Origin of the sequence: Actinoplanes sp. NPDC051494 (genome assembly GCF_044454705.1) — a bacterium.
GTDB lineage: Bacteria > Actinomycetota > Actinomycetes > Mycobacteriales > Micromonosporaceae > Actinoplanes.
In genome coordinates this window covers 1,115,614-1,171,521 of the sequence record NZ_JBITDZ010000002.1, presented here as the reverse complement: position 1 = coordinate 1,171,521, position 55,908 = coordinate 1,115,614, and the positions used below count along the sequence as shown (strand labels likewise).

Below are 55,908 nucleotides of genomic sequence, written 5' to 3'. Positions count from 1 at the left end.
ACGGTCTTCCCCGCATTGCGCTAGGCGTTCACCAGGCTCTTGGTGAGGGTCACCCGGGCGGCGATCACGATCGCCAGCAGGCCGAGCACGGTGGTCAGGGCGAACGGGCCGACGAACGGGGCGACCGTGAACAGCGAACCGGTCACAGCGAGGGTCGCGCTGCCACCGACCGCGTCCGTGATGCTCTTCGAGGCGGTGTTGAAGCCGGCCTCGCCCGGCTTCGAATAGGCGAGCACCAGCGTGCTGATCCGCGGGAACATCGTGCCCATGCCGGCCCCGGCGGCGCACCAGCCGAGTGCCGCCACCACCGCCGGCAGGTGCCAGGCCGCGGTGGCCAGCTCCACCGCGGCGCCGCCCGCCAGCAGGACGCCACCGGTCATCATGGCGATCCGGGTGTCGACCCGGTCGCCGAGCCGGGCCTGGACCGCCGAGGCCGCCGCCCAGGCCAGAGCGCCCGTGGTCAGCGTCATGCCGGAGATCCAGGACGGCAGGCCGTATTCGTCGTGCAGCAGGAGCGGGAGGTAGACGTCCGTACCGTAATAGACGCCGGCCGCCACCCCGCACAGCGCGACCGTCGCGGGAAGGCCGCGCCGCAGCCGGAACGTGCCCTGCGGCAGCAGACCCCGCAGGGCGAACGCGGCGACCACCACCGCGAACGGGGTCGCCGTCATCGCCACCACGCTGACCGCGACGACCGCTGCCCGGGCGAGCCGGCCCCAGTCCTGACCCGACATCGGCACCCGGTCCGCGGGAGGACGGTCGCGGCCACGCAGCGCCGGGAGCACCATCACGGTCGCCACGGCCACCAGCGCCACCACGCCGAGGAAGACCCAGTGCCAACTCAGCGCGGTGGTGACCAGGCCCGCGACGAACGGCCCGACCATCGACGGCAGCACCCAGGCGCTCGCGAACGCCCCGAAGATCTTGATGTGGGTCTCCGCCGGATAGACCATCGCGACCAGCACATACAGCGCGACGGTCACCCCGCCACCGCCGAGCCCCTGCAGGAACCGGCCGGCGACGAACATCGGCATGCCCGCCGACGTTCCGGAGACCAGCAGGCCGGCGGCGAAGACCACGATCGACAACAGCAGCGGCACGGTCGGCCCCCGCCGGTCGGCCCAGGACCCGAAACCGACCATGCCGACCACCGCGGCGGCCAGCGCGGCCGAGAACGCCAGCGAATACAGCCCGCGGCCGTCCAGGTCGGCGGTGATGTCGGGCATCACCGCCGTGACGGCGAGCGACTCGAACGCCGCGAGAAAGACCAGGCTCCACGAGCCGACGGTGGTGAGCAGGAGCGGCGGACGAAGGATCACCGCCGCAACCTAAGACCTCAACCCAGGTTCAGGTCAAAACCGCCGCCGGGCCAGCTGGGTGACAAGCGTCCCGGCAAACGACAAAGCACCCATACGTACGCCGAGAGCCCGGTGCGGATAGGCATGACCGTCCCGTTCCAGCCGGGCCAGCCACCGGTTCTCCACCTGCTTACGCCCCACCATCACGCCGATCCCCACGGCGGTCACGACACCGGTGACGACCAGTTTCCGCCTGCCGTCGATGTCTTGTCTCTCGGGTTTCTTGCCCTCATCGGCAAAAGCCCAGTCCCGGATCGAGCCGACCGCGGACAGCCCCAGCGTCGCCCCGGTCCGGGCCAGCCGGCGTCGAGCGGTCGGCAGCTCCCCGGCGGCGACCCACAACCCGGTCAACAGCCCCTGAAGCGCCGCCGACCCCACCTCACGCACCGAAAACACCATGCCGACACGGTAGAACGGCCCGGCTAGTGGGCCGCCCGGTCATGAGGTGAAGCCGTTATGGTGGCGAAATGGCGATCTTCGATTCGCCGCACACCTTCGAGGTGGTCGGCTGGGGGCGTGGTCACGCCGGCCTCACGGTGCGCGGCATGACCGATGAGACGCTTCCCACCCGGGCCGAGATATTGTTCAAACCGGCCTACTTCGCGTGCTTACCTGTGCAACTGGACGGGCTCCGCATCGAGCACGGGACCCCGGCCGTGCTGGCGCAGATCAGTGCCTCCGGGGCGACGCTGGGCAGCGATGACCACGTCTACGCCGTCTTCAGCGCGGGCAGCCTCGCGGGCTGGGTGATCGGCGGCGCCGTTTTCGGACGTGCGGACCACCACCGCTTCGGGGATCCGACGATGTTCACCGGCTGGGATCCCGCCCCCGGCGTCACGGCCCTCTTCTCGTACGTACCCCGGGAGCGGCCGATCGGTTGAACCCCATGACCCGGAACGCGGTTACACGTTGAAGCGGAACTCCACCACGTCGCCGTCCTTCATGATGTAGTCCTTGCCCTCCATGCGGACCTTGCCCGCCGCCTTGGCCGCCGACATGCCGCCCGCGGTCATGAGGTCGTCGTAGCTGACGATCTCGGCCTTGATGAAGCCGCGCTGGAAGTCCGAGTGGATGACGCCGGCCGCCTCGGGGGCGGTCGCGCCGACCGGGACGGTCCAGGCACGGGCTTCCTTGGGGCCGGCCGTTAGATACGTCTGCAGGCCGAGGGTCTTGAAGCCGACCCGGATGAGCTGGTTGAGGCCCGGCTCGGTCTGGCCGGTGGACTCGAGGAGCTCCATCGCCTCGTCCTCGGGGAGGTCGATCAGCTCGGACTCGATCTTGGCGTCCATGAAGATGGCCTCGGCCGGGGCGACCAGGGCGCGCAGCTCGTCGAGGAAGACCGCGTTGCCGAGCTCCGCCTCGTCGACGTTGAAGACGTAGATGAACGGCTTGATGGTGAGCAGGTGCAGGTCGGCCAGCAGGTCGAGCTCGATGCCCGCGGCCTGGGCGCCGGAGTACAGCGTGGTGCCCTCGTCGAGGAGCTTGAACGCCGCCTCGGCCGCCGCCACCGCCGGGAGCCGGTCCTTCTTGAGCTTGGCTTCCTTCTGCAGGCGCGGGAGGGCCTTCTCGACCGTCTGCAGGTCGGCCAGGATCAGCTCGGTGTTGATCGTCTCGATGTCGTCGGCCGGGGCGACCTTGCCGTCGACGTGCAGGACGTTGGGGTCCGAGAACGCGCGGACGACCTGGCAGATGGCCGAGGCGTCACGGATGTTGGCGAGGAACGCGTTGCCGCGGCCCTGGCCCTTGGACGCGCCGCGGACCAGGCCGGCGATGTCGACGAACGAGACCGGCGCGGGCAGCGTCTTCTCGCTGCCGAACATCTCGGCGAGCGCGGTGAGCCGCTCGTCGGGCAGCCCCACGACACCGACGTTCGGCTCGATCGTCGCGAACGGGTAGTTCGCGGCGAGCACGTCGTTCTTGGTCAGGGCGTTGAAGAGGGTGCTCTTGCCGACGTTGGGCAGGCCGACGATCCCGATGGTGAGGCTCACGACGAACCAGTCTACGGGCGCCGCCGCCCACGTCTGGAGGGGGCGACGTCGACGTCCGATTTCCGCCAGCACTTCCGGGCCCGACCCGGGCAGACTTGCGGCATGGACCTGGACTTCGAACGTTGTTACCGAGCCGTCGGGAGCCGCGACCAGCGCTTCGACGGCTGGTTCTACACCGCGGTCCGCACCACCGGCATCTACTGTCGGCCGTCCTGCCCCGCTGTCACCCCCAAACAGGAGAACGTCACGTTCTTCGCCAGCCCGGCCGCGTCGCAGATGGCCGGGTTCCGGGCCTGCCGCCGCTGCCGTCCCGACGCCGCACCCGGGTCGCCCGAGTGGGACATGCGCACCGACACGGTCGGCCGGGCGATGCGGCTCATCGGAGACGGCGTCGTCGACCGGGAAGGCGTGCGCGGGCTCGCGAGCCGGCTTGGCTACACCGAGCGTCACCTGCACCGCATCCTGTCCGCCGAGCTCGGGGCCGGGCCGCTCGCGCTGGCCCGGGCACAACGGGCGCAGACCGCCCGCATCCTCGTCGAGACCACCAGCCTCGGCCTCGCCGAGATCGCGTTCGCCGCGGGATTCCGCAGCGTGCGGCAGTTCAACGACACGATCCAGGATGTGTACGCCCGTTCGCCCAGCCAGTTGCGCCAGCGCCGGGCGCCCGAGTGGGAGGAGCCGGGCACCATCCTGCTGCGGCTCGCGTTCCGGGCGCCGCTGGACGCCACGGCGCTGCTGGAGTTCCTGGCCGCCCGCACCCTGGACGGCGTCGACAGCAGCACGTTCCACTCGTATTCGCGGGGCCTGCGCCTGCCGCACGGCACGGCGACCGTCACGCTGATCCCCGACGAACGCTTCGTCATGGCCCGGCTGTGGCTCGCCGACGTCCGCGACCTGGCCCCGGCGGTGGCCCGCTGCCGCCGGTTGCTCGACCTCGACGCGGATCCGGTCGCGATCGACGAGACACTGGCCGCCGACCCGGCCTTCACCGACCAGGTCACCACCAATCCGGGGGTACGCGTCCCGCGCGCGGCCGACGGTTTCGAGCTGGCGGTCCGGGCGATCGTCGGCCAGCAGGTGTCGGTCGCCAGCGCGCGCACCACGCTGACCCGGCTGCTGGGGCGTCAGGTGCCCGGCCACATCGCCGCGTTCCCGACCGCCGAGACGATCGCCGAGCTGCCCGACAGCGCGTTCCGGATGCCCGCGGCCCGGCGGGCGAGCGTGCGGGCCCTGGCCGAGGCGGTCGCCGACGGCAAGCTGGAGCTGGACGCCGGTGGAGACCGGGAGGAGACCGTCGCGCGACTGCTCGAGGTGCCGGGCATCGGGCCCTGGACGGCCGGCTACGTCGCCATGCGCGCGCTGGGCGACCCGGATGTCCTGCTCACCACCGACGTGGCAGCACAACGCGGCGCCAAAGCGCTCGGCCTGCCGCACACCCCCGCCGCGCTGGAGGCCCACGCCGAACGCTGGCGACCCTGGCGCTCCTACGCCCTGATGCGACTCTGGAGGTCCGCATGAATCGATCCACGACCCTCGAGACCCCGGCCGGGCCGTTCACCTATCTCGTCAGCGATGCGGGCGCGGTCCGGGCGGCCGGGTTCACCACCGACGTCAATGCGCTGCTCACGCTCGTACCGGAAAAATTGCGGGAGGAAACGCGGCCCGCAGCCGATCCCGGCCCGGTGGGCAAGGCGGTCCTGGCCTATTTCGACGGCGATGTCCGTGCCATCGACGACGTCGTGGTCGAGCAGCACACGGCCGGGCCCTTCACGGCGCATGCCTGGCGGGTGATGCGGAAGATCAAGCCCGGGTACCCGCTGACCTACACGGGATTCGCGGCCCTGGCCGGCCGGCCGGCCGCGGTGCGGGCCGCGGCGGCCGCCTGTGCCCGCAATCCGGTCGCCCTGTTCGTGCCCTGCCACCGCGTGATCGGCACCGACGGCACCTTGCGCGGCTACCGCTGGGGCCTGGGCGTCAAGACCTGGCTGCTGGGCCACGAAAGAGAGGCTTCCCTGCAACCCGTCGGCATTCCACAATGACGTCGCCGCGATAGACCGGCTCGTCGCGGCGCGGCGGTTCGAGGTCAGCATTCCCGGCCTCCGTTGGCGCGCCTGGGCGACGACGGCGGTCTGCCTGCCGGCGGCAGGGGCTGCCCTCGATCTCTGCTCGGCCCGGCCGCAGAAGGTGACCGCGACCGGCGTCCCCGGCGGATGGAGCGGATGCCGTTCCCGCGACCAGCGCTCCGCTGTGGCACCGGGTCCGGTCCGGCCTGGGCGAGCAGGATTGTCTTCGCGTCATCACGCCCGGCGACGTCATCAGCGTCGTGTCCTCGCGGAGCAACGTGCCCGGGAGCGGTCGGATGCGCGGAGCCCGGAAGCTCTCACAAACGAGCGATGAGCAGGGCTGAGACCCACAGGCAGCCGTAGTGCAGGGCCTGGTCGGCTACGTACATCCCGTTCACCGGTGCCTCGCGGAGCGCGAAACCGGGCGCCCCGGTGCGCCGCAGGATGAACCGTACCGGCCAGCGGCGGTCCAGGAAGGCGTGCGTCACCGCCGAGAAGGCGATCCCCGCGATGAAGCCGCGGACCGGCACGTCCAGCCCCAGCCCGAGGAACGCGGCGAGCAGCATCACGATCGCGGCCAGATGGTAGGTGCCCACGTGCAGCGCCATGGAGGTCCAGCCCTCGAGACCGGGATCGGCCTTGCGGGCGGCCTGCCGGTCGGTCTGCAGCACATGGTCGCCGAGCTGGTGCGCAGCGATCAGCGTGATCATCGCGACCACGAAGACAACGGCTGCGTCCGGCATCATCGACCCCTCAGAACGTTGAGCGTTTCACCTCGTGGGTGCCCGGCGTCGTCCGGCTGCCCCGGAACGGTGAGGTCACCGGGTTGCCGGAACGCGCCGGTGACCAGCGGGCCGGCGATCCCGAGGTCCGGCAGTGACGAGTCTCCCCGGCTGACCGGCGCCGTGCGGGAAAGCCGCCGATCCGCGGTGCGGTCGTACCCCGCGGCCGCGTCCCGCAGGCGCACCACGAGCTCGACCGGCTCGAGGGGCGGCACGTCACAGGTATGCACTGCGATCCGGCACCCCCTGATGTCGTCGGCTGTGACCACCCGCGTCGGGAACCGCTCGATGATCTGAGTAGCAGCGTGCAGTGCACTGGTGGCGCTGGGGAAGGTGATGAGATAGCCGTCACCGGTGAACTTCACAACCGTGCCGCCGAGCCGGTCCACGTCGGCCGTTTCCCCCAGCGTGGAGAGCAGAGTATCGCGCAGGTTTCCTACATGTAAGCGACCTGACGGCATATCTCCTGGCCGTGCGACGACGGCCGATCTACTCTCGGCGCATGACTGATACGGGCAGGACCGCGCGCGCCGGTCTCCCCGAGCGACCGTCGCTGGACGGGCTCGAGGAGAAGTGGGCGCGCCGCTGGCAGGAGGAGGGCACGTACGCGTTCGACCGTTCCAAGGAGCGGGCGGACGTATACGCGATCGACACCCCGCCGCCGACCGTATCCGGCGAGCTGCACATGGGGCACGTCTTCTCGTACACGCACACCGACACCGTCGCGCGGTTCCAGCGGATGCGTGGCAAGGCCGTGTTCTACCCGATGGGCTGGGACGACAACGGGCTGCCGACCGAGCGCCGGGTGCAGAACGTGTACGGCGTCTACTGCGACCCGTCGCTGCCCTACGACGCGCAGTGGCAGCCGCCGGCCACCCCGCCCAAGCCTGCCGCCGCCGTGTCACGACGCAACTTCGTCGAGCTGTGCAACCGGCTGACCACCGAGGACGAGAAGGTCTTCGAGTCGCTGTGGCGCCGGCTCGGGCTCTCCGTGGACTGGGCGCTGACCTACACGACCATCGGGCCCAAGTCCCAGGCCGTCTCCCAGCGCGCCTTCCTGGACAATCTTGCGCGCGGGGAGGCGTACACATCGGAGGCCCCGACCCTCTGGGACGTCGGCTTCCGCACCGCCGTGGCCCAGGCCGAGGTCGAGGACCGGGACCGGTCCGGGGCGTATCACCGGCTGCGGTTCCACGGCCCGGACGGGCCGGTCGAGGTCGACACCACCCGCCCGGAGCTGCTGCCCGCCTGCGTGGCGCTGGTCACCTCGCCGGGACACCCGCTGGTGGGCACGACCGTCCGCACGCCGTTCTTCGACGTCGAGGTCCCGGTGTACGCCCATCAGCTCGCCGATCCCGACAAGGGCACCGGCATCGCGATGGTCTGCACGTTCGGTGACCTGACCGACGTCATCTGGTGGCGTGACCTGCAGCTCGAGACCCGGGTCGTGCTCGGCCGCGACGGGCGCTTCCTGCCCGACCGGCCGTCCGGGGTGTCCGAGGCGTCCTACCGGGACCTGGCCGGGCTGACCGTCAACGCCGCCCGGCGCGAGATCGTGCGGATCCTGACCGAGACCGGGGACCTGCTGGGCGAGCCCCGGCCGATCACCCACCCGGTCAAGTTCTACGAGAAGGGCGACTCGCCGCTGGAGATCGTCACCAGCCGGCAGTGGTTCATCCGCAACGGCGGGCGCGACCAGGATCTGCGGGACGAGCTGCTGCAGCGCGGCCGGGACCTGCGCTGGATCCCGGACCACATGAAGCATCGGTACGAACACTGGGTCAGCGGGCTCACCGGTGACTGGCTGGTCAGCCGGCAGCGGTTCTTCGGCGTGCCGATCCCGGTGTGGTATCAGCTCGACCAGGCCGGCGAGCCGGACTACGACAAGGTCCTGCTCCCGGACGCCGGCGCGCTGCCGGTCGACCCGTCCTCGGACTGCCCGCCCGGCTTCGACGAGTCCCGGCGTGACGTCCCGGGTGGCTTCACCGCCGACCCGGACGTCATGGACACCTGGGCCACGTCGTCGCTGACCCCGCAGATCGTCGGCGGGTGGAGCACCGACGAGGACCTGTTCCGGCGGGTGTTCCCGATGGACCTGCGCCCCCAGGGTCAGGAGATCATCCGCACCTGGCTGTTCTACTCGGTGGTCCGCGCGCACTTCGAGCACGGCACCCTGCCCTGGGCGACGACCGTGCAGTCCGGCTGGATCCTCGACCCGGACCGCAAGAAGATGTCCAAGACCAAGGGCAACGTCGTCACCCCGATCGCCCTGCTGGAACAGAGCGGCTCCGACGCCGTGCGCTACTGGGCGGCGAACGGGCGTCCCGGAGCCGACATCGCGTTCGACCCGGCGCAGATCAAGGTCGGCCGGCGGCTCGCGACCAAGCTGCTAAACGCGTCCCGCTTCGCGCTCGGGCTGGGCGCCGGCGACGCCCTGCGGCAGCCGGTCACCGAGGAACTCGACCGGGCCATGCTCGACCGGCTCGCCACGGTGGTCACCGACGCGACGGCGGCATTCGACGCGTACGACCACACCACCGCGCTCACCACCACCGAGACGTTCTTCTGGACGTTCTGCGACGACTACATCGAGCTGGTCAAGGACCGGGCCTACACGCAGGGCCCGGCCGGCGACTCGGCCCGCTCGGCGCTCGCGGCGGGGCTGTCCGTGCTGCTGCGGTTGTTCGCGCCGTTCCTGCCGTACGCGACCGAGGAGATCTGGTCGTGGTGGCGGTACGGCTCGGTGCACACCGCGACCTGGCCCACCAGGTACGAGCTGACCCGGGTCGCGCCGGGCGGGGACGCCACCCTGCTCGACCTGGCCGGTGACGCGCTGCGCCAGGTGCGCCGGGCCAAGTCGGACCGCAAGCTCTCGATGAAGGCGGAGGTGCCGCTCGCCGAGGCGCTCGGCCCGGCGGCCCTGCTGGAACGGCTCGCCCTCGTCGAGACGGACCTCAAGGCGGCGGGCAAGATCGGCAAGCTCGACATGCTCCCCGACCGCACCCCGGAGCTCGTCATCGCCTGCGCCTTCTGAGCAAAGTCCTATGTGTATCTGATCGCGTTCCCGGGAAGGTCCCGGTCATGGACGAAATTCCGGACCGGGACCTGCTCCGCGACCGCGCCGATCGCCGGATGCGCCTGCTCGGCGTACTCTTCGCGGTGCTGGTCGGCGCGGCCCTGATCGGCGGTCTCACGGCCGGGCTCGGCGAGTTCCGGCCGATCCTGCTCGTCCTGGTGATCGTCCCGATCGGCGTCTACGCCCTCATCCGCCGCACCCGCCTCACCGACCCGACGCTGCTGCGGGGCGCGGACACCAGCACCCAGCGCGCCGTCACCCGCGCCCTGAAGGCCGGCCACAGCGCCGACCCACGGGTCGACGCACTGGCCCGCGACACCGCCCGGCGTACCCTCCGGCGCCGTTGGACCCTCGCCACACTGATCGTCGCCGCCGTGGTCATGACCGGCAGCCTCGTGCTCAACCTCACCGACGGCGAGCTGGGCACGCTCGCCGTCATCCACGCGATCAGCGCCGCCGCGTTCGTGGCCGCCACCGTGAACGCCGCACTCCTGATCCGGCGCAGCCGTCACTACCTTCGCGAACCGGGGCGTGCGGAAGCCCCGGAGACGGCAGCATAGAAGCCATGTCGATCCCACCGGAGGACGTCGAGGCACCGGCAGCCGACACCGTCCTGTTCCGGGCCTCACCCTGGCGTACCTTCGGCGTGCTGTTCGGGGTGCTGCTCGTCTCGTACGTCGCGGTGTCCCCGCTCGTGGCCCTGCTGCTCGACGCCCCGCACGACCCCTGGTGGTCGACCGTGACGCAGGGCGCGGTGATCGCGACGGTCACCGCCGGTTTCTACGCCCTGACCGCCCGCTCGGCCCAGCGCACCTGGATCCGCTCCTCGGCCGGCGGGCTCGAACTCGCCGCCGAGGGCAGCGACCCGGTGCTGCTGGCCTGGCCGGACATCGACCACGCGGTGGTCCGCCGCGACGGCCTGCGCACCGTGCTCGACGTGGCCCCGGTGGACCTGGACCGGGTCCACCCGGTCTCGGAGGAGGACGAGGGCTGGCCCGCCCTGCACGACGAACCGGACGGCACCCCCGCGTTCACCGCCGACCTCACCCAGGTCTGGCCCGGCCCGCGGGCGCTACGCAAAGAACTCGCCCGCCACCTGAGCTAGTTGTCCATCAGCTCCGGGGCCTGCGGCTGACGCGGCGTCAGCTCCACCTGCGCCGGCACCGGCAACTCGTCGTCCGAAACCCCCATCTCGGCCAGCTTGCGGGCGCTGACCAGCACGCGGGACTCCAGAGAACCCACCGCCCTGTTGTACGCCGTGACGGCCCCGCCCAGCGACGCCCCCAGTTTGCCCACATGGTCACCGAGGGTGGCCAGGCGCCCGTACAGCTCCCGGGCAAGGCTGTGGACCGCGAGCGCGTTCTGCGCGAGGGCTTCCTGCCGCCACGAATAGGCCACCGTGCGCAGCAGCGCGATCAGCGTCGCCGGGGTGGCGAGCACCACGTTGCGGGTGAACGCGTGCTCCATCAGCGTCGGATCCCGCTGCAGCGCCGCGTCGAGGAACGGATCGGCCGGCACGAACAGCACCACGAAGTCGGGGCTCTGGTCGAACGCCGTCCAGTAGGCCTTGGCCGACAGCGCGTCGACATGCCCACGCACCACCCGGGCATGCTGATCCAGGTGGGTGTCACGGGTGCGCTCGTCCCGGGCCTCCATCGCCGACAGGTACGAATCGAACGGTGCCTTCGCGTCCACCACCACCGTGCGTCCGCCGTGCAGCCGCACCACCAGGTCGGGCCGCACCCCCTGCCGGTCGTTGCTGGCCGTCACCTGCTCAGCAAAGTCACAGTGTTCGAGCAGACCGGCCGCCTCGACGATGCGCCGCAGCTGATGCTCACCCCACCGCCCCCGCACCTGCGGAGCCCGCAACGCCGCCACCAGCTGCTTGGTCTCGGTGCGCAACTCACCCGAGACCAGACCCATCGCCCGGACCTGCTCACGCAGCTCCGCGTAGGCGTCCACCCGGTCATGCTCCAACTCGGAAACCCGCAGCTCGTAGCGCCGCAAAGCGTCATGCAGCGGGGCCACGGCCCGGGCCACCGCCTCCTGCGACTGGGCGGTGGCCTCAAAGGTCAGAGCCCGCATCGACTGCTCCACCCGATGCTCCCCGTCGCGTCCCGCCTGGACGGTCGCCTCCAGCCGGGCGATGTCGGTGGCAGCCCGCAGCCGTGCGGCCAGCCAACCCACAGCCGCCCCCACCACCAGACAGACAATCACCACAGCCAGCGTCGAGAAGCTCACCCTGCGAGCTTGCCAGAGGGGTACGACGTCCCCGACCCGGGTACCGTCGTAGACATGAAGGTGTTTCTGCTGCTGATACTCGTCCTGATCGTGGCCGGCCTCTTCCTCATGTGGCGCCGCGGCAGTGCCGAACGCGAGCAGCGACACCTCGACGACGCCCGAGCCGAGGCCCAGCGGTGGTACGAACGCCTCGGCGGCCAGGTCCTCAACCTGCACGGCGACGACCCCGCGGCCCGCCAGGCGCTGTCCGACGCCGGCGAACGCTACAACGCGGCCGGCAGCCAGCTCCAGCAGGCCAAGACGCCCAAGCAGTTCGAGCTGGCCCGCGAATCAGCCCTGGAAGGCCTCGCCTACGTCCGGGCGGCCCGCACCGCCATGGGCATCGACCCGGGCCCCGAGCTCCCGCCGCTGAGCAGCGCCCACGGCGTCGGCCAGCTGACCAAGGAGCGCGAGGTCAACGTCCAGGGCCACGCGTACCGGGCGGGCCCCCAGCCCGGCACCGACACGCCCTACTACTACCCCGGCGGCCGGGTCCAGGGCCGCCCGGTCCCGGCCGGCTGGTATTCCACCCCGGTCTGGAAAACCGCCCTCGGAGCAGGAGCCGGCGTCCTCGGCGGCATGCTGATCTTCGACGCCCTCTTCTCCCCCGGTTTCGGCGACATGGGCTACGGCGACGGCTACCAGGACGGCTTCGGCGACGCAGCAGGCGACTTCGGAGGCGGCGGCGCCGACCAGGCCGGCGACTTCAGCGGCGGCGGAGGCGGTGGAGACTTCGGGGGTGGCGGCGGAGGCGGCGACTGGGGTGGCGGCGGCGGCGATTTCGGCGGCGGCGGAGACTTCGGCGGCGATTTCTGACGCCAAGCCCGACCCCGCCAAGCCCCCCCGACCCCGCCAAGCCCGACCCCGCCAAGCCCGACCCCGCCAAGCCCCCGCACCCCGCGATGGGCCGGCACCGTGAGCCACCCAACGTGGTCAGCGCGGCAGGCCAGCACAGCAGGCCATCCACTGCGGTCAACGCAACGGGCCAGCACCGTCGGCCACCCACAGTGGGCACACGGCCAGCCAGCGCGACGGCTCGGCGCGACGGCTCGGCGCAACGGCTCAGTGGGGCAGCTCAGTGGGCCGGCTCGGCGCAACGGCTCAGTGGGGCAGCTCAGTGGGCCGGCTCGGCGCAACGGCTCAGTGGGGCAGCTCAGTGGGCCGGCTCAGCGCAACGGCTCAGTGGGGCAGCTCAGTGGGCCGGCTCAGCGCGACGACTCAGTGGGGCAGCTCAGTGAGGCAGCTCAGCGAGGCGGCTCGGCGCCGCAAGTCACCCAGCGTGAGCCGTCTGTTGTAAGCCGGCTCGGCCTTGCGAGAACGAACGTTCTTTCTCGCAAATAAAGGCGCTGACCAGGTGCGGACGCAAGCACACGAACGCCGCCGGGCGGGATTCGCTCGGCGGCGGCGTCTTCGTGGTGGGAAGGGGGTCAGGCGGGGGTGCCGGCGGCCTTCAGCTCTCGGGCGGCGGCTGCGGCCTTCATGTCTCGGCGCAGCTCCTGGGGGAGGGAGAACGTGAGGCGCTCGTCGGCGGTGGTGTATTCCGTGACCTCGCCGAAGCCTCGGTCCGCCAGGTGGGCCAGGACCTCCATGACCAGGTCCTCCGGGACGCTGGCTCCGGAGCTGACGCCGACCGTCGACGCTCCCTCGAGCCATTCGTCCTGGATCTCGGAGGCGTAGTCGACCAGGTGACCGGCTCGGGCTCCGGCGCCCAGGGCGACCTCGACGAGGCGGACCGAGTTGGAGGAGTTGGTCGAGCCGACGACGATGACCACGTCGCAGTCCGGGGCGATCTCTTTGATCACGTACTGGCGGTTGGATGTCGCGTAGCAGATGTCGTCGCTCGGCGGGGACTGCAGCAACGGTAGCCGGGTCTTGAGGCGGGCGACCGTTTCCATGGTCTCGTCGACGGACAGCGTGGTCTGGGAGAGCCAGACCACCTTGGCCGGGTCGCGGACCACGATGTTCTCCACATCGTCGGGGCCGTCGACCAGTTGGATGTGGGCCGGGGCCTCGCCCGCGGTGCCGACGACCTCCTCGTGGCCCTCGTGGCCGATGAGCAGGATGTCGTAGTCGTCCGCCGCGAACCGCCGGGCCTCGTGGTGGACCTTGGTGACCAGCGGGCAGGTCGCGTCGATGGCCTTGAGGTTGCGTTCGCGGGCCTGGTCGTGGACCTCGGGGGCGACGCCGTGGGCGGAGAACACCACGGTCGAGCCCTCGGGGACCTCGACGTTCTCCTCGACGAAGATCGCGCCGGCGGCCTCGAGCGTGCTGACCACGTGTTTGTTGTGCACGATCTGCTTGCGGACGTAGACGGGGGCACCGTAGAGCTTGAGCGCCTCCTCCACGGTCTGCACCGCGCGGTCGACGCCGGCGCAGTAACCCCGGGGCTTGGCCAGGAGGACACGCTTAGCAGAAGTCACCCGGCCATGGTACGTGCCTCCGGCCGCCTATCGCCCGGCTGCGACCTCCGCCACAGCCATCCAGGGCGGTCGCCGTGGGATGGCTGCATACTCGTGCGATGACCGAGGCTGAAGCATCCACCGAAGTACCCGGCGCCGGGCAGCGGATCGGCGGCGCGCTGCGGACGCTGGTGGGCGCGGTGACGCTGGTGGGGGCGCTGACCTGGATCCTGTTGAACCTGCAGGGGCCGCACCCGTTGCAGGACCTGCTGGTCGGGTTCGTGCTGGGGCTGGGCGCGCTGGTGCTGGTGATGCCGCACCGGGTCAGCCTGCCGGGCCGGCGGACGGCGATGGTGACAGGAGTCACCGCTGTGGTGGGCACGCTGGCCGGGCTGTTGGTCGAGACCGGGTGGATGGGCGGCGCTTATGCGTACGCGATCACGCGCGGTTGGCCGTACGCCTGGTTGAGCAAGGGTGGGGTCGGTGGCGACCCGGCGGCGGCCCGCTCGCTGGCGGAGGCGTCGTCCTGGCAGTGGGATGTGGTCAATCTCGGTGTCGATTTTTATATCTGGGGGTTTGCGGGGCTGCTCGTGGCCGTTGCCATCAACAAGGGGCGTTTCCGCCCGTAGGGGACCTACCGGGCGCGATACTCGGGCGATGAGCGCCGTCGGCAACGTGGACCCCTCCACCGACCACGCGACGGACGAGGACGAGGAATCCCCCGGCCTGTGGGAGTCCTTCGGCTCGGCCCTGCGCCTGATCGTCGGCTGGTTCTGCGTCGCGATCGGGGTGCTCAACCTGATGGTCGAGCTGGACCGGGCCGACGGGACGCCGGACAGCGCGTACCTGCTGTTCCATTTCATCCTGCTGGTCGGCGGCGTGCTGCTGGTCTCGTTCGCGTGGATCGGCGTCAAGCCGGGGATCCCGGGCTGGTCCGCGGGCGTCGCCGTGATGATCGCCGGGGTGGTGTTCAGCGCGCTCCCGGCCAACGAGACGGTGTGCTGCCTGACCGCGTTCTCCGAGCGGCACGGCTACCCGTTCACGATCATGGCCCGCGACGCCGGCTCCCGGTGGCACGTCGACAGTCAGCATCTGCTCGCCGACCTGCTGTTCTGGGGTTACATGGGGCTGGTCGTGGGACTCACCGTCGCGCTGACCCGAAAGGTGGCCTCCCGAGAGGAGGACGCCGGGTGACGCGCCCGTAGGCTAGGCCGGGTGACCGAGCCGGAGCCGAAGTCGTCCGCCGACGAGCCGTGGCCCGTCCGCGTCGTCAGCCAGAAGGTCGGCGCCTGGGTGGCCCGGCTGGGCTGGGTGTGGGTCGACGGCCAGGTGGCCCAGATCAGCCGCCGGCCGGGCACGAGCGTGGTGTTCCTGACCCTGCGTGATCCGTCGGTCGACCTCAGCCTCACCGTCACCGCGCACCGCGACGTGCTCGACGCCGGCGCCCCCGGGCTCACCGAGGGCGCCCGGGTCACGATGCACGCCCGGCCCGAGTTCTATCCGGCCCGCGGCTCGCTCAGCCTGCGCGCCGACGAGATCCGCCAGGTCGGCATCGGCGAGCTGCTGGCCCGCCTGGAACGCCTGAAGAAGCTGCTGTCCGCCGAGGGCCTGTTCGCCCGCGAGCGCAAACGCCGGCTGCCGTTCCTGCCGCGGAAGATCGGGCTGATCACCGGCCGGGCCTCCGCGGCCGAGCGTGACGTGCTGATGAACACCCGCCGGCGCTGGCCCAGCATCGACTTCCGGGTGATCAACGTGCCGGTGCAGGGGCCGACCGCGGTGCCGCAGATCCTCGACGCGCTCAAGGTGCTCGACAACGACGACGAGGTCGACGTGATCGTGCTCGCCCGCGGCGGCGGCAGCGTCGAGGACCTGCTGCCGTTCTCCGACGAGGCGCTGTGCCGGGCCGTGTTCGGCTGCCGCACGCCGGTGGTCAGCGCGATCGGGCACGAGACCGACGCCCCGCTCGTGGATTACGTCGCCGACGCGCGCGCTTCCACCCCCACCGACGCCGCCAAGCGGATCGTGCCGGACCTCGACGAGGAGACCCAGCTGATCGGTACGGCCCGGAGGCGCCTGGACCGGGCGGTGCTCGGGATGATCGACCGGGAGTCGAACCGGCTGGAGTCGGTCCGCTCGCGGCCCTCCCTGGCGCGCCCCGAGACCCTGATCGACCAGCGCGCCGACGAGGCCGGGCGGCTGCGGGACCGGGCCACCCGGAGCCTGGACAACCGGGTCCGGCGGGCCGACGACGACCTGCGGCACACCCTCGCCCGGCTGCGGGCGTTGTCCCCGGCGGCCACCCTGGAACGCGGCTACGCGATCGTGCAGCGCACGGACGGGCACGTGGTCCGGGCGGCCGGCGAGGTCACGGCGGGAGACGTCCTACGCGTACGGCTGGCCGACGGCGAGCTGCGCACCGAGGTACAGGAGCAGGAATGAGCGAGCTCAGCTACGAGCAGGCCCGCGGTGAGCTGGTCACGGTCGTCGAGAAGCTGGAACAGGGCGGCACCTCGCTGGAGGAGGCGCTGGCGCTGTGGGAACGCGGCGAGAAGCTCGCCGACATCTGCCAGAAATGGCTGGACGGGGCCCGGGACCGGATCGAAGCGGCCCGGGCTGCCCGTCCCGACAGTTAGTCGTTGAACGCCTCGTAGGCGGAGTCCGGGGCTTCCTGGACCTCGGCCGCCGGCGGGGCCTGCGGCTGGGTGGCGGCACCGTACTCGCTGAATTCCACGGTCCACTTGCCGGCCGGGGTGTCGGTCAGCTTCGGCACGTCGAGAACGAGCTTGGCGAGCCGGCCCTCGGCGTCGAGCGTGGCCTCGTACGGGATGACCTTGCCCTGGGTCGGGTCGAGGCCCTCGAACGCGCTCTCACCGAGCAGCTCGGTGTCGCCCTTGACCGTGGTGGCGTCGACCGTGCCGGTGATGGTCTCGCCGGAGCGCTGTGCCGTGGCGGTGCCGAGCAGGCCGGTCACGCCGACGAAGTCCGGGTTGTCGACCGTCAGGTTCAGGTCCTTCGAGGTCACCCGGGTCATGTCGAGCTTCATCCAGGTCTTGCCGCTGAACATGTCGACCATGGCCTGGAAGCCGTCGGTGAGCTTCTTGCTCTCGACGTCGCCGGTGCCGAGCGCCTTGAGGCTCTCGAGCTGCTCGTTGAGCTCACCCATGTCCGTGGTGAGCTTGGTGTAACGGTCCTTGTCGATGGTCAGCAGATCGACCGTGCCCGCGGTGCCGTCCTCGGTCGCGACCATGGTGACCTGGGCACTGTGGCTCGGGAAGTGCATGACGCCCTTGGCCGAGGTGTCGCCCGGCATCGTGACGGCGAGCCGGTAGACACCGGCTTTGATCCCCGAGGTGGACTCCACCAGGGCGGTCTTGGGATCGGCGGGCTCGTCGGTGCAGGCCGCGAGGCCGAGACCGAGCAGGGGGACGAGAACAACGGCGAACCGTCGATTCATCAAGGAGACTCCGAAGGCAGTGCGGATGGACTGCGGGAGCCTAGAACACCCCCGCCCTCCCGCGCTGCCCGGTCATGACAACGCGGAGGCCAACTCTTCGAGATGGTCCGACTTGTCCGACCCGGCGACGATGATCGTCCGGCCTTTCTCGATCAGCACGAGCGCGATCTCGCCCTTGCGGGCCTCGTACTTCTGCCAGGTACGCGCGCCGGTGCGCAAAGTACCCACCGCTTCGGGGTCCTCGCCGAGCTCGGCCGGGATCAGCGTCGACGTCGGCACATTGCTCTCGATCAGCTGCACCGGGTCGGAACCGGGATCGGAATAGCCGATGCGCAGCGTCGCACCGCCGTCCACCCGGCGGAAGAACGCGGTCTGCGCGTGCCAGTCGTCGCCGAGGCCCTGCGGCACGGCCACCTCGAACACGGCGGCGTTCCTGGCCTGGTCGAGGGCGGGCTGGATGTCGACGCTCACCGGCTTGTCACCGTCCAGCACGACCCGGTAGAAGATCAGCAACAACGCGATCGGGACAAGCAGGACAGCGAGCGACAGAACCATGTCGCGGGGCCGGCGGTTGCCCCGCTCACTGGCGGCGGGTGACTCGGTGCTGGACACCCCACCATTGTTAACCATGTCGCGCGGACGGGACTTCGCGCAGGTCGCCATGTGAGGATCGGGACATTCATCCCCCGCACCGCCGCAGGGAGGCACCCCCATGCCCGTGTCAGCGAATCCCCAGGATCTCGACCGCAACATAGCTCTCGACCTCGTCCGGGTGACCGAGGCCGCCGCCATGGCCGCCGGCCGCTGGGTCGGCCGCGGCGACAAGAACGGTGGTGACGGCGCCGCGGTCGACGCCATGCGCAAACTGATCAACTCGATCCAGATGCGCGGTGTCGTGGTGATCGGCGAGGGCGAGAAGGACGAAGCCCCGATGCTGTTCAACGGCGAGCGGGTCGGTGACGGCACCGGCCCCGAGGTCGACGTCGCGGTGGACCCGGTCGACGGCACCACACTCATGAGCAAGGGCATGCCGGGCGCGGTGGCCGTGCTCGCGGTCGCCGAGCGCGGCGCGATGTTCGACCCCAGCGCCGTGTTCTACATGGAGAAGATCGCCGTCGGCCCGGACTGCGCCGACGTCATCGACATCAACGCGGGCGCCACCGAGAACCTGCGCCGCATCGCCAAGGCCAAGCGCTCCGACGTCTCCGACGTCACCGTCTGCATCCTGGACCGGCCGCGGCACCAGGCCCTGGTCGAGGAGGTCCGCGCGGCCGGCGCCAACATCAAGTTCATCTCCGACGGCGACATCGCCGGAGCCATCGCGGCGGCCCGCCCCGAGTCGGACGTCGACGTGCTCATGGGCATCGGCGGCACCCCGGAAGGCATCACCGCGGCCTGCGCCATCAAGTGCCTCGGCGGCGCCATCCAGGCGAAACTCTGGCCGCTCGACGAGACCGAGCGCGAGAAGGCGCTGGCCGGCGGCCACGACCTCGACCGGGTCCTGATGACCGACGACCTCGTCACCGGCGACAACTGCTTCTTCGTCGCCACCGGCGTCACCTCCGGCGACCTGCTCAAGGGTGTCCGATACCGCGGCGGCGGGGCCCACACCCAGTCGATCGTCATGCGCTCCAAGAGCGGCACGATCCGGGTGATCGACTCCTACCACCGCCTCGAGAAGCTCAAGCTGTACTCGTCCGTCGACTTCGACGGTCACCTGCCCTCGATGTGACCACCGGCCCGCGGGCGTCGCGCCGGCGATCCGGGCTGATCCTGGTCCCGGCCCTCCCCCAGGGCCGGGCCGGGCTCCGCGACCCGCACCACCCTCACCCGGCCGGCGGTGGCGATCGCCGTGCCGTCCCCCACACGACGGAGTCGGCAGCCGCGGGATCGGTGAAAACCAGGACGGACTCGTCCAGGCGGGCAAACGTCAGACGGCCGTCCATCTGCTCATACACCTCGCCGGCCAGCATCAGCAGCGGACGCCCCCGAACCCGCAGCAGAACCTCGGCCAGCTGGTCCTCATCCTCCGTGACCACGACATCGTCGATGGCCCCGGTGGGCAGCTCCGGCAGCTCCCGCCACCGGAAAATGCCCTCCCAGCGCGCCCGGTCACGGCCGGACGCCGGGCGCGGCCACAGACCCCACGCGTTGTCATCCTGGTAGGTGCCGACATCCAGCGAGCTGCCGTCGGCGAACCGGGCGCTCAGGGAGAGCAGCTGCAGAAACGGCACCGAGGGATCCTCGAACTGCGGACGCCCGCCGACATCCTCCCGCAGGGCCATCTCGACACCGGTCCATGCCTCGACCCGCCGGCCGCGCAGATCGCCGAACTCCCGGACTCTCTCCGCCAACCACTCGACGCGCCCCATGGCCCAGTATCTCCCGCCCGGAACGGCGACCGGGTGGGTCAGAGGTCGGTGAGGGTGGGGTTGGGGTCGTAGAGAGCGGGTACCGGGCGCACGCGTTTGCGGCGGAACGCGATGGCCGCGATCACGCCGCCGAGGAGGCCGAGGAGGTGGCCCTGCCAGGAGATGGCCTCGTTGGTGGGGAGGATGTTGTAGATCTGGTACCAGTAGAGGAGGCCGATGAAGCCGGCCACTCCCAGGTTCCACCAGCTGCGTTCGACGAAGCCCCGGGCGAAGAGCAGGCCGAGGTAGCCGAAGACCACGCCGCTGGCACCGACGACGACGCTGTTCGGGTCGCCGACGATCCAGACCCCGATGCCGCTGACCAGGATGATGACCAGGGTCGAGCAGAGGAAGCGGCGGGTTCCGCCGGCCAGGGCGAACGTGCCGACCAGGATGAGCGGGACGCTGTTGCCGTACAGATGGTCCCAGCCGGCGTGCAGGAACGGGCTGAAGATGATGCCGTCGAGCCCGTCCATCCGGTGCGGGATGATGCCGCCCGCCAGGTCGAGGGTGCCGGCGCCGAGGCCGATGTCGATCGCCTCGATGAGGAAGAGCACGGGGATGACCGCGCACATGGCCACGAAGGCCCGGCCGATGGCGGCGAAGAAGGCCTCCGTGCCGAACTTGCTCGCGTCGCCGGCTGACCCCAGGTAACTCATCCTCCGATGGTTACCGATCGTGGCCGCATCGCCAAACCTCAGCTCAGCTTTCGGGTCGCCGCCTTGATGTCCGCGCGGAACGCCGAGACCTGGGTGTAGACGCCGGGGTACTCCTTGCGGGCGCAGCCGAGGCCCCAGCTGACAATGCCCACCTGGACCCATTTTCCGCCGCTCTTTCGGGCGAGCGGGCCGCCCGAGTCGCCCTGGCAGGTGTCGACGCCGGTGCTGCCGGCGCAGAGGGTCTCGTTCTGGACGACCTTGACCCCGACCTTTTTGTACGCCTTGGCGCACTGGACGTCGGGGATGGGGGCCACTGTCGCGTACCGGAGGCGTTTTTCCTGTTTGCTGGTGTTCTCGCTGGTCTGGCCCCAGCCGACGACGGTCAGCGGGCCCTTCTCGTCGGTGGCCCGGCCGAGGTCGAGGGTGGGCAGGTCGAGGGCGCGGTCGAGTTTGATCACGGCCCAGTCGTCGCCCTTGGTCTCGTCCTGGAAGCCCTCGGCCCGGATGACCTGGACCGAGCGGGCGGTCCTGGCGTCGGCGGACCTCAGGTCGGTGACGCCGGCGATGACACCGATGGTCTTGTCCTTGCCGGTGCCGGTGACGCAGTGCCCGGCGGTGAGCACGACCCGGGGTGCGGTCAGGACGCCGCCGCAGCCCATCGAGAGGCGCACCATCCAGGGGAACGTGCCGTCGGGTGCGCGGTCGCCGCCGACGACGTCGCGGACCGGCCGGGCCTGGTCCTGCGCGGACGCGGCGAGCTGGCCCACCACTGCGACGGACGCGACGATCCCGAGGACGACCAACGATGCCACTTTCCGGACCATACAGACATTCGACCACTAAAGCAGACAAAGAAGAGGGGTACGCGCCGAGCGCGTACCCCTCTGCCTGAAGTTACCCGGCGGTCAGTACCAGCCGACGCTCTGCGAGTGCGACCACGCACCGCAGGGGGTGTTGTAACGGCCCTCGATGTAGCCGATGCCCCACTTGATCTGGGTGGCCGCGTTGGTCTTCCAGTCGGAGGCGACGGAGGCCATCTTGCTGCCCGGCAGCGCCTGCGGGATGCCGTAGGCACCGGAACCGGTGTTGACGGCCTTCTCGTTCCAGCCGCTTTCTTTCTTCCACAGCTTGTTGAGGCAGGAGAACTCGCTGAGCCCGAAGCCGGCGGACAGGGTCAGGGCACACCCGGTGGCGCGGTTGCCGCTGAACTCGTCGCAGGAGGCCGGCACGTCGACGTCGGGGGTCGTGCTGCCCCCGGAGTCCGACTCGGAGGCGGCAGCGGCCTGCTCGGCGGCTTCCTTCTCCTCGGCTTCCTTCTTCTCGGCCTCAGCCTTCTCGATCGCCTTCGCCTCGACCGTGTGCGCCTTGGCGGCGGCGGCCCGGGCCTCGGTGGCGACCTTGGAGGCCGCGTCACCCTCAGCCTGGCGCTGGTAGGCCCGCGTCGACGCGTGCTGGCTGTGGCGCTCCTTGAGGAGCTGCATCTCGTCGATGGTGTTCGACTGGACGACGAGCTGCGGCAGCGCGTCCTGCTGCTGCGCCTGGACTTCACGGCCTTGACCGAGGTAGACCCCGCCGATGGTGCCCAGCACGAGCAGACCGACAGAGGCCGAACGGATTCCGACCCGGCTCAAGAGCCGATTCACGAAGTGTCCCTTCGTTGGGGGCAACGACGCGGAACGGATCCGCCGGCTTTCCCGCCCGGCGCCATCGCCTTCCGCAAGCATCGACGGCCGCTGCGGACCGCGCCGGCCGGCCCGCTGGACCGGTCGAACGTGGCCCGTGATCGATGTCCGATCGGCCGGGCCCCGCGATTGACGCTCGCCGACCACCATGGCTCACCGTGAAGGCGTTGTGAAATGACTACGCACACCTGTGAAATGAATCACGGTATGTTTAGGAAGTAATCGGGTCAAATCAGCATGATCACTGTCACCCGTACGGTATGCGGTGAGTCACCGTGAGTAATTTAACCCGGACACGCAGTGAGGCGGGGTCCCGGTCGGGACCCCGCCTCCGTGATGACTCAGCGTCAGAGCGGGATCTCCTCCAGCAGATCGGTGACGACCTCGGCGATGGGCGAGCGCTCGGACCTCGTGAGAGTGACATGGGCGAAGATCGGGTGGCCCTTGAGCGCCTCGATCACCGCCGTCACGCCGTCGTGCCGGCCCACCCGCAGGTTGTCGCGCTGGGCCACGTCGTGGGTGAGGACCACCCGCGAGCCCTGGCCGATCCGGGACAGCACGGTCAGCAGCACGTTGCGTTCCAGCGACTGGGCCTCGTCCACGATCACGAACGCGTCGTGCAGGCTCCGGCCGCGGATGTGGGTCAGCGGCAGGACCTCCAGCATCCCGCGGGCCATGACCTCCTCCACGACGTCGGCGTGCGCCACCGCACCGAGGGTGTCGAAGACCGCCTGCGCCCAGGGCGACATCTTCTCCGACTCGCTGCCGGGCAGATAGCCGAGCTCCTGGCCGCCGACCGCGTACAGCGGCCGGAACACGATGACCTTCTTGTGGCGCTGGCGTTCCATCGTCGCCTCGAGACCGGCGCAGAGCGCGAGCGCCGACTTGCCGGTGCCCGCCCGGCCACCCAGCGACACGATCCCGATCGAATCGTCGGTCAGCAGGTCCAGCGCGATCCGCTGCTCCGCCGACCGGCCGCGCAGGCCGAACGCCTCGCGGTCACCGCGTACCAGCTTCACCGTCTTGTCGGGGTTGACCCGGCCCAGGGCCGAGCCGCGGGGCGAGTGGATGATCAGGCCGGTGTGCACGGGCAGCGGCTCGGCCTCCTCCAACTCCAGCTCGTCGCCGTTGTAGAGGCTGCTGACCGCGTCCTCGTCGAGCTGGAGGTCGGCCATGCCGGTCCAGGTCGGGTCGCTGGCCTGGCCGTGCATGTATTCGTCCGCGGTCAGGCCCACCGCCGCTGCCTTCACGCGCAGCGGCATGTCCTTGCTGACCAGCGTGACGTCACGGCCCTCCGCGGCGAGCCCGAGGGCCACCGAGAGGATCCGGGTGTCGTTCGCGTCGTTGCGGAAACCCTGCGGGAGCACGCTCTGATCGGCGTGGTTGAGCTCCACCCGCAGCGTGCCGCCCTCGTCGTTGCAGAGCACCGGCTGATCCAGCCGGCCGTGCTTGATCCGCAGCTCGTCGAGCATCCGCAGCGACTGCCGGGCGAACCAGCCCAGTTCCGGATGGTTGCGTTTGCCCTCGAGTTCGGAGATCACCACGAGCGGCACGATGACCTCGTGATCGGTGAACCGGCGGAAGGCCGCCGGGTCGGACAGCAGGACCGAGGTATCCAGCACAAAGACCCGGCCGGCTGGAGCGGGCTCCGCGTCGGCATGCCGGTCCCGGGACGAACGGCGCCCCGGGGTGGTGCGGCTGGAGTCTTTGGCGGCCGGGGTCTTCTGCAAATCCCCGGCGTCATTACGGCGAGATGTCACAGGCCTGCTCCAGCGGGCGTGCAACCCGGCCGCCCGCGGTCCGCCACGTCCGGCGCCCGGCCCTGACACGGGACCGGGATGCGGGCCCCGTGGCGCACTTCGTCGCAGATCCAGGACAGCCGTACGACCCGGGAAAACCCCGTGTCATGCCAAGAACGCTAGCGGTCAACTTCCAACTCCGGTAGTACCACTGTGTTACCTCGATTACGGGCCGTTCCGACCGGATGCATTGGGCCGAACGGCGGGTACGCTGGGATTCGTGCCTGAGACCTCGCGCCCCGCGCATCCCCTGAGCGTTGCAGAGGCTTTGCGCTTCACCGCCACGCGCGCCCACGAGACAACGTTCTTCTTCGATTTCGACGGCGTTCTCTCGCCCGTCACCGACGATCCCGACGCCTCCCAGGCGGTGCCCTCCGTGCTGGGTGTGCTCGAGCAGCTGGCCACCCGGCTGCAACGGGTGGCGATCGTGTCGGCCCGGCCGGTCAGCTTCCTGCGCTCGCGTTTCGGGTCGCTGGAGCACGTCGACCTCTTCGGGCTCTACGGCCTCGAGGTGTGGCACGACGGCGACGTCGTGACCGAGCCCGCGGCGCTGCCGTGGGTGCCCGCGATGGCCGAGCTCGCCGACCGCGCCCGCGCTGAGCTGCCCGACGACATCCTCATCGAGTACAAGCGACTGTCGGTTGCCCTGCATTACCGCACCGCGCCGCAGCACGCCCAGGAGGTCGAGCGCTGGGGCCACGAGCAGGCCGAACGCATCGGCCTGCGGATCCAGGGCGGCCGCATGGTGATCGAGCTGAAGCCCCCGGTCGATCAGGACAAGGGCATGGTGATCAGCGACGGCGTGCTGCAGGCCGGCTGTGCCTGGTATTTCGGCGACGACATGTCCGACATCAAGGCGTTCGACGCGCTGCGCGCCCGCGAGGCGGTCGACCCCAACTTCTTCGGCGTGGCCGTCGCGGTGGCCAACCCGGAGACCGGCGACGAGGTCTCCAGTGCGGCCGACCTCACGCTGGATTCCCCGGAGGACGTCGCCCGTTTCCTCAGCGACGCGCTGCCCATCCTTGCGAACGGGCGAGGCTGAGCAATTCCTCGAGGTGCTCCGGCGGGTCGTCGCGCCACCAGGCGAGACGCACCGAGATCGGTGGCGCGTGCCGTAAAGCCCGGTAGGCGACTCCCGGGCGGGGGTACTGATTCGCGGTCGCCTCGGCGGTGATGCCGACCGCCTGGCCGGCCGCGATCAGCGTCAGCCACTCGTCGACCGTCGGGGTGTCCCGGATCGCGCGCGGCTGCGCGCCGGCACCGAACAGGTCCAGCGTGGTCGTGCCGGTCCGCTGGTCGATCGCCACCGTGTACCGCGCGAGGTCGTCGACGGTCAGGGTGCGCCGCCGGGCCAGCGCGCTGTCGGTCGCCACCGCGGCGTACCGGGCCTCCAGTCCGATCTCGGCGGTCGCGAACCGCGGGTCGCCGAACGAGTGCCGGATCACCGCGACGTCCGCCGCACCCCCACCGAGCCCGGCTGTCACATCATTGACCTGTACGAACACCAGCGGCAGGCCCGGGTGTGCGGCGGCCCACTGCTTCTGCAGGCGGCGGGTGTGCCGGCCCAGCGCGGCCCAGGAGTATCCGACGCGGATCTCCCGGCGCTCGGCGACGATCCGGGCCAGGTGGCCGACCTCGTCGAGGATCCGGCGGGCCTGCGCCGCCACCTTCACCCCGGCCGGGCTGAGTTCCACGTGCCGGGTCGTGCGCCGCACCAGCCGCACGCCGAGCTCCTTCTCCAGCGCCGCGACCGCCCGGGAGACCGAGGCCTGGGAGACCCCCAGCCGACCCGCGGCGTCGGTGAACGTCCCCGCGTCCACCACCGCCACCAGCGCGCGGAGCTGCCCCAGCCGTACATCCATACGCTGAGCGTATAAGTCCGGCGCCGTGCGTATTTCTCCTCCGCCCGAACCGGGACGAAGCTCGGGACATGAGATCTGAGCGGGTCACCGGCATCGCCACCATGGTCGGCAGCGCGGCCGCCAACCAGGCCGGCGCCGCCGCGGGCGCCCACGCGTTCGCCGCCGTCGGGCCGGCCGGGGTGGTCGCCGTGCGGCAACTGGTCGCCGCCGCGGTGCTGCTGCCGATCGCGCGCCCCGACCCGCGCCGGTTCACCTGGCCGCAGTGGTGGCCGACGCTGCTGCTCGCGGGCGTGTTCGCGGTGATGAACCTGAGCTTGTACACGGCCATCGACCGGATCGGGCTCGGGCTGGCCGTCACGCTGGAAGTGCTCGGGCCGCTCGCCGTGGCGCTGCTCGGATCGCGTACCCGGATCGATCTGCTCTGTGCCGTCGCCGCCGGGACCGGGGTGTACGTCCTCGTGCTGCCGGGGCCGTCCAGCGACTACGCCGGGATCGGGTGCGGGCTGATCGCGGCGAGCTGCTGGGCCGCGTACATCCTGCTCAACCGCGTGATCGGCGCCCGGCTACCGGGTCTGCAGGGGCTGGCGGTGGCGACGACGGTGTCCGCGCTGGGATATCTGCCGGTGGCGGTGACGATGCTGGTCCAGGGCCGGTTCACGACCGCCGCGCTGGGCTGGGCGGCGATCGCCGGGGTGCTCAGCGCCGTCCCGTACGCGGGGGACCTGATCGCCTTGCGCACTGTCCCGCCGCAGGTCTTCGGCATGTTCATGAGCGTGCACCCGGTGCTCGCCGCACTGTCCGGGATGTTGTTCCTCGATCAGGCGCTGCACGGCCACGAGTGGGCCGGCATCGCGATGGTGATCAGCGTGCTCGGCGTCAGCAACCTCAGGCGCCGTAGCGGCGCTGCCGGCTCGCATACGACCGCAGCGCCCGCAGGAAGTCCGTCCGGCGGAAATCCGGCCAGTTCGCGTCGTGGAAGTAGAACTCCGAGTGCGCCGACTGCCACAGCAGGAAGCCCGACAGCCGCTGCTCACCGCTAGTGCGGATGACCAGGTCCGGATCGGGCTGACCACGGGTGTACAGGTGTTCGGCGATGTGCTCGACGTCGAGGATCTCGGCGAGCTCCTCCAGCGAACGACCGGCCGCGGCCTGCTCGTGCAGCAGTGACCGGACCGCGTCGGTGATCTCGCGCCGGCCGCCGTAGCCGACCGCGAGGTTGACCTCGACGCCCACCGTGCGGTCGCGGGTCTTCTCCTGCGCGGCCTTGAGCACGGTCGCGGTGTGCGCGGGCAGCACGTCGAGCGCGCCGACGATGCGCAGCCGCCAGGGGTTGCCCTCCTCGGCCAGCTCGGTCGCCAGATCCTCGATGATCGCGAGGAGCGGGTCGAGCTGCGCCGCCGGGCGCTGCAGGTTGTCGGTGGCCAGCAGATAGAGCGTGACGTGCTTGATGCCGGCCTGGTCGCACCAGCCGAGCAGCTCCTTGATCCGGAGCGCGCCGACCCGGTGACCGTCGTTGGGGTCGACAAAACCCATCTCGCGGGCCCAGCGCCGGTTGCCGTCGCACATGACGCCGACATGCTGGGGCACCGGCTTGCCGACCAGTTTGCCGGCGAGTCGCCGCTCGTACAGGGAGTAGACCAGGGACCGCGCACTCATCGGGACCCAGCCTAACCATCATGCGCGGGGGCTCAACAGGGCGGATGGGGGAAATGGAGCAACTCGGCCGCGATCAGGCCGATCGTCCGATGATCCAGAACCCCGGCACCGAGGCCGAGATCCACCATCCGGTGGAAAACCCGGCCGTCCCGCCGGGCCGCGCGGACCGCCGCGTCGACTACCCGCGACTGACGGCTGAGCAGGGCGACCACCCCGGAATGCCGCAGATGCCGGCCGAGCCGGTCGTGCAGGGCGCGGGAGTAACGCCCGGCGGCGCCGTCGGGTCCGGCCGCCGCGGCTGCCCCGGCCAGGGCACCCGAGAGCACCGCGTAGTAAATGCCCTCCCCGGTGAACGGGTTGATCAACGACAGGGCGTCACCGGCGAGCAGCACCGGGCCGCGCCCCGGCGGCGGGCGCCGGGTGGACAACGGCAGGTGGTGGGCGCGCAGGCCGGCCGGTTCGGCGCCGGGCAGCATCGCGGCGAGGCGTTCCCTCAGGTACGGCCGGCTGAGCGCGGTCCCCTGCAGCACCTCCCCGTACCCGATGTTGGCGGTGCCGTCGCCGAGCGGGAACGACCAGGCATAGGCCGGCCAGCGCCGGCTCGTGGTGCGGATGAGCTGCTCGTCGCCGATCGCCGGGCCGTATCCACGAATCGCGATCGCCAGATGCCCGGGCGGATTCACCGGGTGCCCGAGCGCCCGCCGCACCACCGACCCGGCACCGTCGGCGCCGATCACCACCCGGGCCCGGATCTCCCCGTCCAGGACGACGGCGCCGGGCTCGACCCGCAGCGTGCGTACGGTGTGCCGGAGCAGGGTGGCACCGGCGGCGACCGCGGCGTCGACCAGCCGGGCGTCGAAGATCATCCGGGGGATGGTGTGGGCGGGCCGGGGCAGCGGGCGGGCCACCTCGGTGCCGCGGGGCGCGACCAGCCGCAGCCGCTCGATCGGCGGACTGCCGTCGGCGACACCGGTGACGCCGAGGCTGTCGAGCACGTCGAACGCGTCGGCGGCGATGCCGTCCCCGCAGACCTTGTCACGCGGGAAATCAGCCCGGTCCAGCAGCAGCACGGACGCTCCGGCCCGGCACGCCGCGACCGCCGCCGTCGCCCCGGCCGGCCCCGCACCGACCACCGCGACGTCGTACCGCCGGCCGGCGGTCATGCCGGGCCGCGCTTCATGCCGGGCCGCGCTTCATGCCGGGGCCGGGGCCGCGCTTCATGCCGGGGCCGGGGAAGGGGTGGCCGTCATGCGGACGACGCGCCAGAGGGCGTAGCTGACCACCAGCGATGCTGCCAGCAGCGGGGCGCCGTCGCGGATCAGGCCGTCGGTGCCGAGCAGCAGGTAGCACAGCGGGAGATCGACGATCAGCACCGCGACGGTGACCCAGCCGAGCAGCCGCGGCGCCCAGATCTTGCCGCGCTGCAGGAAGAAGACGGCCGCCAGGACCGCGTAGCTGGCGGCGATCCCGCAGGCGAACCAGAAGACGACGGCCAGCAACCACTGCGGACGCGAGCGCAGCTCACCCACCGACACCAGGGCGGGCACCAGCATCAGCGGGCTGTAGGTGAACGACGCGACCCGGGCGGTGACGGCCCACGCGGCGAGCGGTGGCCGCTTGGGGGCCGCCTCGCGCCACTCCATGCCCTTGCTGGTGACCACGAGTTTGCTGGGATGGCGCACGAGGTGGTCGCGCAGGGCCGGGTGGCGGTAGAGCAGCACGACCACGGTCACACAGAGCGCGGTCAGCGCGACGAAGCCGATGATGCCCGGCAGCGGGGGCAGCCCGGCCCGGGGGATCACCAGGCGCCCGACCGCGAAGATCGTGGTGACGGCCAGGATCAGACCCAGCGGCCGGGACGCGGCCCGGCCGCGACGGACATGCCAGATCAAGATCAACCAGCCGAGGGTACGGAGCAGAGCCCACCCGGTACGGACGGCGAGCCCGAAACCGTGTTCCGGCGCGTAGAAGTAGTTGAGCAGCTCGACACCGGCCGTGGCGGCAGCCGTCGCGCCCAGGAGCCAGGTCAGAGCTTTAATCACCTTCGGGGGTTACCCAGGCCGCGCCCGCCTCGAACCGCATGAGGCGGGCGCGGGGCGTCATGCGGTGCCGAGTCTGGCCTTGAGCGCGTCCAACTCGGACCAGAGCACGGCCGGAAGCTTGTCGCCGAACTTCGCGAACCACTCCTCGACCTGCGGGATCTCCGCTAGCCACTCGTCCCGGCCGACCTCGAGGGCGGCCTCGACGTCGGACCGGTCGAGATCCAGGCCGCTCAGGTCGAGCGCGTCGGCCGTAGGAACGTACCCGATGGGGGTCTCGATGGCCTCTCCCCGGCCGTCCAGGCGCTCGGCGATCCATTTGAGCACCCGGGAATTCTCCCCGAAGCCGGGCCAGAGGAACCGGCCGTCGTCGCCGCGCCGGAACCAGTTGACGTAGAAGATCCTCGGCAGCTTCGCGGGGTCGCCCTTGCCCAGCTCGATCCAGTGGTTGAAGTAGTCACCGGCGTGGTAGCCGATGAACGGCAGCATCGCCATCGGATCACGGCGCACGACGCCGACCTGGCCGGTGGCCGCGGCGGTGGTCTCGGACGAGAGCGTCGCGCCGAAGTAGACGCCGTGCACCCAGTCCCGGGCCTCGGTCACCAGCGGCACGGTGGTCCGGCGCCGGCCGCCGAACAGGATCGCGTCGATGGGTACGCCCCGCGGGTCGTCGTATTCCGGGGCGAGAACCGGGCACTGGCTGATCGGGGTGCAGAACCTGCTGTTCGGATGGCTGGACGGGCCGGGGGAATCCGGGGTCCAGTCCTGCCCGCGCCAGTCGGTGAGGTGTGCGGGTGGTTCGCCCATCCCCTCCCACCACACGTCCCCGTCGTCGGTCAGTGCGACGTTGGTGAACACCGAATTACCCCGGGCGAGCGTACGCATCGCATTGGGGTTGGTGTGATCGTCGGTGCCCGGCGCGACGCCGAACAGGCCGTATTCGGGATTGGTCGCCCACAGCCGGCCGTCCTCGCCGAACCGCATCCAGGCGATGTCGTCGCCGACGGTCTCCACCGTCCAGCCGGGCAGCGTGGGCTGGAGCATGGCCAGGTTGGTCTTGCCGCAGGCGGAGGGGAACGCGCCGGCGAGGTAGCGGACCCGGCCCTCGGGCGAGGTCAGCTTCATGATCAGCATGTGCTCGGCCAGCCAGCCCTCGTCCCGGGCGGCCACGCTGGCGATCCGCAGCGCGAAACACTTCTTGCCGAGCAGCGAGTTGCCGCCGTACCCGGATCCGAACGACCAGATCTCGCGGGTCTCCGGGAAATGCGAGATGTATTTCGTCTCGTTGCACGGCCAGGCGACGTCCTTCTCGCCGTCCGCCAGCGGTGCGCCGACCGAATGCAGGGCGGGCACGAAATCGGCGTCGGCACCCATCGCGTCGAGCACCGGCGTGCCCATCCGGGTCATTATCCGCATCGAGGCGACGACATATTCGCTGTCGGTCAGCTCCACGCCGAACATCGGATTCGGGGCGTCGAGCGGGCCCATGCAGAACGGGACGACGTACATGGTGCGACCGCGCATGCAGCCCGCGTACAGCTCGGTCATCGTCGTTTTCATCTCGGCCGGATCGGTCCAGTTGTTGGTCGGTCCGGCGTCGGCCGGGTCGGCCGAGCAGATGAACGTGCGCTCCTCGACCCGGGCGACGTCCCCGGGGTCGGTGCGCGCCCAGAACGAGTTGGGGCGGCGTTGCGGGTCGAGCCGGACTAGTGATCCGGCGGCCACGAGGGCGTCGGTGAGACGGGTCCATTCGGCGTCGGAACCGTCGCACCAGACGATCCGGTCGGGTGTCGTGCGGGCGGCGGTCTCCTGGACCCACGCCAGCAGTCGGGCGTGGGTGGTCGGGGGTTTCGGCACGGTGAATCCCTTCGTCGCGGGAGTCACGTCAGCCTAGGCCCAATTCATTAGGCGAAACGAGTGGAGAACCGCACAATCTTCGGCCTATTTGCTCATTAACGATTGATCCTTCACTTCCGCGCGCACATTCGCGCAGGGAGCGCTCCCATCCCCGCGACTTTCACAATTTGGACAAATGGGCCTAAGCTAGGCTTTCCTCTCACCCCGCCTCTGGAGGCAGGAATGACGATCCCCGCCGGCGACGCCGACGCGGACACGGACCTGCTGGCCGCCGTACGCGCGGGCGACACCGCGGCGTACGGCGTGCTGTACGAACGGCACCGGGCCGCCACCCGCGCGTACGCGTACGGGCTGGTCAGCGACCCGTCGGACGCCGACGACCTGGTCGCGGAGACGTTCGCCAAGGTCTTCGCCATACTGCGGTCCGGGCGGGGGCCGCTGGCGTCGTTCCGGGCCTACCTGTACACGACGCTGCGGCACGTCCGTTACCACCGGGCCCGGCGCGACCGAAGGATCGAATTCACCGACGACCTGACCCGGTACGACGTCGGCCAGCCGTTCATCGACCCCGCCCTGGACCGGCTCGAACGCACGTACGCCGCCCGGGCCTTCCGCGCCCTGCCCGACCGCTGGCGGGACGTGCTCTGGCGCACCGAGGTGGAGGGCGCCAGCCCGGCCGAGGTGGCCCCGGCGCTGGGCCTGACCCCCAACGCGGTCGCCGTGCTCGCCCACCGCGCCCGGGAAGGGCTGCGCCGCCTGTACCTCCAGCAGCACGTCGCCGTGGCGGTCGCGGACCCCCCGGAGTGCCGCTGGGCCGGCGAACGGATGGGCGGACAGGTGCGCGGACGGCTCGCCCACCGCGACGCCGCCCGCCTCACGACCCACCTGGCATGGTGCGCGGACTGCCGGGCCCGGCTCGCCGAGGTGACTGAGATAAACCAGCGCCATTACCGTCCGCACAAACAACGCAACCCTGGTGGTCCGGCTGATTAAGAGTCGCTCACGAAGACAGCGTCACGTGACTGCTCCCGGTACTCTCGGGAACGTGCCCGCTGCCGCCGTTCTGCCCGCATTGCGGGCGCGCTTCGGGGCACTGGTGCGCGAGATCAGCAAGTTCGGCACGGTCGGCGGCATCGCGTTCGCCATCGACCTCGTGCTCTTCAACGTGCTGCTGCACGCCGGCGCGGAGACCCTGATCGCCAAGACCGGCTCCACCGTCGTCGCCACCTCGGTCGCGTTCGCCGGCAACCGGTTCTGGACCTGGCGTAACCGCGCGCACACCAACATGGCCCGGCAGTACACCGTGTTCTTCCTGCTCAATGCCATCGGGCTGGGCATCGGGCTGGCCTGCCTCGCGATCAGCCACTACGCGCTCGGCGCGATCTGGCCCGAGTTCCAGAGCCCCCTCGCGGACAACATCTCCGGGCAGTTCGTCGGCACCGCGATCGGCACCCTGTTCCGGTTCTGGTCCTACCGCCGCTTCGTCTTCGGTGAGAACCCGGTGCCCGAGCCGGCCCCCGCGGCCGCTCCGGCGCCCCCGGCCCCGCCGGTCGACGAGGCCGCGACGCACGTCACCCACACGACGCCGCCGCGCGCCGTCCCACGAATCTGACAGATACCGGCCCCGGTCCGGCACTCTCCGTTCGTCGTTTCTTCCTTCCCCCCGTAAGGTTGGTCAATGCCTTCAGCTCGCCCGCTGACGGAACGCCTGCGCAGCCTCGCCCCCGAGGCCCTCGCATTCGGCGTTATCGGTGCAGCGAACACCGCTCTCTACATGGCCATCACCTGGGCCCTGCTGCCCATCGGTGCCGTGAAAGCCAGCGTGATCGCCACCGTCGTCACGACCACCCTGGCCTACCTCGCGAACCGGTTCTGGACCTACCGCAACCACACGCGCACCGCCCTGCGCCGCGAGTACACCCTGTTCTTCGGCTTCAACCTCATCGGGATGGTCATCCAGTCCGGCGCGGTCGGCATCGGCAAGTACGGCTTCGGCCTCACCGAGGACAACGACGCCGTCCTGTTCATGGCGGTCACCCTGATCGGCATCGGCATCGCCACGGTCTTCCGGTTCTGGGCCTACCGCACGTTCGTCTTCCTCAAGCCCGCCGTCGACGGCCACGAGACCGCCGTCGCCGAGATGGACGTCGCCGCCGGCCTGGCCGAGCTCAGCGCCGAGGCGGAGGGCCGCTTGGACGAGGAGCTCGCCAAGGTCCTCGGCGACCAGCGCCGCGCTGTCTGAGCGTCACTTCCGCCTCCGGCGGTGCCGGTTCGTCGTCATCGTCGTCCGGCCGCAGCTCGCGGTCGGTCTCGATGAGTTCGTACAGGGTGGTCTGCACCTGCTGCACCCGCGGGACGGACGCCAGCACCACGGACCGCTCACCGATCGAATCGACGGTCAGGGTCCCGCACCTCAGCAACCGGTCCAGCAGCGACTGATGTGCGACGTGGTCATTGACCCGGTTGAGCGGCAGGTCACGCCGCTCCCGGGCCACCACGCCGTCCTGCAGCAGGATCCGCTCGTCGGTGAAGACGTAGTGGGTGGTCCGCCAGACCAGCAGCGGCCACAACCCCCGGGTCACGGCCACGAACAGCGCCGCCCCGCCCACCACGCAGACCCCGATCAGCCCACCGGTCGTCGGCGGCAGCATCACCCACACCATGATCATCACGGCCAGGGTCGCGGCCAGCACCAGCACCGGCCACACCGCGGTCCGGGCGTGCGGATGGAGGTGGAGGACGACCTCCTCCTCATCGGTCAGGACGTCGTCCGGAAAAGCCACCCGATCAGCGTACGTGCAGCACGTCACCCGCGGAGACACGACGCTCGGCACCATCATCGGTACGGATGACAAGCTGCCCGTCCCCGTCGACCGACACCGCCTCGCCGCTCATCTCACCACCGTCCGGCAGCAGCACCCGCACCCGGCGGCCCAGGGTCGAGCAGTCCCGCTCGTAGGCCGCCAGCAGCCCGCACATCTCGGCGTCGCCACCGGCCTCCCGCCAGCCCTGATACCACTGCGCGAGGCCACGCAGCAGCGCCTTCAGCAACGGATCGCGATCGGTGCTCTTCGCGCCGGCGACCAGCAACGACGTGGCGGGCAGCCCGTTCGTCCCGGGAAGCTCCTCGGCCCGGGTGCTGACATTCAGCCCGATCCCCACCACCACCGCGTCCCCGACCACCTCGGCCAGAATGCCGGCGGCCTTACCCATCGACTCGTCGCCGTCCCGCGGCACGAGCAGATCGTTGGGCCACTTCAACGCGACGTCGAGCTCGGTGATCCGCGCGACGGCCTCCCGCAGCGCGACCCCGGCCAGCAACGGCAGCCAGCCCCATGACCGCTGCGGGGCGGCCACCCAGCCTCGCTCGGGGACGGCCACCCCGGGCCGCAACAGCACACTCAACGTCAACCCGGCCCGGGCCGGCGACACCCACTGCCGGTCCCGGCGCCCCCGCGCGGCAAGCTGCTGCTCGGCGACGACAACCAGCCCCTCGGCGGCACCGTCGGAGGCGGCCAGCGAGACATCGGCATTGGTCGATCCGGTCTCCCCCACCACGTCCAGGCGCTGCCACACCCCGCCGGGCACCACGAGCGCCCGCTGCAGAGCACGAGCGGCCAACGGCGGACGGTCAAGATCGGCGTAGGGCGAGGAGGCCATTTGATCAGCTTAGAGCCTGCCCTGCCGACCACGTCCCGGCGTCGCCATGATCGGCCGCCGGTGCCGGGTCAGGTCGGTTCAGCGGCATGCCGGCTCACATAGACCGTGCTGCGAGACTCCCCCTCCAGCCCAGGACGGGGTCGCGGCCTCGGCCGGGGCCGCTCGGTCTCCCCCTCAGCCATCCCTGAAGCCCCCGTCCCCGCCGACTCCATCCCCGCCGCCTGCGGCCCCGCCGACGGCGCTGCGGGGAAGGCCGACATCATCGGTCCCAGCGGCGATTCCATCGGACTCGACCCCGGTGCCATCGGGCCACTGCGCGAGATCATCGGGCTGGACGCCGGTGTCATCGAGCTTGCCTGCAAGGTCATCGGGCTTGTTGGCGACGTCATCGGGCTTGTTGGCGACGTCATCGGGCTTGTTGGCGAGGTCACCGGGCTGGACGCCGGTGTCAGCGAGCTTGCCCGTGCGGTCATCGGGCTTGCAGGCGGCGCAGCCGGCGCTCCCTGCGGCGTCATCTGCCTGCCCTGCGGCGCGGTCTGCCTGCCCGGCGGCGCGGTCTGCCTGCCCGGCGGCGTCGTCTGCCTGCCCGGCGGCGCGGTCTGCCTGCCCGGCGGCGTCGTCTGCCTGCCCGGCGGCGTGGTCTGCCTGCCCGGCGGCGTGGTCTGCCTGCCCGGCGGCATTGTCGTTGGCGCCGTCGGGGTTTCTGGCTGCGTTGTCGGGGTCAGCGTTGCCGGGGTCAGCGCCGAGGTCGGTGCCGGCAGCGTCGACGGCTGCGCGGTCTGTGGCGGGGTGGTCTGTGGCGGGGTGGTCTGCGGCGGGGTGGTCTGCGGCGGGGTGGTCTGCGGAAGCGCGGTCTGTGGGAGAGCCTGGGCGGGCTCGCTGACCGCGGAATGACGCCGGCGCCGCATCAGCCCGGACCGTCGCGTGCGCCGGGCCTCGGCGTCCGGCGCCCAGCTCAGATCCGGCAACACCGCGTCCGGCAGGTCCGGCACCGTCCAGATCGGCCCTTCCGCACTCTCCGCCCGTCCTGCATAGACAGTGTCATCCGGCTGCCATTCCCGTCGCGCGGCGCGCGCCCCTCGATGGCCCTGCGCCCAGGGATCCACCGCGGGCCGGGCGTTCATCGCGTCCCGCGGGTCCGCCTCTGGCCGTACCTCCGGCTCTGCCTTCGGGTGGTCTTCCTCCGGCCCGTCGAACGGCACCGGCTCGGCGGCGTGCGCTCCGGCCCTGGCCACGGGCTGGTCGAACGCGCGGGCCGGGGGGATGGCCAAGGGTGGCCAGGTGAGCGGCCCTTCGCCGGGGTCCACGGCCGGGACCGGTGGCCATTGTGGGACCACCGCGGTCGGTTCCGAGTCGTAGCTGGGGAAGCGGGGCCGGTCCTCGGCGGGCGGGACCTCGGGCAGGCGGGCCACCGGGACCGGCCAGCCGTACCCAGCGTCGGGGTTGGGGGCCCGGTGTTCGCCGGCGGCCGGCTCGTCGCGGTAGTGCGGGCGGACCCACCCCTCGACCCGGTCGCCGTGGCGGAGGTCGGCTCGGTTACGGCGTACCGATGGGGCGGATCGCCGATAGCCGTCCGGGCCGAACGGGTCGACGGCGGGGAAGCTTCCGGAGCCGTCCGGATCCCGGGGACGCTCATGGTCCGCCGGGTCGTCGATCCCGGCCTGTTCCGGTGCGACCGAGGCGCGACGGCGTTTGCTACGGCGGGGCCCCTCGGACAGACTCACCAACCGTACGTCGGTCGGGGCCGCCACCGAGGGCACCGGCAGCTCGTCGCGGGCCGGTTCCTCCACCTCGGATGTCGTCAGTGGCCACCGGGACCGTGACCCACGGGGGCCGGGCACCACAGCACCCTGGTTCCGGTCCTGGGCCGGGATCTCGGGCACCGCGGCACGGCCTTCCGCGGGCAGGCGCCGCACGTTCTCCATCCCGGGGGTACGAGCGGAGCGCCGTCCCTGTCCACGGTTACCGCGGCTGCCCCGGTCATCGCCACGGTCGTCGCCACCCTCGGGGCGCCGGCGCCGGAAACGAGCGGAGTCGTCCGGGACCTGGGCGATTCGCGACGCGGAGGCCGTACCCACGGGAGGGCCGGTCTCGGCGCGCGGAGCCTGACGGGCGCGGGGAGGCTGAGCCGTTCGCGAGGCCGGCCTCGTACGCGAAGCCGGGTCTGACCTGGTCGCGGTGGTCCCCGGCGTCGAGCGGGCGGAGTGGGAGCCGGTGCCTCCTGAACGGGTGGGCCCGAACAGGGCCTTGCGGAAAACGATGAGCGTGGTGATTCCGCCGACGATCAACGCCACGCCGACGGGGGTCATCCATGTCGTCACGGGGGTTGTAACGAATGGTGCAATAGGAACGAAACGCCTGCGTACCGACGATCGACCGGTGTCCGAAGTTATCCACAGCCTGGTCTGCACCACCACGCCCACCTCGATACGATCTCGATCGGCAGCAGGGAGCGATCCCGGTGCGGCGAGTGGAGGCGTGCGACAGTGACGATGCAACAGGACGACATCCACAGTACGGCCGGCAAGCTCGCTGACCTGGCCTTACGCACCGGCGAGGCAGTCCATGCCGGGTCGGCGAGGGCCGTTGAGAAGCAGCATGCGCGGGGCAAGAAGACCGCCCGGGAACGCATCGAGTTGCTGCTCGACGAGGGCTCGTTCGTGGAGCTGGATGGCCTTGCCCGGCACCGGTCGACCGCGTTCGGGCTGGATCGCAACCGGCCGTACGGCGACGGCGTGGTCACCGGCCACGGCACCGTCGACGGGCGGCAGGTCTGCGTCTTCTCGCAGGACTTCACCATCTTCGGCGGGTCGCTCGGCGAGGTCTTCGGCGAGAAGATCGTCAAGGTGCTCGACCTCGCCATGAAGATCGGCTGCCCGGTCATCGGCATCAACGACTCCGGCGGGGCACGGATCCAGGAAGGCGTGGTCGCGCTCGGGCTCTACGCCGACATCTTCTTCCGCAACGTCCGGGCGAGCGGTGTCATCCCGCAGATCTCGCTGATCATGGGCCCGTGCGCCGGCGGTGCCGTCTACTCGCCGGCGATCACCGACTTCACCGTCATGGTCGACCAGACCTCGCACATGTTCATCACCGGTCCCGACGTCATTCGCACGGTCACCGGCGAGGACGTGGGCATGGAGGAGCTCGGCGGCGCCCGCACGCACAACACCCGCAGCGGCAACGCGCACTACCTCGCCAGCGACGAGGAGGACGCCATCGACTACGTGCGAGCGCTCCTCGCGTACCTGCCGAGCAACAACCTCGACGAACCGACCACCTTCGACACCACCGCCGACCTCGACCCGACCGAGTCGGATCTCGCGCTCGACACCCTCATCCCGGACTCCGCCAACCAGCCCTACGACATCCACACCGTCGTCGAGTCGGTGGTGGAAGACTTCCTCGAGGTCCAGCCGCTGTACGCGCAGAACATCGTGGTCGGCTTCGGCCGCGTCGAGGGCCGCCCGGTCGGCATCGTCGCCAACCAGCCCATGCACTTCGCCGGCACCCTCGACATCGCCGCGTCGGAGAAGGCGGCCCGCTTCGTGCGCACCTGCGACGCCTTCAACATCCCGGTCCTCACGTTCGTCGACGTGCCCGGCTTCCTCCCCGGCACCGGCCAGGAGTGGGACGGCATCATCCGGCGAGGAGCCAAACTCATCTACGCGTACGCGGAAGCCACCGTCCCGAAGGTCACCGTGATCACCAGGAAGGCCTACGGCGGCGCCTACGACGTCATGGGCTCCAAGCACCTGGGCGCCGACATGAACTTCGCCTGGCCCACAGCCCAGATCGCCGTCATGGGAGCCCAGGGCGCGGTGAACATCCTCTACCGAGCCGACCTGGCCAACGCCGACGACCCAGCGGCGCTGCGAGCATCCCTGATCCAGGAGTACGAGGACACGCTGGCCAATCCGTACATCGCCGCGGAACGCGGTTACGTGGACGCGGTGATCCCCCCGTCGGAGACCCGGGCCCAGGTCACCAGGGCGCTGCGCATGCTACGAACCAAGCGCGAGACGCTGCCGCCCAAGAAACACGGCAACATCCCCCTCTGACCCCAGCCGCCGTCGCCCGGTCCCGCACCCGCGCCCTCGCGGCGACGTCCTTGGCCACGCGCGGGCGGCTCAGGCCACGGGCCGGCTCAGGCCACGGGCCGGCTCAGGCCACGGGCCGGCTCAGGCCGCGCTTACGGCGGGCAGCCATTGGCCGGCGAGCAGGAAGGCGCCGACCACCAGGGCGACCAGGTCGACGGCGAGGAAGACGCCGACCCAGAAGATCGCGGGGATGTGGGTGAGGCGTGCGAGCTGGTCGGCGTCGGAGTCCGGCATCCGGCCCCGGCCACGCAGTTTCTGCAGCTCGAACACCGGCCGCACGCCGCCGATCAGCAGGAACCACACCCCCACGTACGCGAAGGCAGCCTGGACCTGCGGCTCCGCGTACCAGGAAACCGCCAGCACGATGGCGCCGGTGACCACCAGGGACACCACACCGAAAGCGTTCCGGATGTTGATCAGCATGAGCAGCAGCAGGACCACGGCCAGCCACAACAGCAGCGTGATCCGGTTCCCGCCGAGCAGCCAGGCACCACCCAGACCCACCAGGGACGGCGCGATGTAGCCGCCCAGCAGCGTGAAGATCATCCCCGGTCCGGTCGGTCGCCCCGCCGAGAGCGTGAGCCCCGACGTGTCGAACTCCAGCCGGATGCCACGGAGCTTGCGCCCGGTCAGCAACGCCACCAGGGCATGACCGCCCTCATGCGCAATGGTGACCGCGTTACGGGCAATACGCCACAAAGGCCGGAAAACGACGACGACCAACGCGATCACCGCAGTGATCAGCACCAGCAGTCCCGGCGGGTCGGGCTGGGCGCTCAGCAGCGTGTCCCAGAGGTCAGTCACCGAATCGATCGACACAGCGCGGAAGCGTAGCCGATCACGACACCCTGTGCGCGCTCCAGAGCTGCGGAATCATGAAGCCCAGCCCTTGCAGCAGCCGCCGGAAGAGCGGCAACGACAGCCCGACAACATTGCCGTGGTCCCCCTCGATCCGCTCCACGAACGGCCCACCAAGCCCATCGATGGTGAAAGCGCCGGCAACATACAAAGGCTCTTCCGAGGCAACGTACGCGGAGATCTCCTCATCACTGACGTCAGCAAAATGCACAACGGTGCTGCCGACGCCCTCGACGGAAGCGTTCCCGCCCACATCGATCAGGTGATGCCCGGTGTACAGGGTGCCGGACTTCCCACGCATGTCCTGCCAGCGCCGGGTCGCCTCAGCAGCATCGGCCGGCTTGCCAAGAATCCGCCCGCCGAACGCAAGCACCGAATCACACCCCAGCACCAGGTCGCCGGCCGTCATCTCCGGAGCCACAGCCTTAGCCTTCAACCGAGCAAGCTCCAGACACAACTCAGCGGCGTCGACGGCCTGAACAACAGACTCATCAACGCCGCTGACCTGCACGAACGGATCAAACCCGGCAGCCCGCAGGAGTGCTAGGCGGGCAGGACTGGCGGAAGCAAGCACAAGACGAGGCACGCTTGCACCATTCCACACGCCAGATCAGGACCCCGGCCGGGACCGTGACCGCAGCGCAAAGAACAACCCAGCCCCGCCAAGCAGCACCACCAGCGCAATGCCGCCAACAATCAGCCCGGCATTACTGCTCGAAGACTCAACTTCAGGCAACGCGGCCGACGCCGAGGGCGTTGCCGCATCAGAAGTGGATGCGCTCGTGGCGGGAGCAGAGGAAGGCTCGCCGGCCCCTGGACCACCCTTAAGCGCAGCGACAATATCGATCACGCCGTGGCCATACACCGGATCGACACCCGGGTCACCCTTATCAACGGCGGTCGACTCGAGCCGCTCGACAACCTCGGTCGCCTTCATGTCCGGATACTTACTCCGCAGAAGAGCCGCGGCACCGGCCACGATCGGCGACGACAAGGAGGTTCCCCGGATATCCGACTCGTAGCGCCCGTCCTTTCCAAGGACCGTCATTTCCTCACCCGGCGCTGAAATGTCCATCGCGGCACCGGTGACAGTGACATCAGCAATCGATCCGGACCGGCCGATAGCTCCCACCGCCATGGCATCTGACGAGAATGCCGGCGCGATGATCGCGAAATCACGAGGCCGGTTACCGGCCGCAGCGACCACGACTACGTCTGCTGCAGCAGCTGCGCTGAGCGCCGTGGTAAGAGCGCCCGTCTGCCTGACGCTTAGGGATACGTTAATGACTTTAGCGCCGTGCTTCACTGCGTAGTCAAGGGCGAGTGCGACATCTTTTCCCAGTTTCTCACTATCTGGCGAACGATTATCGATAGAGCCTTTCGCACCCAGCACCCTAATGGGAAGAATTTTTGCTTCGGGCGCGATCCCAAGCGCCCCATCACCGTTCTTGCCATGCGCAGCAATGAGGCCGGCCACTGCGGTTCCGTGGCCACTCTTATCGATCCGGCCATCACCACCCTTCTCAAAGAAGTCGGCTCCCTCCAGAACGCTGCCCGACAGATCCGGGTGATCACTCACACCGCTGTCGATCACCGCGACGGTGACACCCTTACCTGTACTGACCTTCTGCGCCTCGGCCACTTTCAGATACTCCAGGTGCCATTGCTGGTCCCGGATCTCATCGGCATAGGCCGGCCCACCGAAAACAGCGGTGCCGGCACAAGCCAGCACCGCTGCCAGTACAGCAGTGAACTTTCGGGTCACCGGTAATAGCCAATGGCCGGGCCCGGGTCGATCGGCCCGGAGTCAGCGGGTGGCATCAGCACCGGATCGACACCCTCGTCTGTGGCCCACGGATTGTCGGGATCCCAGTGACTGGTTTCCTCGTGCCCGTCCTGCCGTCGTCCCGAGCGCCCCGGCTGACCCATCATCTGCTGCCCTCCGGACCCAGACCGTCCCGGCTGACCCATCGAGTGAGCTCCGGACGCCGAACGCCCCGCCTGTCCAGCCACGCCCTGACGAGCACCACCAGCCTGCCGGCCCGCGCCACCAGCTGAGCCGTGCACTCCGCCAGCACCCGTCCCGGCACGCCCACCAGCTCCGCTTCCGGGCATCGAGCCTTGCTGGCCGATGACACCACCGACCGGATTGACCCGTCCCGCACCGCCAAAGCGCGATCCACCACTTCCAGCGCCCGGAACCTGGCCGATGGCGCCACTGCCGGGAGTCGCGCCGATGACGCCTCCGGAAGGCATGGCCATCCGCGTGGAAACCGTTCCGGGCTTCCCCAGCCCGCCAGTCGGTAGTCCTCCGCCACCCAGCCCAGTGGGAACCAAGCCAGGAGTGACCAGTCCAGGCATGCCTCCGATCGGCGTCCCGGGCAGGGTCCCCGTCGTGGGCAATGGAGTGGGAATGGGCGCGATCGTGGAGGGTGGGTTGAGTACCGGAGTGGGGCTGACACCTCCGAGCACCGGACCGCCAGGCGCCCCACCGATCGGATTCGTGCCCGACGGCGGAACGACCGGGCTGGTGCCGGTAGGCGGCAGGATGGGATTGGCGCCGACTGGAATGTTTGCTGGCGGCGATACCGGCGTCACGTTGGGATTCGCTGGGTTCGCGGTGCGCGTCGGTGTTCCTCCCGAGCCCGCTGTGGGCGGAGGAATTACCGGAGGCACCCCGATACCACCGTTATCCGTGCCGGTCCGCTTAGGTTTGGTGGTCTCGCCCTCACCTATGGCCGGAATGTACGGCGTCGGCGCCTTCAGCGCCGAGTGGTTGTCGACGATGGTGCTGCTCAGGTCGAACATGACCAGCCGTGCCTGACGGTTCAGATCTTCCTGCTGCGCCGCTGATACCGGGGCGACCGGCGCCACGGGAGAAGGCGAGGGCGAAGGGGACGGCGTGGGCGTGGACGAGGGCGACACGGTTGCCGCCTTCGCCTTGGCGTCAGCTGCAGCCTTTTCGTTTGCCCAGGTCAGGTTCAGCTTCTCGTTCGCCTCGTACTGCCGGATCAGCGGTTCGAGCTTGTTCCGGGCGGTCGTCATCGTGACTGCCACCATGGAGAACGCCGCATAGTTGGCATCCGCCGCGTCCCTCGTGCCTTCGAGGTGCGTGATGAGCTCATCGATCCGAGCGATATATGCCGCGGAGGCCTCACTCTTGGAAGGAGGCCAGACGTCCGCCAGGTTGTTCCGGTACGCCGTTACCCGGGAAAGATGTTCGTTGACCAGATCGGAGGTGTAGGTCCACCCTCCGACTACGTCAAAGTGTGGTGATGTGTTCTGGTTTTCCAAGATGGACCACATGTACTTGACATCCACGTCGCCCCAGTTGGTTCCGGCGTAACCGCCACCGCCACCCGCGTCCAACATCAGAGCTGCCCTCCGCCGTCGGTTGCAGGGGTGCCGGCACTGCTGCCAGGAACGTCACTGAGCTCAGACGGCGCGTAGGCGACCTGCTCGAACGCCTTGTCGACGTCCTGCAAGTTCGCATGAGTGAAAGCGTCCGAGCCCTGGTAGGCCTTACCGATCTCACCCGCCGCCAGCGCGGCCTGGGTTGTGCCGGGCGCGAAGTAGTAGGCGTTGTCGAACGTCTGGGTCTGCACTCGGTGGTGCTGCTCCATGAAGCTCACCAGCTCCTTGAAGCGAGGGTCTCCCAGCGGCAGCTGGATCTTCATCGCCGCTTCGACCTTTTGGAAGTGCGGGTCGTAACCCTTCGACACCTCGGAAGCCAGGCCCTTGGCGAAGTCTTCCATCGCCTGGATGTCGGCCTCGATAGCACCGTAGTCGCTGAGCCAAGCTGGCCCGCGGTCCTCCTCAGGTAACACTGGATGCCCTCCCCCGAGCGTCGCAATCTCGTTTGAGGGTAGACGGTCCGGCCTGCAAGTTTCGACCCCGTATCCAGCGTTTGGACAGCTGAGACCGCACCGAGACCGGTCTATCGGGGATGGGGGCTCAGCTGGGCAAGCCCGATTCGCGCCAGGTTGCGGCGGGGTGGGGTGGGCGTCCGGATCTGGTCCACATTGGTGGTGCGGACCCTGACGGACGTGAATCTTTGTTCACAGATAGGCTGGTCAGGGCCACGACCAGGGCAGCCAGCTCTTCTGTCGATGGATTGCCATGCACCACGCTGACCAGGGCTTCCTCGTCCATTGATCAAGCGTACGGTCTTGCGGCCGCTACGCGGTGACACGGAACCCACACTCCGCTGATCGATTCGCTGCCGCTCGACAAGACCGGGTATTTTCTGCGTGATGTCTACTTCCCCTCCGCTCGTAGTCGCTGACCGTTACCGGCTCGTCGCGCCGCTCGGTCAGGGCGGGATGGGTCGTGTCTGGCGGGCGACCGATGTCGTCCTGCACCGTGATGTCGCGATCAAGGAACTTGTTCCTCCTCCCGGCCTGACTCCTGATGAGCGCCAGGAGATGCGGGAGCGGTCGCTTCGCGAGGCCCGCGCGATCGCCCGGCTCAACAATGTCAACGTGGTGCGCGTCTTCGACGTGCTGCGGACGGATGCCGACCCGTGGATCGTCATGGAGTACGTCCCGTCGCGTTCGCTGCAGGACATCCTCGCGCAGGACGGGCCGTTCAACCCGGTCCGCGCGGCGGAGATCGGCCTGGGCGTGCTCGGTGCCCTGCGCGCCGCACATCGCGCCGGCGTCGTGCACCGTGACGTCAAGCCGGGCAACGTGCTGATCGGCGAGGACGGGCGGGTCGTGCTCACCGACTTCGGGCTCGCCACGGTCCCCGGTGACCCCAACGTCACCCGTACGGGGCTGGTGCTGGGCTCCCCCGCGTACATTGCTCCGGAGCGTGCGCGAGACGGCACAGCCGGACCAGGCGCTGATCTTTGGTCGCTCGGCGCGACGTTGTATGCCGCGGTCGAGGGGGCGTCGCCGTTCGCCCGGCCGTCGGCGATCGCGACGCTCGCCGCTCTGGCCACCGAGAATCCTCCGCCGGCCCGGAACGCCGGGGCGCTCAAGCCGGTCCTCAACGGCCTGTTGCGCAAAGATCCCGCGCACCGGATAAACGCCGAGGAGTCCGAGCGGCTGTTGCTGCGCGCCGCGGGCCGCCGTTCGAAGCTGAGTTTCCCGATGAGCCCGACCATGCGCCGCCCCGGCGTCGGTCGCGAGCGTCCGCCGGTTGTCCCGGGCGTGTCGGCGAGCGCACCGGTCGTCCCCGGTCCGCGCCCTCCCGTCACTCCGAGCACCCCTCCGGTCACACCTGGTCGAGGCACCACGTCAGGCCGGGCCTCCGCGCCGCCGCCGAGTCGTTCGCAGGCCACCCCGCCCGCCGACCAGCAGCAGGGCCGCCCGGTCTTCGCGCCGGGTAAGGCCACGGTGGGCCGCACGCCGACGCCGGCAGCGGATCAGCCGACCCGCCTCGATCACCCCAAAACCCCGTTGGACGCGACCCGGGTGGATTCCCCAGCGGTCAAAAATCCGACAGGTACGCCCGCAGCGAAGCGCCCGCCGTCCGACCCCGAGCCCGCACCGGGCCGCGGCTCCCACCTCGACGCGACAATGCGCGGGTCGGGCTCCGCCATGGGTTCGTTCACGGCGGCGGAGGTCGCGGCAGCCCGCAAACGACCAGCAGCCCAGCAGCCCCCGGTCCAGCAGCCCCCGGTCCAGCAGCCCCCGGTCCAGCAGCCCCCGGTCCAGCAGCCCCCGGTCCAGCAGCCCCCGGTCCAGCAGAAGCCGGCGCCGCAGGCACCCAGCAAGCAGAAGTCGGCGCCGCCGGCGCCCGCGCAACAGAAGTCGGCGCCGCAAGCGTCGGTCCAGCAGACGTTGACGCCGCAGGCACCCGCCGAGCGGACGTCGACGCCGCAGGCACCGGCGCAGGCACCGGCGCAGGAGGCAGCGCAGGCACCGGCGCAGGAAGCGGCGCAGAAGGCAGCGCAGGAAGCAGCGGCCTCGGCGCCTGTCGTCCCGGCGTCCGCTGACCCGGAGCCCGCCGCGCCGCCGACGCCCAGGCCCAAGCCCGCCACTCCGGCGGCCTGGCCGAAGGCGAAGACCTCCGCGACCGACGCCAAGCCAACAGCCCCGGCGGACGAGACCCCGGCAGACAAGGCCCAGGCAGACAAGGCCCAGGCGGCTGAGGCCCAGGCGGCTGAGGCCGAGACCGCGGCCCAGAACACTGCAGCCGATCAGATTCCGGCCGAGAAGGCTGCGGAGACAGCGGACGCGGCCGGCGAGCTCGAGGCCGAGGCGGCTGGGTCCCGGTCCGCAGCGGTGAAGGCCGAGACAGCGGACGACGAGCCGCAGGCCACCGCTCCGGCGATCGAGGCCGCGACGCCGGCAGTCGGAACCGCGGAGCCGGCGGTCGAAGTCGAGCTGGCGGTCGATGTCGAGGCGGCGCACACTGCGACCGCGCCGTCGACAACTGGGCCGGCGACAACTGGGCCGGCGACAACTGGGCCGGCGACAACTGGGCCGGCGGAAGCGACGCCGGCGGTGAAGACCGAGACCGCGACGCCGGAGATAGTGGCCGACACCACGGCGACGGAGGCAGCGGCCGAGTCCGTGGCCCCGGCTGTCGGGGCCGAGACCACGACACCGGCGGCGGAAACCGAGGCCGCAGCGCCATTGGCCGGGGCACCGGCGGTGAAGGCCGATGCCACGGCACCGGCGGGCGAGCCCGAGGCGACGACGCCGGCAACGGAGACCGCGACGCCGACGGCTGAGGCTGGGACGGCTGAGGCTGAGACGGCTGGGGACGCAACAAGCAAGACAGCTACGGCTGAGAGTGCGGCGCCGGCAGCGGAGACCGTGTCCGGTGGGGCTGAGAACGTGGCTGAAACCACGGTTCCGGCGGAGTCTGATTCGGCCGACGCCGAGGCTGGGGTCATGGAGGCTGCTGGGAAGGACGGCGACCCCGAACCGGCTGCGGACACCGTCATTGCTCCGGCCAAGGCTAAACGGGGCAAGAGCGGGGGGCAGCCGGAGAGTTCGCGTACCCGGGTTCTGCCGCTCCCTACCAATCGCACCCCGGCGACGGCGACGGCGAACGCTCCGATTTCCGGTGCTCCGATTTCCGGCGCTCCGGTTTCGGGGGCTCCGAACCGGCCGGCGTGGCAGCCGATGACGATGCGGCCTCCCACCGCTGGGCGGCGGGGTGTCACGATTTTTGGTGTCACGCTCACTCAGCGGCAGACCGCCATCGGTGCCGGCATCTTGATCGTGCTGGTGCTGCTGTTGATTCTGGTGGTTCCTCGGCTGTTCGGTGGCGATGACAAGGACCAGGCCACCGGAGCGAATCCGCCCGCGACCAGTGCCGCGAACCCGCCTCAGTCCGCGGGTGGCGCCGCTCCTCAGCAGAGTGTGCAGCCCTCGAAGGCGCCAGCAAGCAGCGCTCCGGCCAGCAGTGCCCCGGCCAGCAGCGCTCCGGCTTCCTCCTCCCCTGCCGCGGCTGGGGAGTTCAAGTTGCCCGCCGGGTGGAAGACGTACAACGGGAACGGGTTCTCCGTGCCGATCCCGAAGGGGTGGTCGGTTTCCGGTTCCAAGTCTGAGATGCAGTTCCGCGGGGACAACCGGTTGCTGCTGATCGCCCAGACCGACCAGCCGAAGCCTGACCTGCGGGCCGACTGGGAGGACCAGGAACGGACCCGGTCCAACGGGACTTACACGAATTATTCTCGGATCGCGATGGACGACGTCGACTACTTCAAGGAGTCGGTCGACTGGGAGTTCCTGTACACCACGCGCAGCGGCAACCCGCAGCATGCGGTGAAGCGCAACGTGCTGATCAGCGACAACAAGGCGTTCAGCATCAACTGGTATGTGACGCCGGAGGACTGGGACGCTTCGCAGGCCGTCCTGCAGAACATCTACAAGGGATTCAAGCCGCAGTAGACCGGGTACTGCCCGGGCATGATCCGCCGACATGACAGCAAGCCCGCGATGGTGTTGTGGCTGGTGGCCGTGGTCGCGCTCTTCGCGGCGGTGGCCGGGCCGGCCGTACTCGTGATCCTGACGGCCGGGGCCGCCGGGCTGATGCTGCAGCGCCGGTCGGCTCAGGGGACCCGCCGCAGCCGCAGCGCTTGAGCGCGGGCGATTGTCGGTCCCTGACGCTAGGCTCGAGGCCGTGCAGAAGGTATTGATCGCCAACCGCGGCGAGATCGCCGTCCGAGTCATCCGGGCCTGCAGGGATGCCGGCCTGGCCAGTGTCGCCGTCTACGCCGACAGCGACCGTGATGCCCCCTCTTCACGTCTCGCCGATGAGGCGTGGGCGCTCGGCGGGGAGACCGCGGCCGATACCTATCTGCGGATCGACAAGGTGCTGGACATCGCTGTGCGCAGCGGGGCCGACGCCGTGCACCCCGGATACGGGTTCCTGAGTGAGAACGCCGAGTTCGCTCAGGCCGTACTGGATGCGGGGTTGACGTGGATCGGTCCTTCGCCGCAGGCGATCCGGGATCTGGGTGACAAGGTCACCGCGCGGCACATCGCGCAGCGGGCCGGGGCTCCCCTGGTTCCCGGCACGGCCGAGCCCGCCGCGGACGCGCAGGAGATCGTGGCGTTCGCCGCGGAGCACGGGCTGCCGGTGGCGATCAAGGCCGCGTTCGGTGGGGGTGGCCGGGGGTTGAAGGTGGCCCGGACGCTGGAGGAGATTCCCGCGCTGTTCGAGTCGGCGACCCGGGAAGCCATCGCCGCGTTCGGCCGGGGTGAGTGCTTCGTGGAGCGTTATCTGGACCGGCCCCGGCACGTCGAGGCTCAGGTTCTCGCGGACACGCACGGCTCGGTGATCGTCGTCGGCACGCGGGACTGCTCGTTGCAGCGGCGGCACCAGAAGCTGGTCGAGGAGGCCCCGGCGCCTTTCCTCACCGTGGAGCAGCGGGAGCGGATCCACGCGAGCGCGAAGGCGATCTGCCGGGAGGCTGGTTATCACGGCGCCGGCACCGTGGAGTATCTCGTCGGGCCGGACGGCACCATCTCGTTCCTCGAGGTCAACACACGTCTGCAGGTCGAGCATCCGGTCAGTGAGGAAACCGCCGGGATCGATCTCGTACGCGAGCAGTTCCGGATCGCGGCCGGCGAGAAGCTGGCGTTCGACGAGGATCCGCAGCCGCGCGGGCATGCCATCGAGTTCCGGATCAACGGTGAGGACGCGGGCCGTAACTTCCTGCCGGCGCCGGGCACCGTCACGGCGCTGACCTGGCCGAGTGGTCCCGGTGTGCGGGTCGATGCGGGGGTCGAGCAGGGCAGTGTGATCGGCGGCAACTTCGATTCCATGCTCGCCAAGATCATCGTTTCGGGGGCGACCCGGGCGGAGGCGCTGGAACGGGCCCGGCGGGTGCTCGACGAGACGGTTATCGAGGGCATGGCGACCGTCTTGCCGTTCCACCGGCTGGTCGTGCGGGATCCGGCGTTCACCGCGGAGCCGTTCACCGTGCACACCCGGTGGATCGAGACCGAGTGGGCCGGCGGTGTCGAGCCGTTCGCCGCCGTCGCGACCCCGACGCCCGAGGTCACCGCCCGGGAGACCGTGGTCGTCGAGGTCGGCGGCAAACGTCTCGAGGTCAGCCTGCCGCAGACGATGTTCTCCGGCGCCCCGAGAGCAGGCGCCCAGAAAGCCGGCGCCGCGAAAAAGCCCCGCCGCACCGGCTCAGGTGCGGCGGCCGCGGCCACGGGTGGTGCCGCGGCGCTGGCCGCACCGATGCAGGGCACCATCGTCAAGGTGGCGGTCGCGGACGGCGACACCGTGGCCAAGGGTGACGTCGTGGTGGTGGTCGAGGCGATGAAGATGGAACAACCGCTGCTCGCGCACCGGGCGGGCACGGTCGCCGGCCTGTCCGTCGAGGCCGGTGCCACCGTCACCGCCGGTGCGACGATCTGCACCATCGAGGAGTGACTCAGCGGAGCCGGGTGATGGTCACCTCGACGTCCTGGCCGGTGGCGCCCGGTCCGGCGTACACGCCCTTCAGCGGGGGCACGTCGCCGTACTCACGGCCGCGCCCGACCACGACGTGGCGTTCGCCGACCGGGATGCCGTTGGTCGGGTCGTTCGCCGTCCAGCGGCCCACCCACCACTCGACCCAGGCGTGGCTCTGGCCGACGACGCTGTCACCGATCGCCGCGGTCGGCGACGGGTGCAGGTAGCCGGAGACATACCGGGCCGGCAGCCCCATCGCGCGCAGCAACCCCACGGTCAGGTGACTGATGTCCTGGCAGACACCTTTGCGCAGCTCCCAGGCGTGCCGGGCGTCGCTCTGCACACCGGTCGAGCCGGGCTGATAGGTCACCTCGCCGCGGACGAACTCACAGACCGCGAGCGCGGCGGCGTGCGGGGTGGCGTGCGCGGCACGGATGTCGGCGGCGATCGCGGTCAGTTCGGCGTTCATCCGGGTACGAGGTGAGCCCACCAGCAGTTCGTACCAGCGGTCGACGCTCTCGGGGCGGGCCAGGTCGTCCCAGGAAGCGCCCTCGCCGGTCTCGATGAGGTCGCCGGGCGGCAGCGTCTCGACCGTGGACGTGGCCGTGACGGTGAGGGCCTCGTGCTGGGCGTGCACGTCGAAGGCGGTGACGACGGTGCCCCAGTAGTCCTCGTACCGGTAGGTCCGCGCGGGTGGCCACACCTCGACCCGGGCGTCCAGGACGGCCTGGTGGGTCTCGTTGCGGGGCCACATCCGGGCCTCGTTGTACGACGACAGGACCGGCCCGGCGTAGTCGAAGCCGCTCTTGTGCTGGATCTTGAGCCGCCAGGAATCCACCAACGGAGAAGTCATGCTGCCCCCTTGACCCAGTTGATGGCTGTCGTCTGGCGGAAGTAGCGGCGCGAGACGGCGTCGTTGACCTGGGAACATGTTCGTTCCAGGCTGGACAGGACGGCGGACAGGTCGCCGATGATCTCGTCCGCGCCGCGGAATTCGAGGTTGGTACGGGCCCGGCCGACGATGCGCTGGGCGTCCGTCGCCACGCCGGCCCGGCCCGGGTCGGGTTCGAGGTCGGCGAGGCAGGACTCCGCGGTGGACAGCGCCGCGAAGACGGACCGGGGGAAGAGGCGGTCCAGGAGGAGGAACTCGGCGGCGTGCCGGTCGTCGAGCGAGCCCCGGTACGTCCTCAGGAACGTCTCCCACGCCCCGCTGGAACGCAGCAGCGTCATCCAGGACGGGATGCTGCCGCCCGCGCGTTCGTGGGTGCGCAGCAGCCGGGCGGTCATGTCGACGCGTTCGATGCTGCGGCCCAGGACCAGGAACAGCCAGCCCTCGTCACGGCTCATCGTGGCGTCGGTGAGGCCCGCCATGACCGCGCAGCGTTCCCGGACCCAGCGGAAGAACGCGTGCACGCCCTGCTGCTCGACCCGGCGGCGGGCGTTGGGCAGCCCGTGCCAGGTGGAGTTGAGGCATTCCCACATCTCCGACGACACCGTCTCGCGGGCGCCCCGGGCGTTCTCGCGGGCCGCGGACAGCGCGCCGACCACCGAGCCGGTGCTGCGCTCGTCGAGACCGAGCAGACCGATCACCCGGGCGGAGGTGAACTGTTCCTCCGCCATGGACTGGCCCATGACCGCGAGCAGCGACCGGCAGGCCTGGTCCTCGTCGGTCCAGGGGTCGGCGAGAATGCGCTGCAGGTGGACGTCGAGGATCCGGGCGGTGTCCTCGGCCCGTTCGACATAGCGGCCGATCCAGTAGAGCGACTCGGCGATCCGGCTGAGCAAAGCGGGCCCCTCCTCTTACTGCTGCTGTTGTTGCTGCTGGGACTCGCCGGCGCCGGCGGCCGGGCCGGGTTCCGGGGTCGCCGCCGGGGGCAGCGGCGCCGCGTCGGCCGGCAGGTGCGGCACCTCGAACGGGGTGGTGTCGTCGTCGTCGGCCAGCACCCAGGTGTCCTTGGAGCCGCCGCCCTGGCTGGAGTTGACGACCAGGGCGCCCTCGGGCAGCGCGACCCGGGTCAGGCCACCGGGCAGCACCCAGATCTTGTCGCCGTCGTTGACCGCGAACGGGCGCAGGTCGACGTGCCGGCCGCGGAGCCGGTTGCCGATCAGTGTGGGCACCATCGACAGTTTCACCTCGCGCTGGGCGATCCAGCCCCGCGGGTCGGCGCTGATCGTCTCGCGGACCGTGGCGAGCTCCTCGTCGGTGGCCTGCGAGCCGATCGTGATGCCCGCGCCGCCGGCCCCGTCGACCGGCTTGATGACCAGCTCGTCGAGGCGCGGCAGCACGTGCTCGAGCACGCCCGGCTCGTCCAGCCGGTACGTGTCGACGTTCGGCAGCACCGGCTCCTCGTTCAGGTAGTAGCGGATGAGGTCCGGCACGTACGTGTAGAGCAGTTTGTCGTCGGCGACGCCGTTGCCGACCGCGTTGGCGATGGTGACCCGGCCGGCCCGGGCCGCGTTGAGCAGCCCGGCGACGCCGATCACCGAGTCGGCCCGGAAGTGCACCGGGTCGAGGAAGTCGTCGTCGATGCGGCGGTAGATGACGTCCACGCGCTGCTCGCCGGCGGTGGTCCGCATGGCCACGTCGTTGCCGACGCAGACCAGGTCACGGCCCTCGACCAGCTCGACGCCCATCTCCCGGGCCAGCAGCGAGTGCTCGAAGTACGCCGAGTTGAAGACGCCGGGGCTGAGCACCACCACGGTCGGCTCGCTGACCCCGACCGGCGCGGCGGCGCGCAGGGCCCGCAGCAGCATCGCCGGGTACGACTCGACCGGCAGGATCCGGGTCGCCGAGAACACCTCGGGGAGCACCTGGGCCATGGCCCGGCGGTTCTCCATCACGTAGCTGACCCCGGACGGGATCCGGACGTTGTCCTCCAGCACCCGGAACGTGCCCTGCTCGTCACGGATCAGGTCGACGCCGGCCACGTGGATGCGTACCCCGTTGGGCGGGTTGATCCCGGCGGCCGCGCGCAGGAAGTGGGCGCTGGTCGCGATGATCCGTCGCGGCACCACGCCGTCGGCCAGCACCTGGCCCGCGCCGTACACGTCGGCCAGGAAAGCTTCCAGGGCGCGGATCCGCTGGGCGACGCCCAGCTCGACCGAGCGCCACTCGGCGGCCGCGATGATCCGCGGCACGATGTCCAGCGGGAACGGCCGCTCGACCCCCTTGAGCGCGAACGTGATGCCCTGGTTGAGGAAGGCACGGGCCAGCACCTCGGCACGGATGCCCAGCTCACCGCTCGACAGCGGCTGCAGCGTGGCATGCAGCGCCGCGTAGCTCTCCCGGGGCAGGCCGTGCTCCGCGAACATCTCGTCCCAGCCGGGGCCGAGGCGGTACTCCTCAAAAAGATCCGCCATGGCCTGACCCTAGGGGTGGCGCATTGCGCACGGGTAACAGAAGTGGCCTCTGGGGCGGGCCGCCGGTACGGGACCTACCGACGGCCCGGGCGCAACACATCCGCCGGACAGGCCGGACCGGCGCCGCTGACCCAGAACACCGGGAACGGGGGACTCGGTGTTCCGGGACTGCTACCAAGGTACGCGCGAGAGTGCCGCACCAGAAGCACGGCGAAGGGTTCACGCGAGTCTTGGGGCACACGGAGCGTGAGTAGGACGTACCGTGTCGGGCATCACCGTCAGCGAGGGCGTGGTGAGGCGCATGCTGGACTCAGCCAATTCTCAGGTGCGCTCGCGAACAATCCCAGGGAACCTGGATCCCGTCCCATACCCAAGAGCTGTCAGGTGGCCGACCCGATGACCGAACTGTTGACCGTCATGGCAACACCGGCATGGGCGTACCTTGCCGTCTTCGGCTTCCTCGCGGTCGACGCCATGATACCGGTCGTCCCGATCCAGGCCATCATGATCACATCGGGCGCGCTCACCGTCTACGGCAATCTCAACCTCCCGCTGGTGATAACGGTCGGCGCGCTCGGCATGTTCACCGGCGACTGCATCGCGTACGTGCTGGGACGCACCGCGGGCCAGGCCGGCGGCCACTGGTTCAGTGACCGGATGACCGCGCTGCGCCGCCGTTTCGTGAGCAAACCGGACGGCCCCGCCGCGGTCAAGGAGCGCTCCAAGACCAAGAAGGCCGCCGAGCGATTCACCCGTGGCCTGCGCAAACCCGGCCCGCTGGTGCTGCTGCTGTGCCGCTTCGTCCCCGGGGGCCGGATGGCGGGCGGCTACCACGCCGGGCGCAGCGGATACCCGATCAAACTCTTCATCCTGTACGACGGGGGCGCCGCGCTCGCCTGGGCGAGCTACGGCGGCCTGGTCGGTCACGTCGGGGGCACCGCGATCACCCAGTCGGCCTGGCGCCTGTTCGCCATCGCGGCCACCGCGGCGATCATCTTCGGTACGGCCGGCTGGATCCTCGCCCTGTTCGGCGGCCGCAAGAACACCGAGGAGAGCGCCGAGGAAGTCCCCGACGCCCCTCCGGTGCCCAGACGGACCTGATCACTGCACGTCGTGCTGCATCAGCTGCCGGGCGGCCTCGGCGATGGAGCCGGACAGCGACGGGTAGATCGTGATCGTGTGGGCCAGCTGGTCCACGGTCAGGTTGTTCTCGATCGCCATCGTGATCGGCAGGATCAGCTCGCTCGCCTTCGGCGCCACCACCACGCCGCCGACGATCTGGCCGGTGGCCGGGCGGCAGAACAGCTTGACGAAACCGTCGCGCAGCCCGGCCATCTTGGCCCGGGCGTTGCCGGTCAGCGGCAGCATCACCTGACGCGCCGGCACCTTGCCCTGGTCGACGTCGTTCTGGGAGACCCCGACGGTGGCCAGTTCCGGGTCGGTGAACACGTTCGCCGACACCGTGCGCAGGCGCAGCGGCGCGACCGCCTCGCCCATCGCGTGCCAGACCGCGATCCGGCCCTGCATCGCCGCGACGCTGGCCAGCGGCAGCACGCCGGTGCAGTCGCCGGCCGCGTACACGCCGGGCACGTTGGTCCGCGACACCCGGTCGACCGTGATGTAGCCGCCCGGGGCGACATCCACGCCGTACTCCCGCAGGCCCAGACCGGCCGTGTTGGGGACCGCGCCGACCGCCATCAGGGCGTGCGAGCCGGTCACCACCCGGCCGTCGGCCAGCGTCACCACGACCTCGGAGCCGGTGTTCACCACGGTCTCGGCGCGGGACTGGTTGAGGATCGTCATGCCCCGGTCGCGGAACACCCGCTCGATGGCCATGGCGGCGTCGGCGTCCTCGTGCGGCATGACCCGCTCACGGCTGGAGACCAGCGTCACCTCCACACCCATCGCGAGGTACGCGCTGGCGAACTCCGCGCCGGTCACGCCGGAGCCGATGACGATGAGGTGTTCGGGCAGCTCGGCGAGGTCGTACACCTGGCGCCAGTCGAGGATGCGCTCGCCGTCCGGGACCGCGGTGGCCAGCACCCGCGGGGTGGCGCCGGTGGCCAGCAGCACGGTGTCGGCGTCGAGTTCGTACATGTCGCCGCCGTGCGGGGTGATCAGCACGCGGTGGGTGTGGCCGAGGGTGTCCTCGCCGAGCATCGCGTGGCCGTGCACCACGTTCACGCCCGACTTGACGAGCTTGGCCTGGATGTCGGCCGACTGGGCCAGGGCGAGGCTCTTGACCCGCTCGTTGACCGCCTTTGCGTCGATCGTCACCGCGTCGAGCCCGGCCGACCGGATCCCGAAACGCTCGTTGTGCCGGTATCCGGTGACCACCTCCGAGCTGGCGATGAACGTCTTCGACGGCACGCAGTCGAACAGCACGCACGCGCCGCCGGGGCCGTCGGCCTCGACGAGGGTCACGTCCGCGTCGAGTTGCGCGGCGACGAGGGCCGCCTCGTACCCACCCGGCCCACCGCCGATGATCACGATCCGGCTCACGAGTTCAAACCTCCACTGCTAGTTCGCTCTTTGCGGCCGGAACAATGCCGACACGCTCACTCCGTATTCTCCCTCACCGCTTCAGCGGGCTATCGTCATCGCCGTGGGTCATTACGCGGCGTACGGCTCGAACCTGGATCCCGCCCGAATGCGTGCTTATTGTCCGCATTCACCGATGGTAGGCGTGGGCTGG

At 70.3% G+C, this 55,908-nt stretch carries 54 protein-coding genes and 2 pseudogenes (2 of these 56 cut by a window edge); 25 read left to right on the top strand and 31 right to left on the bottom strand.

Translation table 11 applies throughout. From position 1 onward, the window contains the following. Window positions 1–24: the 3' end of a phosphoesterase PA-phosphatase gene (locus ACIA6A_RS12085; protein ID WP_396097519.1), read on the top strand. 552 nt of this gene lie to the left of the window's left edge; the window shows 24 of its 576 coding nt (coding positions 553–576); the start codon falls outside the window, past its left edge; its stop codon occupies window positions 22–24. Here ACIA6A_RS12085 and ACIA6A_RS12080 read toward each other — a convergent pair. Together ACIA6A_RS12080 and ACIA6A_RS12075 are read right to left on the bottom strand one after the other, a co-directional pair. Next, entirely contained in the window at window positions 21–1,319 is a 1,299-nt protein-coding gene (locus ACIA6A_RS12080; RefSeq protein ID WP_396097518.1) for an MFS transporter, read from the bottom strand. The genes ACIA6A_RS12085 and ACIA6A_RS12080 overlap by 4 nt on opposite strands. A gap of 33 nt (window positions 1,320–1,352) precedes the next feature. After that, complete coding sequence (locus tag ACIA6A_RS12075; protein ID WP_396097517.1) at window positions 1,353–1,757, bottom strand: hypothetical protein; 405 nt, start codon at window positions 1,755–1,757, stop codon at window positions 1,353–1,355. A gap of 68 nt (window positions 1,758–1,825) precedes the next feature. Between ACIA6A_RS12075 and ACIA6A_RS12070 the strand changes: the two genes are divergently transcribed. Then, window positions 1,826–2,239 carry a hypothetical protein gene (locus ACIA6A_RS12070; protein ID WP_396097516.1) on the top strand — a complete coding sequence of 138 codons (414 nt, stop codon included), beginning with the start codon at window positions 1,826–1,828 and terminating at the stop codon, window positions 2,237–2,239. A 21-nt stretch (window positions 2,240–2,260) separates the two neighbouring features. Here the strand turns inward: ACIA6A_RS12070 and ychF are convergent, their stop codons facing one another. Then, window positions 2,261–3,346 carry a redox-regulated ATPase YchF gene (gene ychF, locus ACIA6A_RS12065; protein ID WP_396097515.1) on the bottom strand — a complete coding sequence of 362 codons (1,086 nt, stop codon included), beginning with the start codon at window positions 3,344–3,346 and terminating at the stop codon, window positions 2,261–2,263. A 102-nt stretch (window positions 3,347–3,448) separates the two neighbouring features. On the opposite strand from ychF, the gene ACIA6A_RS12060 reads away from it, so the two are divergent. Both ACIA6A_RS12060 and ACIA6A_RS12055 read left to right on the top strand, forming a co-directional pair. Continuing rightward, window positions 3,449–4,864: an AlkA N-terminal domain-containing protein gene (locus tag ACIA6A_RS12060; protein WP_396097514.1), complete on the top strand. Its 1,416-nt coding sequence runs from the start codon at window positions 3,449–3,451 to the stop codon at window positions 4,862–4,864. Next, the gene (locus ACIA6A_RS12055; protein ID WP_396097513.1) at window positions 4,861–5,385 is read left to right on the top strand and encodes a methylated-DNA--[protein]-cysteine S-methyltransferase; all 525 of its coding nucleotides are present in this window, start codon (window positions 4,861–4,863) and stop codon (window positions 5,383–5,385) included. The genes ACIA6A_RS12060 and ACIA6A_RS12055 overlap by 4 nt, the downstream gene beginning before the upstream one ends. A gap of 341 nt (window positions 5,386–5,726) precedes the next feature. Here ACIA6A_RS12055 and ACIA6A_RS12050 read toward each other — a convergent pair whose 3' ends face one another. Together ACIA6A_RS12050 and ACIA6A_RS12045 are read right to left on the bottom strand one after the other, a co-directional pair. Continuing rightward, window positions 5,727–6,152 (bottom strand): DUF3307 domain-containing protein, encoded by a 426-nt coding sequence (locus ACIA6A_RS12050; protein ID WP_396097512.1) that lies wholly within the window; start codon window positions 6,150–6,152, stop codon window positions 5,727–5,729. After that, a complete protein-coding gene (locus ACIA6A_RS12045; protein WP_396097511.1) occupies window positions 6,152–6,580 on the bottom strand; it encodes a hypothetical protein in 429 nt (142 codons plus the stop codon). The genes ACIA6A_RS12050 and ACIA6A_RS12045 overlap by 1 nt, the downstream gene beginning before the upstream one ends. 113 nt (window positions 6,581–6,693) lie before the next feature. Between ACIA6A_RS12045 and valS the strand changes: the two genes are divergently transcribed. Genes valS through ACIA6A_RS12030 form a run of 3 tightly spaced genes read left to right on the top strand, consistent with a single transcriptional unit; the run spans window position 6,694 to window position 10,372 of the window. Then, on the top strand, window positions 6,694–9,225 hold the full coding sequence (valS, locus tag ACIA6A_RS12040; RefSeq protein ID WP_396097510.1) for a valine--tRNA ligase: 2,532 nt from the start codon (window positions 6,694–6,696) through the stop codon (window positions 9,223–9,225). Between the two features lie 47 nt (window positions 9,226–9,272). Continuing rightward, window positions 9,273–9,827 carry a hypothetical protein gene (locus ACIA6A_RS12035; protein WP_396097509.1) on the top strand — a complete coding sequence of 185 codons (555 nt, stop codon included), beginning with the start codon at window positions 9,273–9,275 and terminating at the stop codon, window positions 9,825–9,827. 5 nt (window positions 9,828–9,832) lie between these two features. Continuing rightward, complete coding sequence (locus ACIA6A_RS12030) at window positions 9,833–10,372, top strand: hypothetical protein (protein ID WP_396097508.1); 540 nt, start codon at window positions 9,833–9,835, stop codon at window positions 10,370–10,372. Here ACIA6A_RS12030 and ACIA6A_RS12025 read toward each other — a convergent pair. Then, on the bottom strand, window positions 10,369–11,508 hold the full coding sequence (locus ACIA6A_RS12025; RefSeq protein ID WP_396097507.1) for a DNA recombination protein RmuC: 1,140 nt from the start codon (window positions 11,506–11,508) through the stop codon (window positions 10,369–10,371). The two genes, ACIA6A_RS12030 and ACIA6A_RS12025, sit on opposite strands and share 4 nt — an antisense overlap. A 54-nt stretch (window positions 11,509–11,562) precedes the next feature. Here ACIA6A_RS12025 and ACIA6A_RS12020 point away from each other — a divergent pair, with 54 nt between their 5' ends. Continuing rightward, the gene (locus ACIA6A_RS12020; RefSeq protein WP_396097506.1) at window positions 11,563–12,363 is read left to right on the top strand and encodes a hypothetical protein; all 801 of its coding nucleotides are present in this window, start codon (window positions 11,563–11,565) and stop codon (window positions 12,361–12,363) included. 611 nt (window positions 12,364–12,974) lie between these two features. Here the strand turns inward: ACIA6A_RS12020 and ACIA6A_RS12015 are convergent. Next, window positions 12,975–13,967 carry a 4-hydroxy-3-methylbut-2-enyl diphosphate reductase gene (locus ACIA6A_RS12015; protein WP_396097505.1) on the bottom strand — a complete coding sequence of 331 codons (993 nt, stop codon included), beginning with the start codon at window positions 13,965–13,967 and terminating at the stop codon, window positions 12,975–12,977. Window positions 13,968–14,065: 98 nt separating this feature from the next. Here ACIA6A_RS12015 and ACIA6A_RS12010 point away from each other — a divergent pair, with 98 nt between their 5' ends. Genes ACIA6A_RS12010 through ACIA6A_RS11995 form a run of 4 tightly spaced genes read left to right on the top strand, consistent with a single transcriptional unit; the run spans window position 14,066 to window position 16,579 of the window. After that, the gene (locus tag ACIA6A_RS12010; RefSeq protein WP_396097504.1) at window positions 14,066–14,575 is read left to right on the top strand and encodes a hypothetical protein; all 510 of its coding nucleotides are present in this window, start codon (window positions 14,066–14,068) and stop codon (window positions 14,573–14,575) included. A gap of 28 nt (window positions 14,576–14,603) precedes the next feature. After that, window positions 14,604–15,140: a hypothetical protein gene (locus ACIA6A_RS12005; protein WP_396097503.1), complete on the top strand. Its 537-nt coding sequence runs from the start codon at window positions 14,604–14,606 to the stop codon at window positions 15,138–15,140. A 21-nt stretch (window positions 15,141–15,161) separates the two neighbouring features. Then, a complete protein-coding gene (gene xseA / locus ACIA6A_RS12000) occupies window positions 15,162–16,385 on the top strand; it encodes an exodeoxyribonuclease VII large subunit (protein WP_396097502.1) in 1,224 nt (407 codons plus the stop codon). Further along, window positions 16,382–16,579, top strand: coding sequence for an exodeoxyribonuclease VII small subunit (locus tag ACIA6A_RS11995; RefSeq protein WP_396097501.1), 198 nt, complete (start codon window positions 16,382–16,384; stop codon window positions 16,577–16,579). The genes xseA and ACIA6A_RS11995 overlap by 4 nt, the downstream gene beginning before the upstream one ends. On the opposite strand, the gene ACIA6A_RS11990 is transcribed toward ACIA6A_RS11995, so the two are convergent. Together ACIA6A_RS11990 and ACIA6A_RS11985 are read right to left on the bottom strand one after the other, a co-directional pair. After that, complete coding sequence (locus ACIA6A_RS11990) at window positions 16,576–17,400, bottom strand: hypothetical protein (RefSeq protein ID WP_396097500.1); 825 nt, start codon at window positions 17,398–17,400, stop codon at window positions 16,576–16,578. The two genes, ACIA6A_RS11995 and ACIA6A_RS11990, sit on opposite strands and share 4 nt — an antisense overlap. Before the next feature lie 72 nt (window positions 17,401–17,472). Further along, entirely contained in the window at window positions 17,473–18,012 is a 540-nt protein-coding gene (locus tag ACIA6A_RS11985; protein ID WP_396097499.1) for a DUF4245 domain-containing protein, read from the bottom strand. A gap of 100 nt (window positions 18,013–18,112) precedes the next feature. Here ACIA6A_RS11985 and glpX point away from each other — a divergent pair, with 100 nt between their 5' ends. Continuing rightward, window positions 18,113–19,132, top strand: coding sequence for a class II fructose-bisphosphatase (gene glpX, locus ACIA6A_RS11980; RefSeq protein WP_396097498.1), 1,020 nt, complete (start codon window positions 18,113–18,115; stop codon window positions 19,130–19,132). 94 nt (window positions 19,133–19,226) lie between these two features. On the opposite strand, the gene ACIA6A_RS11975 is transcribed toward glpX, so the two are convergent. The 5 genes from ACIA6A_RS11975 to ACIA6A_RS11955 form a co-directional block, all read right to left on the bottom strand. Next, the gene (locus ACIA6A_RS11975) at window positions 19,227–19,772 is read right to left on the bottom strand and encodes a hypothetical protein (protein ID WP_396097497.1); all 546 of its coding nucleotides are present in this window, start codon (window positions 19,770–19,772) and stop codon (window positions 19,227–19,229) included. A 38-nt stretch (window positions 19,773–19,810) separates the two neighbouring features. Further along, on the bottom strand, window positions 19,811–20,470 hold the full coding sequence (locus tag ACIA6A_RS11970) for a rhomboid family intramembrane serine protease (RefSeq protein WP_396097496.1): 660 nt from the start codon (window positions 20,468–20,470) through the stop codon (window positions 19,811–19,813). Between the two features lie 38 nt (window positions 20,471–20,508). Beyond that, window positions 20,509–21,282 (bottom strand): S1 family peptidase, encoded by a 774-nt coding sequence (locus tag ACIA6A_RS11965; RefSeq protein ID WP_396097495.1) that lies wholly within the window; start codon window positions 21,280–21,282, stop codon window positions 20,509–20,511. A gap of 93 nt (window positions 21,283–21,375) precedes the next feature. Further along, window positions 21,376–22,113: a lytic transglycosylase domain-containing protein gene (locus ACIA6A_RS11960; protein WP_396097494.1), complete on the bottom strand. Its 738-nt coding sequence runs from the start codon at window positions 22,111–22,113 to the stop codon at window positions 21,376–21,378. Window positions 22,114–22,499: 386 nt separating this feature from the next. Further along, window positions 22,500–23,912 carry a PhoH family protein gene (locus ACIA6A_RS11955; RefSeq protein ID WP_396097493.1) on the bottom strand — a complete coding sequence of 471 codons (1,413 nt, stop codon included), beginning with the start codon at window positions 23,910–23,912 and terminating at the stop codon, window positions 22,500–22,502. 259 nt (window positions 23,913–24,171) lie between these two features. Here ACIA6A_RS11955 and otsB point away from each other — a divergent pair, with 259 nt between their 5' ends. After that, entirely contained in the window at window positions 24,172–24,993 is an 822-nt protein-coding gene (gene otsB, locus ACIA6A_RS11950) for a trehalose-phosphatase (protein ID WP_396097492.1), read from the top strand. On the opposite strand, the gene ACIA6A_RS11945 is transcribed toward otsB, so the two are convergent. Further along, window positions 24,953–25,813 (bottom strand): LysR family transcriptional regulator, encoded by an 861-nt coding sequence (locus ACIA6A_RS11945; protein ID WP_396097491.1) that lies wholly within the window; start codon window positions 25,811–25,813, stop codon window positions 24,953–24,955. The two genes, otsB and ACIA6A_RS11945, sit on opposite strands and share 41 nt — an antisense overlap. Window positions 25,814–25,881: 68 nt before the next feature. On the opposite strand from ACIA6A_RS11945, the pseudogene ACIA6A_RS11940 reads away from it, so the two are divergent. Further along, a pseudogene (locus tag ACIA6A_RS11940) lies at window positions 25,882–26,670 on the top strand (EamA family transporter); the annotation flags it as partial. Between the two features lie 28 nt (window positions 26,671–26,698). On the opposite strand, the gene ACIA6A_RS11935 reads toward ACIA6A_RS11940, so the two are convergent. Genes ACIA6A_RS11935 through ACIA6A_RS11920 form a run of 4 tightly spaced genes read right to left on the bottom strand, consistent with a single transcriptional unit; the run spans window position 26,699 to window position 31,392 of the window. After that, entirely contained in the window at window positions 26,699–27,469 is a 771-nt protein-coding gene (locus ACIA6A_RS11935; protein WP_396097490.1) for an isoprenyl transferase, read from the bottom strand. Window positions 27,470–27,501: 32 nt separating this feature from the next. Continuing rightward, window positions 27,502–28,632: an NAD(P)/FAD-dependent oxidoreductase gene (locus tag ACIA6A_RS11930; protein ID WP_396097489.1), complete on the bottom strand. Its 1,131-nt coding sequence runs from the start codon at window positions 28,630–28,632 to the stop codon at window positions 27,502–27,504. 54 nt (window positions 28,633–28,686) lie between these two features. Further along, on the bottom strand, window positions 28,687–29,511 hold the full coding sequence (locus ACIA6A_RS11925; RefSeq protein WP_396097488.1) for a hypothetical protein: 825 nt from the start codon (window positions 29,509–29,511) through the stop codon (window positions 28,687–28,689). Window positions 29,512–29,568: 57 nt separating this feature from the next. After that, entirely contained in the window at window positions 29,569–31,392 is a 1,824-nt protein-coding gene (locus ACIA6A_RS11920; protein ID WP_396097487.1) for a phosphoenolpyruvate carboxykinase (GTP), read from the bottom strand. A 195-nt stretch (window positions 31,393–31,587) separates the two neighbouring features. Between ACIA6A_RS11920 and ACIA6A_RS11915 the strand changes: the two genes are divergently transcribed. The 3 genes from ACIA6A_RS11915 to ACIA6A_RS11905 all read left to right on the top strand — a co-directional run bounded on the left by ACIA6A_RS11915 (window position 31,588) and on the right by ACIA6A_RS11905 (window position 33,607). Then, window positions 31,588–32,358 carry a sigma-70 family RNA polymerase sigma factor gene (locus tag ACIA6A_RS11915; RefSeq protein ID WP_396097486.1) on the top strand — a complete coding sequence of 257 codons (771 nt, stop codon included), beginning with the start codon at window positions 31,588–31,590 and terminating at the stop codon, window positions 32,356–32,358. Continuing rightward, window positions 32,351–32,977, top strand: coding sequence for a GtrA family protein (locus ACIA6A_RS11910; protein WP_396097652.1), 627 nt, complete (start codon window positions 32,351–32,353; stop codon window positions 32,975–32,977). Before ACIA6A_RS11915 ends, ACIA6A_RS11910 begins: the two co-directional genes overlap by 8 nt. Window positions 32,978–33,043: 66 nt before the next feature. Further along, on the top strand, window positions 33,044–33,607 hold the full coding sequence (locus ACIA6A_RS11905; protein ID WP_396097485.1) for a GtrA family protein: 564 nt from the start codon (window positions 33,044–33,046) through the stop codon (window positions 33,605–33,607). Here the strand turns inward: ACIA6A_RS11905 and ACIA6A_RS11900 are convergent. Together ACIA6A_RS11900 and ACIA6A_RS11895 are read right to left on the bottom strand one after the other, a co-directional pair. Beyond that, window positions 33,534–34,148, bottom strand: a complete 615-nt coding sequence (locus ACIA6A_RS11900) for a PH domain-containing protein (protein WP_396097484.1) — start codon at window positions 34,146–34,148, stop codon at window positions 33,534–33,536. The two genes, ACIA6A_RS11905 and ACIA6A_RS11900, sit on opposite strands and share 74 nt — an antisense overlap. Before the next feature lie 4 nt (window positions 34,149–34,152). Next, the gene (locus ACIA6A_RS11895; RefSeq protein ID WP_396097483.1) at window positions 34,153–35,025 is read right to left on the bottom strand and encodes a biotin--[acetyl-CoA-carboxylase] ligase; all 873 of its coding nucleotides are present in this window, start codon (window positions 35,023–35,025) and stop codon (window positions 34,153–34,155) included. Between the two features lie 105 nt (window positions 35,026–35,130). On the opposite strand from ACIA6A_RS11895, the gene ACIA6A_RS11890 reads away from it, so the two are divergent. Next, window positions 35,131–35,919, top strand: a complete 789-nt coding sequence (locus ACIA6A_RS11890; protein WP_396097482.1) for a hypothetical protein — start codon at window positions 35,131–35,133, stop codon at window positions 35,917–35,919. 1,598 nt (window positions 35,920–37,517) lie between these two features. Next, window positions 37,518–39,086, top strand: coding sequence for an acyl-CoA carboxylase subunit beta (locus ACIA6A_RS11885; RefSeq protein ID WP_396097651.1), 1,569 nt, complete (start codon window positions 37,518–37,520; stop codon window positions 39,084–39,086). A 120-nt stretch (window positions 39,087–39,206) separates the two neighbouring features. On the opposite strand, the gene ACIA6A_RS11880 is transcribed toward ACIA6A_RS11885, so the two are convergent. The 6 genes from ACIA6A_RS11880 to ACIA6A_RS11855 all read right to left on the bottom strand — a co-directional run bounded on the left by ACIA6A_RS11880 (window position 39,207) and on the right by ACIA6A_RS11855 (window position 44,135). Next, a complete protein-coding gene (locus tag ACIA6A_RS11880; protein WP_396097481.1) occupies window positions 39,207–39,944 on the bottom strand; it encodes a M50 family metallopeptidase in 738 nt (245 codons plus the stop codon). 19 nt (window positions 39,945–39,963) lie between these two features. After that, window positions 39,964–40,569, bottom strand: coding sequence for a Maf family protein (locus tag ACIA6A_RS11875; protein WP_396097480.1), 606 nt, complete (start codon window positions 40,567–40,569; stop codon window positions 39,964–39,966). A 24-nt stretch (window positions 40,570–40,593) separates the two neighbouring features. Further along, entirely contained in the window at window positions 40,594–41,748 is a 1,155-nt protein-coding gene (gene mycP / locus ACIA6A_RS11870; protein WP_396097479.1) for a type VII secretion-associated serine protease mycosin, read from the bottom strand. Then, window positions 41,745–43,355 (bottom strand): hypothetical protein, encoded by a 1,611-nt coding sequence (locus tag ACIA6A_RS11865; protein WP_396097478.1) that lies wholly within the window; start codon window positions 43,353–43,355, stop codon window positions 41,745–41,747. The genes mycP and ACIA6A_RS11865 overlap by 4 nt, the downstream gene beginning before the upstream one ends. Beyond that, window positions 43,355–43,810: a hypothetical protein gene (locus tag ACIA6A_RS11860; RefSeq protein ID WP_396097477.1), complete on the bottom strand. Its 456-nt coding sequence runs from the start codon at window positions 43,808–43,810 to the stop codon at window positions 43,355–43,357. The genes ACIA6A_RS11865 and ACIA6A_RS11860 overlap by 1 nt, the downstream gene beginning before the upstream one ends. 127 nt (window positions 43,811–43,937) lie before the next feature. Then, the gene (locus tag ACIA6A_RS11855; protein WP_396097476.1) at window positions 43,938–44,135 is read right to left on the bottom strand and encodes an acyl-CoA carboxylase subunit epsilon; all 198 of its coding nucleotides are present in this window, start codon (window positions 44,133–44,135) and stop codon (window positions 43,938–43,940) included. Between the two features lie 101 nt (window positions 44,136–44,236). Here ACIA6A_RS11855 and ACIA6A_RS11850 point away from each other — a divergent pair. The 3 genes and pseudogenes from ACIA6A_RS11850 to ACIA6A_RS11840 all read left to right on the top strand — a co-directional run. After that, window positions 44,237–45,511, top strand: a pseudogene (locus tag ACIA6A_RS11850) (protein kinase); the annotation flags it as partial. A 2,340-nt stretch (window positions 45,512–47,851) separates the two neighbouring features. Further along, the gene (locus ACIA6A_RS11845; protein WP_396097475.1) at window positions 47,852–48,025 is read left to right on the top strand and encodes a hypothetical protein; all 174 of its coding nucleotides are present in this window, start codon (window positions 47,852–47,854) and stop codon (window positions 48,023–48,025) included. A 40-nt stretch (window positions 48,026–48,065) separates the two neighbouring features. After that, entirely contained in the window at window positions 48,066–49,832 is a 1,767-nt protein-coding gene (locus ACIA6A_RS11840; RefSeq protein ID WP_396097474.1) for a biotin carboxylase N-terminal domain-containing protein, read from the top strand. A 1-nt stretch (window position 49,833) separates the two neighbouring features. Here ACIA6A_RS11840 and ACIA6A_RS11835 read toward each other — a convergent pair whose 3' ends face one another. From ACIA6A_RS11835 to ACIA6A_RS11825, 3 genes are read right to left on the bottom strand one after another with little or no spacing between them, the layout of a single operon-like run. Next, window positions 49,834–50,706 (bottom strand): transglutaminase domain-containing protein, encoded by an 873-nt coding sequence (locus tag ACIA6A_RS11835; protein ID WP_396097473.1) that lies wholly within the window; start codon window positions 50,704–50,706, stop codon window positions 49,834–49,836. After that, a complete protein-coding gene (locus ACIA6A_RS11830) occupies window positions 50,703–51,638 on the bottom strand; it encodes an alpha-E domain-containing protein (RefSeq protein WP_396097472.1) in 936 nt (311 codons plus the stop codon). The genes ACIA6A_RS11835 and ACIA6A_RS11830 overlap by 4 nt, the downstream gene beginning before the upstream one ends. 15 nt (window positions 51,639–51,653) lie before the next feature. After that, window positions 51,654–53,213, bottom strand: coding sequence for a circularly permuted type 2 ATP-grasp protein (locus ACIA6A_RS11825; protein ID WP_396097471.1), 1,560 nt, complete (start codon window positions 53,211–53,213; stop codon window positions 51,654–51,656). 396 nt (window positions 53,214–53,609) lie between these two features. Here ACIA6A_RS11825 and ACIA6A_RS11820 point away from each other — a divergent pair, with 396 nt between their 5' ends. Continuing rightward, the gene (locus ACIA6A_RS11820; RefSeq protein WP_396097470.1) at window positions 53,610–54,314 is read left to right on the top strand and encodes a DedA family protein; all 705 of its coding nucleotides are present in this window, start codon (window positions 53,610–53,612) and stop codon (window positions 54,312–54,314) included. Here the strand turns inward: ACIA6A_RS11820 and ACIA6A_RS11815 are convergent, their stop codons facing one another. Continuing rightward, window positions 54,315–55,715 (bottom strand): NAD(P)H-quinone dehydrogenase, encoded by a 1,401-nt coding sequence (locus ACIA6A_RS11815; RefSeq protein WP_396097469.1) that lies wholly within the window; start codon window positions 55,713–55,715, stop codon window positions 54,315–54,317. 103 nt (window positions 55,716–55,818) lie between these two features. On the opposite strand from ACIA6A_RS11815, the gene ACIA6A_RS11810 reads away from it, so the two are divergent. After that, window positions 55,819–55,908: the beginning of a gamma-glutamylcyclotransferase gene (locus tag ACIA6A_RS11810; protein WP_396097468.1), read on the top strand. It continues 372 nt past the right edge of the window; 90 of the gene's 462 nt are visible here — the first part of the coding sequence; its start codon is at window positions 55,819–55,821; its stop codon lies off the right edge, out of view.

What these genes read in the sequence shown, in the direction of transcription:
- ACIA6A_RS11820 (WP_396097470.1), top strand. Translation starts at nt 53,610, where the DNA reads ATGACCGAACTGTTGACCGTCATGGCAACACCGGCATGGGCGTACCTT.
- ACIA6A_RS12020 (WP_396097506.1), top strand. Translation starts at nt 11,563, where the DNA reads ATGAAGGTGTTTCTGCTGCTGATACTCGTCCTGATCGTGGCCGGCCTC.
- ACIA6A_RS12075 (WP_396097517.1), bottom strand. Translation starts at nt 1,757, where the DNA reads ATGGTGTTTTCGGTGCGTGAGGTGGGGTCGGCGGCGCTTCAGGGGCTG.
- ACIA6A_RS11865 (WP_396097478.1), bottom strand. Translation starts at nt 43,355, where the DNA reads ATGTTGGACGCGGGTGGCGGTGGCGGTTACGCCGGAACCAACTGGGGC.
- ACIA6A_RS12010 (WP_396097504.1), top strand. Translation starts at nt 14,066, where the DNA reads ATGACCGAGGCTGAAGCATCCACCGAAGTACCCGGCGCCGGGCAGCGG.
- ACIA6A_RS12005 (WP_396097503.1), top strand. Translation starts at nt 14,604, where the DNA reads ATGAGCGCCGTCGGCAACGTGGACCCCTCCACCGACCACGCGACGGAC.
- glpX (WP_396097498.1), top strand. Translation starts at nt 18,113, where the DNA reads ATGCCCGTGTCAGCGAATCCCCAGGATCTCGACCGCAACATAGCTCTC.
- ACIA6A_RS12060 (WP_396097514.1), top strand. Translation starts at nt 3,449, where the DNA reads ATGGACCTGGACTTCGAACGTTGTTACCGAGCCGTCGGGAGCCGCGAC.
- ACIA6A_RS11930 (WP_396097489.1), bottom strand. Translation starts at nt 28,632, where the DNA reads ATGACCGCCGGCCGGCGGTACGACGTCGCGGTGGTCGGTGCGGGGCCG.
- ACIA6A_RS11835 (WP_396097473.1), bottom strand. Translation starts at nt 50,706, where the DNA reads ATGACTTCTCCGTTGGTGGATTCCTGGCGGCTCAAGATCCAGCACAAG.
- ACIA6A_RS11825 (WP_396097471.1), bottom strand. Translation starts at nt 53,213, where the DNA reads ATGGCGGATCTTTTTGAGGAGTACCGCCTCGGCCCCGGCTGGGACGAG.
- ACIA6A_RS11975 (WP_396097497.1), bottom strand. Translation starts at nt 19,772, where the DNA reads ATGGGGCGCGTCGAGTGGTTGGCGGAGAGAGTCCGGGAGTTCGGCGAT.
- valS (WP_396097510.1), top strand. Translation starts at nt 6,694, where the DNA reads ATGACTGATACGGGCAGGACCGCGCGCGCCGGTCTCCCCGAGCGACCG.
- ACIA6A_RS11885 (WP_396097651.1), top strand. Translation starts at nt 37,518, where the DNA reads ATGCAACAGGACGACATCCACAGTACGGCCGGCAAGCTCGCTGACCTG.
- ACIA6A_RS11915 (WP_396097486.1), top strand. Translation starts at nt 31,588, where the DNA reads ATGACGATCCCCGCCGGCGACGCCGACGCGGACACGGACCTGCTGGCC.
- ACIA6A_RS11905 (WP_396097485.1), top strand. Translation starts at nt 33,044, where the DNA reads ATGCCTTCAGCTCGCCCGCTGACGGAACGCCTGCGCAGCCTCGCCCCC.
- ACIA6A_RS11895 (WP_396097483.1), bottom strand. Translation starts at nt 35,025, where the DNA reads ATGGCCTCCTCGCCCTACGCCGATCTTGACCGTCCGCCGTTGGCCGCT.
- ACIA6A_RS11995 (WP_396097501.1), top strand. Translation starts at nt 16,382, where the DNA reads ATGAGCGAGCTCAGCTACGAGCAGGCCCGCGGTGAGCTGGTCACGGTC.
- ACIA6A_RS12050 (WP_396097512.1), bottom strand. Translation starts at nt 6,152, where the DNA reads ATGCCGGACGCAGCCGTTGTCTTCGTGGTCGCGATGATCACGCTGATC.
- ACIA6A_RS11990 (WP_396097500.1), bottom strand. Translation starts at nt 17,400, where the DNA reads ATGAATCGACGGTTCGCCGTTGTTCTCGTCCCCCTGCTCGGTCTCGGC.
- ACIA6A_RS11970 (WP_396097496.1), bottom strand. Translation starts at nt 20,470, where the DNA reads ATGAGTTACCTGGGGTCAGCCGGCGACGCGAGCAAGTTCGGCACGGAG.
- ACIA6A_RS11855 (WP_396097476.1), bottom strand. Translation starts at nt 44,135, where the DNA reads ATGGACGAGGAAGCCCTGGTCAGCGTGGTGCATGGCAATCCATCGACA.
- ACIA6A_RS12030 (WP_396097508.1), top strand. Translation starts at nt 9,833, where the DNA reads ATGTCGATCCCACCGGAGGACGTCGAGGCACCGGCAGCCGACACCGTC.
- ACIA6A_RS11935 (WP_396097490.1), bottom strand. Translation starts at nt 27,469, where the DNA reads ATGAGTGCGCGGTCCCTGGTCTACTCCCTGTACGAGCGGCGACTCGCC.
- ACIA6A_RS12035 (WP_396097509.1), top strand. Translation starts at nt 9,273, where the DNA reads ATGGACGAAATTCCGGACCGGGACCTGCTCCGCGACCGCGCCGATCGC.
- ACIA6A_RS11845 (WP_396097475.1), top strand. Translation starts at nt 47,852, where the DNA reads ATGATCCGCCGACATGACAGCAAGCCCGCGATGGTGTTGTGGCTGGTG.
- ACIA6A_RS11945 (WP_396097491.1), bottom strand. Translation starts at nt 25,813, where the DNA reads ATGGATGTACGGCTGGGGCAGCTCCGCGCGCTGGTGGCGGTGGTGGAC.
- ACIA6A_RS12070 (WP_396097516.1), top strand. Translation starts at nt 1,826, where the DNA reads ATGGCGATCTTCGATTCGCCGCACACCTTCGAGGTGGTCGGCTGGGGG.
- ACIA6A_RS12055 (WP_396097513.1), top strand. Translation starts at nt 4,861, where the DNA reads ATGAATCGATCCACGACCCTCGAGACCCCGGCCGGGCCGTTCACCTAT.